The organism is Acinetobacter sp. 251-1, from assembly GCF_030329305.1.
Lineage (GTDB): Bacteria > Pseudomonadota > Gammaproteobacteria > Pseudomonadales > Moraxellaceae > Acinetobacter > Acinetobacter piscicola_A.
Genome location: NZ_JACANS010000004.1, coordinates 157,742 through 215,412 on the forward strand (window position 1 = coordinate 157,742; position 57,671 = coordinate 215,412).

The window sequence follows — 57,671 nt, forward strand, 5'->3', positions numbered from 1 at the left end:
GTAGCTTGTGTTGTTTCTGCTGCAATTTCAACACCAAAATTTTCAGCCAATGGCTTTAAACCACCATTAAAACCCTGATTTACAAAACGAAATTTCCATTTCTCATTATGTTTATACACTTCAGCTAAAATCAAAGCTTTTTCAGTTTTTTGCTGTGTTTCCACAATGGCTGTGGCAACAGTTTGCCCATTTTCCTGTAATTCGATTTGGATGGGGGCAAGCCTATTGACTGCATGTGGCTCATTTAAAGTTGCACAAATTGCAATTTTACCAATTTGAGGATCAATTAAAGCCGTATTAAAGCTTAATTTACTTTGATAAGGTGCTTTACTGCTTGATTCAGTTAATATTACGCTTTGATTTATTGTCTGCTTTTGCCCGTAGAAAATCATATCCTGATCACCACGAACTTTTTGTGTTGTTTGCGCCAACTGATAGGCTGTAATGTCTAAATCGATATGCGCAGGAACGTTTGTTTTTATTAATATATCCACATTTTGTTGGGTTAAACCAATATTACCACCTGCAATCAATTGCATATTATCCTCAAATACGTTGTTATAAATCTATAAAAAATGATTTTTTGAATGAAATCAAAATTTAAACTAAGTCAGTTTAATATATTTGCATCACTTAGTTTTACCATAAAAATATGACAGGCCATAGTATAAAAATATTTTTTTTAACAAAAATATAAACAAAGAAGCTGTAAAAAAAGATTGCAAGTTATTCTATTTTAATTATATATTTCTCTAGTTTTTAAACATTTAATTAAAATGTAACGTCTACACCCTGTTTGAATGGTTTATTTTCTCTCATATTGAGAAATAACTAAAGATGAACAAGATATTTTATGATTTGATTTTAAAAAATTTGCTTATTGAGAATAAATTTTACCGTGAAAGATCATTATACCGTTTGGATTGCTGAAAGTTTTTCTTGTCAAAAAGATATTATTCAAGCCTTAAAAGATTCTTCTCTTGCTTCCCATTTGAAAATCATTTGCTCACATCATTTGCTACGCCCTGAACTGCAACATATTGCTGATCTTTTTATTCAACAACCTGATATTCTCGACGCAGCTGAGTGGTTATTAAAACAATGCATTCAATTTAAGGTAGACCTACTATTTTGTGGCAAAAAAGCACACTGTATCGAACCTTATCGTGAACAATTTGCAAAGCACAATATTCAACTGATCACAGGTGCTATGTCTCTTCAAGCGCTTGAAGACATTGATGATAAATTTGTTTTTACGGAGCAATGTAAGGCACTACACTTACCTTATATTCCTGCTATTAAAGCAGATTCAAGTGACACATTAAAAACCGCTATTTTACAAGCGAAACAACAGTTTAGTGAAATTTGTGCTAAACCTGTACATGGTGTTTATGGTTTTGGTTTTGTCCGTTTAAAAGATGATATTGATTATTTTCAACATTTTAAATCACCTTTTATTGCAAATACACAACAGTTTATCGAAGCTTATGCTCAACTCGAACAAGGCATCGAATACTTAATTATGCCTTATTTGAATGGTGAAGAATGTTCGGTTGACATTGCCTGTCATCAAGGCAAAATCTTGGCTCAAGTCACCCGTATTAAATATCAATTTCATCAAGAATGTTTTTTACAACATCCCTGTCATGAAATTTGCACACAATTGGTTCAACATTTCAATTGTGACGGTTTGATTAATATTCAATTTAAAAAAGACCAACAACAGCAGTGGCATATTTTAGAAATTAATGCACGCCCAGCAGGCGGATTTGCATATACCTTGCATACTGGCGTGAATTTGGTTGCAGAAATTTTTGCACAAAAGTTATCGCTCAATTTACAGCGTGAGAACACAATATCACCCGTCAAAGTACTGCCTTTAGTACAAAGTTTTAAAATGGATTAAGATTAATTAATGAAAGAAATTGAATTAAGTCGTGGTTGTATTCGTGTTTCGGTTCGTCAACATCACCCGCATTGGGATTTAGATCAATTATTAGGTTTTGCAGAAAGAATTAATCCAAAACGTGCTTTTTTATTTGTGTCCAAAGTCTTAGGCAAGCATATTCCTGTTGCACCCTCTACCATGCAACGCAGTTACGTAGATTTAGGTGCTTTAGTTCCCAAAGATGTACCTTATCCCATTACTGTGATTGGTATGGCGGAAACGGCGGTAGGTTTAGGTGCAGGTGTTTATCGTGAATTAAAAAAAGATTTTGCTGAAAATGCCCTTTTTGTGACAACAACACGTCATCCTGTCGATGCGTTGCCCACCTTAGGCTTATTTTTAGAAGAACATAGCCATGCGCAAGATCAGTTTATTTTGAGTAGTCATGATCCGAAAAAACATCAACATTTAATCCAATCAAAAACTTTAATTTTGGTGGATGATGAAATTTCTACAGGTAAAACTTTTAAAAATCTGATCATGAGCCTGAAAAATTCGGGGCTTGAACAGGTTGAGCGCATTATCTTAGTGACCTTGGTCAATTGGGCAGAAGAACATTTGAATGATCTCAACGTCGGTATTCCCATTGAAGTGGTTTCACTGTTGCATGGTTCGTGGCATTGGCAAGCCAATCAAAATCAGATTGAAATCCATATGCCTGATGTCAATAAAACCAATCAAGAAGCACAGCGTATTATTGCACCACATGATTGGGGACGTGAACCCAGTTACTTAGATTGCAAAGCTTGGGCAAATGTACACATTAACCAACCGAAAGAAAAAATTTTAGTCTTAGGTTCAGGAGAGTTCAGTTGGATTCCGTTCCTGATCGCAGAACAATTAGAGCAACAAGGTGCAGAAGTTTATTATAGCTCCACCACACGCTCTCCGATTATGCAAGGGCATGCCATTGAAAGCATTTGTGCCTTTACCGACAATTATGGGCTCAATATCAATAATTATGCCTATAACGTTCGACATCAACAATTTGACCGTGTGTTATTGGTCATCGAAACAGAACAACACAGTGTAGACCCTACGCTTTTTGAGCAAATTGAAAATTTGGAAGTGATTCATTATGAACCATAAGCCTTTGGTTTTTGTCGATTTAGACGATACTTTATTTCAGACCAATCGCAAGTCTGCACCGACTGATTTACATAAAATTGCCACCACAGATAAGTCTGGGCAACCCCTGTCTTATATGAAACCGAAACAACAAGTTTTTGTAAATTGGTTATTAGATTCGGCTGAAGTTGTGCCTGTGACTGCGCGTTCAGTTGAAGCCTTACAACGTGTGCATTTACCTTTTCAATCTGGTGCAGTATGTTCACATGGTGGTACGATTATTGACGCACAGCAAAATATCGATATGGATTGGTTTGATATTCAAAAAAATGCTCTTGCAAACTTAAATGATTTATTGGATGAATTACCTGAGATTTTACTGAAAACAGCACAGGACTTAGGCTCGATTCGTACATGGACAGTCGAGGAAAATGACCTCAAAATCTATACTGTTGCTAAGCAAAACCAGCCAGAGGATGGGCTTTTTTTAGATCAATTGGTACAACATTTACCCAAAGATGTGTTAGAACATTGCTATGTACATATCAACGGCAATAATTTGGCCGTCATTCCAAAGTTTGTCTCTAAGCAAAAAGCCGTTGAATTTTTTATCGGAAAATATGACCCACAAGGAGAGCGTGTCATTTTGGGTTGGGGTGATAGTCTATCCGATGCAGGCTTCTTAGGCTGTTGTGATTGGTTTGGTATGCCAAAAAACAGTCAGCTTGACCAATTTTTAGCACAAAACTTAAGCAATGATCATCGACAGAAAGGATTCTTAGGGCATGTCTAATTTAAATCAGATTGATCAAAGACTAGCAAACATCGGTTTTCACGGCTCATATCGCCCACAAGACATTACTTTTTTACTGAATATCACGGATTTAACACCAACCTCAGTCGCAGAAAAAGAACGTTTAATTCAATCTGGTCAAAAACATTATTCTGAAATGATCAGTGAAGAAAATGCCCCCTCGCCTGAACATTTAAAACATTTTCAGCATGCTTTTACGCATGGTTCAGCACGTCTAGCGCAAGAAGTACAACAACTCAGCCAAGCGTTGATGACACGTTTTCCAAAGCAACCTATTGTTTTAGTGAGTTTAGTTCGAGCAGGCGTACCTTTAGGCGTTCTGTTAAAACATTGCATAGCCAAACAACAAGCATGTTTTCATTATGGTATTAGTATTATTCGAGACCGCGGCATTGATTTTGCTGCGCTCAATGCCATCATTGAGCAACATGGCGCTGAAAATATTGTCTTTGTAGATGGCTGGACAGGCAAAGGGGCGATTTGCCGTGAACTGACGAAAAACCTACAAGACTATCCCGAATTATTTGATGCAGGTTGGGAAATTCCTCGCCTTGTAACATTGTCAGATTTAGGTGGTTATTCTTGGCTTAGTGCCAGTTGTGAAGATTGGCTGATTCCTTTTGGCATCTTAGGTTCAGTCATTTCAGGTTTAACTTCTCGTAGTATCTTACGAGCAGATATAGATCAAGCTGAAGCAAAATTGGACTGTTTTAATCCAGAGAAATGGCATGATTGTGTCGTTTATACCCATCTTCAACAACACGATTTATCTGTACAATTCATTCAAAATATTTTAAATATTATTGAACAACATCCCATTCAACAGACGATTGAATGGGATAACGAGATTCGACTAACTCAGCAAAAATTGTGCTTAGACACGGTAGATTGGATTGCTGCACACTACCAAATCGAGAACATTAACCATATTAAACCAAGTATTGCTGAAGCCACGCGTGCCGTACTTAGACGTGTGCCTGAACGTATTTTAATTCGAGATGAACATAATCCTCACGTTCAGTTACTGTTACACTTTGCGCAACAACAGCACGTCTCAGTCGACATTTTAGGTTCAAAATTGGGTCCATATCATGCAGTGACCTTAATTAAAAACTTTGGAAAATAATACAATGAAACAATTACAACATGCCATTGAGCTTGGTGCGACCATGTATATCCCTGCCACGCATCAACATTTATGGGACGTGACTGAGGGCATCAAATTTTCAAATTTAAAATCGATTGCAGTCTGCTTGGAAGATGCTGTTTTAGAAAAAGATGTACAAACGGCAATGGTCAATTTAAAAGCACTCTTGCAAAAACGTGCAGAAAACCCAAACCTAAAAGCACCTGCATTGTTTATTCGCCCACGTCATATCGAAATGGCGAAATATATTATCGATTGGGATTTACACCACACCATCAGTGGTATGATTTTACCAAAATTTACCTTGCATAATTTAAAACAATGGATGGAGGTTTTACCTTCTCACATAAATTTAATGCCAACCTTTGAAACCAAAGAAATTTTTGATATGGGGCATAATGTTGAATTACAACAAGCACTCAAGTATGACTTTCATAAAACTTTGTGCTTAAGGATTGGCGGCAATGATTTACTCTCCTGTTTATCCCTGCGCCGTCCAAAAAATACCACTATTTATCAAACACCTGTGGGCATTTTAATTTCTCAACTGGCAGGCTTATATATTCCAGCAGGCTTCCAACTCAGCTCACCTGTCTGTGAACATATCGAAAATATACAGATTTTATCCAATGAACTGATCCAAGATATGAATAATGGAATTTATACCAAAACTGCCATTCATCCAACACAAATTGATTTTATTCATGAAGCATTTCAAGTGTCGACTGAAGAATTTCAAGAAGCACAGCAAGTATTGGCAATGGATGCAAAAAGTGTATTTAAGAGCCAAGGTTCTATGCTAGAACCTGCAACACATCGTAATTGGGCTGAAATGGTATTATTACGCTATAAAACATTTGGCTTAAATAAATCCCATTTAAATCATCACGGTGATGTATTTAAATTTAATGCTTAAATCACAAAACAAATCAAAATAATCAAATAAAATGGCGATTTCAATTCGCCATTCATTTAAAAATAAACTTCAGCTTACTCAAAAAATATCAAACTTCAACCATCTGTACCACAACCAAACGGCCACCATCCTGTTTCGACAATAAGATTTGTGCGCCTTCTTTTAACTCTACTTTTCCACCGATTGGAATGGGTATCTTCGTCGTCACATCGGTTAAATCAGGCAAATCTTCATTCACCAACCACCAACGATCTTGATGTAAAACAAAATAACCCTTACGTTTGGTTTGCTCTGGTGTTAAACGTTCATTCGGTGCAATCATACTATTGGCATGCCATGCAAATAAAGACTGCCCTGTCCACACCATTAAACGATGATTATCAGGACGATAGCTTGAGCCTTGTCGTGCTGAATATAAGTTTAAAATCGGCAGTTTGCCTTTAAATGTGGTTTTACAAAATGGGCAGCTCGGCTGTGTTGTATTATCAAATACATACCATTTATGACTACACGCTGGATTTAAACACGGTTGTACCAAGTCAACTGTTTTAACCAATGCAATTTCCCAATCATTGGCAGATGGACGTTTACTCGGTTCATGCAAGCCCTCAATAAAACTTTTATTAAATAATTCAGTTAAATAAGGACCTGTTACGGTATAAGGAATTTGTGCAGGGTCAGCCCAAGGGAGCTGCGAAGGTTTAAGTTGATTGGCTTTAACCCGATTACTTTGATCGTCTGGATGCTCAACAAATAATGCGCGCTCTCCCATGGCAAGATTTTCATCTTTTTGAGGATCATCCATGTCATGGATTTTACCGCCTCGCAATGGATGACGATACAATAAATACATATAAATCAATACTGCAAGTGCATGTCTATCTGTCGTAATACTTGGCAAAATTCGTTTTGGATCATCTTTATTTAAATGACTGGTCATCACGACTTCAGGTGCAATAAAGTCAGGCGTTCCCACCACATCTGGTGGGTATTTTCCAGGCACAACCAAGCCATCAACATCGATCACACATGCACTCCCTGTCACAGGGTCGATGAGCACATTTTTATAGGATAAATCTGAGTGTGCCAAACCTGCTGCATGCATACGGCGCACCGCACGTGAAATTAAAATACTGATTTTTAAATAATTAAGCCATGTCCCTTTTTCACGATCATCTAAAAAACGGTTCTGGTTATTGGCACTCGCAAACCATTTTCCTTCTTTTTCTTTACCTTTAATGTTTAAAAAATCATTATTCTTTGAGCCATAATCAAAGAAAAATTGCTTTTTATAGGTCGGTGCGGTAATGCCCAATAAATCATTGTACTCAACCAAGCCATCAGGCCAACAAAAGATATTTTTCCAATAGTCACCACCAACACCATTAAAAATACCTTGCCATTTATTACCAACAATTTCTTTTAAACGGTCTTTTTGCTGTTCAAATGCTTCTTTAGATTGATAAAATTTATTTTTTTCTTTACTAAAAAAACACACCACATAACTGCGGTCAGGTGAAAAATACACATCTTTCATTGCCCCTGAACCGATCACTTCATCTACAAATTCGATTGGACGTCCATCGACTGTAGTACATTTTACGATTTTTGCCGACATGTGCTAACACCTAATTTCTAAAATTTTTGTCTCTAAATAGTGTGAATTGATTACTTTTTCAAGCTTTAATTTACTTGATTTTTCTTATATAAAGCCGCTAAAGTTCGGTCATCATGATGCCCCGTTTTAAAAAAATGCATCCATTCTAATAAAGCCTGCTCTGGCTGATCGTGTTGCAAAACAGGTTCAAGCTCTGTATATAAATCTAGCCATTTCTGTTGATTTGCAAGTCCAGCATCGGTTTCAAAAATTGGATCTGAAATACCGTCTGTCATTAATAAAACAGCTTTTAAGTCTTTAAAACAGCCTATTTTGACCCGATTACCCAACTCTTGATGAATACTACGATCCAAAAACTTAGTCTGTCCTGCATATTCCCCCCCATCGGCAACATTCATCAATCGTACCGTGTCTTGAGTAAATGCAGCGATTGCACCATCACCCACGGAGAATGTACTAATTAAGTTTTTATCTGCATGTTGATAGACCACCGCAACCAAAAGTGTGGTTGAAAATGCTTTAGTTGCGACATGCTGCTCAGCTGCAAGCTGATCGAGTTGTGTGAGAATTGAGCGATAAATCTCATAATAAACATGATAGAACTGTTGATTTAATTTATTGGCAATTCGTTGTGTATCCGCATGTTGAGGCTGATCTAATTGCCATTGTTTAATATCTTCATTTAAAGCATCAATCGTATGTTCATTGAAATAACGTTGAAATTCTTTCTGTACAATCTCAACTGCAATTCTTGAACCTTCACGAGAATATTCCGCACTACCTGCACCGTCTGCAACCGCCAATACCGACCAATCGCTATTTGCAATGTGCATCAATGAAAAATCATCATCTCGGAAACTTCCTGCATGTTCATGGGAACGACCACGGCGACTTGCCGCAATGAGCTGATAGTCTGCTGTATCTATACACAGTTGATCTGTATGCGTTTTAACAAAAGCTTGCCCTGCCTCAGGTTCGATCACTTTCCATAAACTACGTGGATCAGGAATCACGTTTAAACGGCATTGTCCTGTATAGACTTCATCATTGACACGATATTGGAATGAAAAATTAAACTCATCAGCTTGGTTGGGTTGACCTTGAATACTTTGTGTCGCTTGATCAAAATAAAAAATATCATTTGGAAATTTAAAACTTTCCTCAATATATTCTATATTTTCAGGTTTTTGACTCGATAAGATTTGAATTTTTGAAGTATAAGGTTGCCCTGCACGTGCATTATCAACTTGAAACTTCACATCATTTACTTTGCGCTGTATAAACACGTCTGTAATCTCAGTTCTATTTTGTTCGATTTGTGCTTGTTGTTGCTGTATGGAGATCTCTTGTTCAACTTGTTGCGCTTCAGAATCAATAAGAATCTCTTCTATCGCAATCATCGGGGCACCAACGCCTGCAACTGCAACAGACATATTTTCATGAGCTGCTTGTACATCATCTTGTTGTTGATGCGAAATAATCGTCTCAGATAGGACTGAGTGTGCGGGTACAGTTTGTGCTGAGCGATCTTGCTCAACATCTGTATTACTTAGGCTATTTTTTAAAATATCAGTAATTTGATCAGAAATATTTTGTTCTTGACGTTGAGCATCATCAAGCAATGTTAGCGCACTCTGTTCAGTAAGTAAGATCTGCTTGTCATCCAAATCTAATTGCGCTTGTTGAATCTGCGGCTCATTTTCATGTGAATGTTCTTTATTCTCAAAATATATGGGTTCTAAGATTTCAGTCAGTAAAGGTGGCGTTGCAGATTGCTTTTTGAGTTCATACACTAATTTTGAGAGTTGTTGTAATTGCTCATCTGTTTTAAAAAACTCGATAAATTGATCATCTAAACCCAGTTCATTGACTGCCAAAATTTTTTTAATTTTACATAATAATTCTTGCATACTGCCCCCTTTCAATGATCAATCATTTTATTTATCAAAAATTTAACCTTGACCACGGGTCAAATCAAAATCCCCACCTTCCGTACTAAAACTCACTTGACGGCGGCACCATGGGCAAACGACATATTCACTATAGCCGTCATAACACATCAGATTGCCACAACCACACATGGCAAAAGCAGTATCTGCATAACAATGTGGACATTGCGACCATCCTTCTAATTTTGATGTATTAATTTGTGGTTTTTCAGCACTATGATCCGTCCAACTAAAATATTCCTCACTGATCGCTTCGCAAGTCTCTAATTTAAAATTGTATAAATTAATATTTAAGTCAGATAAACCGCCATATTGTAAATTTCTGCTATATTTCAACAGATAAGGGTGTTGTAATTTTTGACAACGCCCAATAAAAGTAACGACACGATCATCAGCATGGCTTTTTCGGAACGTGAGTTTTGACTTAGCTAAGTTCATATAACGCTGATCAAGTGGAATTAATTCTTCTGAGTTTTGAAAATTTGCCACGCTAACACTTTGTGACACCACAGAAGCACTGATCCATTTACATAGACCTTTGACATATTCTTGGTTAATTTGATCAACCGAAATACAGTGTTCCGTTAATTCTTTTAAGATAGAAAAATCAACATCTTGTCCAAGACCAATCACAATCAAAGTCACACGATGGCTATATTTCGTTTTCCATTGTTGAATAGCATCTTGATAATCATCCGTCGGGCGACCATCGGTAAATAAATAAACGACGGGTTTCCAGTCACCTTTAACATCTGCAGTGGTTTTGATCACTGAGCGATCTATTTCTTTACCTAAATGGGTCAGTGCTTTGCCTAGATGCGTCCCGCCGCCCAAAGGTAATTCACATCGTTGATAGGCATATAATTCTGTGAGTGGTACTAAAGTACGCACAATTCCCGCATAAGCAATCAATGAAACATAGACTGTTTCTAGTGCATAAGGGTCGGTGCATAAACTACGCATAATAAAGTCAACACCTTCTTGCACAGCAACTAAAGGCTGCCCCGCCATAGATTCGGAACAATCAATCACGAAAAATACAGGTAATCGACGCATAAACTCACCTTGTTCATTGTTATTATTTCAAGCCTTTTTATTAAACTTACATTCAATTGCATTTGAGAATGATTTTATAGCACCAATTGAATTTCCGAAGGCGGCGGCGGCAACTCAATTGCATCTGCGACACCTGCACTACTACTCCCCGCTACCACACTTGCAGAAACCCATTTAAAGAAACTGGCAAATGAGTTCGAATCCATCGAATCCAACACCACAACTTGAGAAGTCAATTGTTGTAATGCTTCAGTTTTGGCTTTTGGACCCGCAGCACATGCCACAATCGTTGCAAAGTTAAGCTGTTGAATAGTTGGAATAATCTGTTGATAGGCATATACATCTGAGGGTGAACCATCCGTCATGAGGAACAAGAGTGGTCGCCAATCACCTTTTTGTTCTTCTGTGCTTTTCTTGATATTTTTTTGCACATCTTCTGCTAACAGCTCCAAGGCTGCCCCCATAAATGTTGCACCAACACTCGGTACTTCAATTTCAGGCAATTGCACTTGATCCAACGGCGTTAAAGGCAAATAAATTTTTGCCTGCATATCAAAGGTAATGACACTAAGATGTACACTTTCCAATGCATAAGGATCTTGCCTGAGCGCACTCAGCATCGACTGCAAGCCCACATTTACCGAATGAATTGGCTCTCCACGCATAGAGCCTGAGGTATCTAATAAAATATAAACAGGTAGTCGACGCATATTTTTTCCTCGTGATGATTTGTCGTGATTAAATGGATCATTCACATGATTAAACGTATTGTTTTAGCCATTCCACAAAGTTATCTGACTCAGACGATGAGCCAATGGCGTTAAATTTCCAACCAGCATTCTCACGCACGAGTTCAGCAAAAAGTAAGGAACGTTGTTGTTCATATTGTCCCTGACCTGACAAATTAAAACGGACCATTTCTTTGCCAGAAGCATCAACAGCACGAATAAACGCATTTTGTACCTGTCCAAAATGCTGCTTGTTTTTATTGCCTTCGTAAATTTGCACAATAAATACAATTTTATGATAAACAGGTGCTAATGAATTTAATTTAACAATGATTTGCTCATCATCCCCATCACCTGCCCCCGTACGGTTATCTCCTGTGAGCCAAATATGACCAGAGGGGTGCTTAAGATTATTGAAGAAAATAACGTCACTATTGTTTAAAGTCGGATGCCCCGAAGTATCTCGCCCGAGATTTTGCACTTTACCATTAGCATCACATAAAAAAGCGATCACATCCAAATCATATTCTGCAGTTTGTCCGCCAAATAATCCCCCTAAAAAGCCCTTTTTCTGCTCGGCGATGTCCCAACCCAAGCCAATGGTGACCAGTGACAGATTATTTTCTGCCTTTTCTAATGTCAGACCTTGTCCTTTTGCTAATGTAATCCCCATGTTATTTTCCTTTTTTTCTTTTAGTTGAAAGCTTTAGGGACAGCGAAATATCTTAATTTTCAGCCATCCGATCTATCGTTTTTATCTTTAAGTGAGGTCTAAAATCATCTATATACTTAAAGTACAACATTGACTTCAGGGGGTGGTGGTGGTAAATCACTCAAACCTGTCACTTCTTTTTGTCCTGCATCGACTTTTTGGCTGCCTGTAGAAATACTTGCAGACACCCATTTAAAAAATGCTTTGATGGTATTTGAATCTGCGGTTGCAAGCTCCACCACGACTTCCGTGATTTGCTTTAAAATTGCTGTTTCAGCATTGTGTCCTGCAGCACATGCAATGACCATACCCGTTTTGACTTTTTTTAGTTTTTCAAAACCTTTCTTCCAGTCATCTGTCGGTGCACCATCCGTCATGATAAAGACCAAAGGTTTCCAATCTCCACGCGTATCTGGTGTCGTTTTTTGCACTTCTTGTTCAATTTTATCCGCCAATAATGACAACGCTTCACCAAGCTGTGTTGTACCTGTTGCTTGTAAATTCGGCGTATTAAACATTGCCAATTCAGTCAATGGCATCAACTGTTTGGCAGTTGTATCAAAAGTGATGATAGACAAATAAGCGGTTTCTAAGGCGTAGGGATCTTGTCGCAAAGAGGAGACCAACATTTCCACCCCATTTTTAACAGCTTCAATAGGTTCACCTAACATCGAGCCTGATGTATCAAGCAATAAATAAACGGGCAATCTTCTCATGCTTATCTGTCCTTGTTATCAATTTATAAACTTTGTTGTTATAAGCATCTTAGCTTAAATATTAAAATAGTAGAATATCCTGATTTTCTAATTTTCAATTTAATATCATTTCTCTTTAGGACACATTTCAACATTAATTTGTGTTTATTACTTTAAAAGTATTGTTATTTTCAAGCAGCAACATGATGATTTTGTCATCATATTGCGCATACCAAAGTCGAAACCTCAGTTAAAACATCTTAATTAATTTGTGCGACCTTCCTGATTTGCATGACCTGAGCAATGTGCTCCACCACCAATGACAAAACCACGTTCTGCTTTACATGAACCAATCACTTGCCCACGTGAATCATACGTTGTCACTGTTGATGCACATCCTGTCATGACTAGCGCAGTAAAAAGTGCAATTAATCCTGAAATTTTCATTTTCTTTCCTCTAAATCCTGACGAATTGTCAATAAACCCAATTAATCCAATTGAATTTGCGTGCTTGCTGGTGGAATCGGTAATAAGCCTGTTTTAATATTCACTTGTCGATAATCAATGCCTTTGGCATTTCCATGACCATAGCAAACCGCTTTTGCCCCAAAAATAAAACCTTGCGTGGCTTTACACGCCCCAATTGCATTTCCTGCGGCATCATAAGTAATGACTTTGGCACTACAACCACTCAGAAACACTAAAAGACTTGCTATAAAATACTTTTTAAAACTCACCTTAACCCCTACTTCAGTTTAATTAAATAATTTATAAAAATTATTTATTTATTTTTAATTGGAGCGAATTTTATCTATTATTTTTAAACTGTAAAGGATTATTTTTAATACATAATAAAAAACCACTCGAAAGTGGTTTTTAAATATATGCGCTTTAAGTATTTAATATTGGTTTATTTTCACGTCTTTCTTGTAAGGCTTTTTTGATCACCTGATACCCGCCTGTTAAACCTAAAGTTGCCATGATCACAGCAACAATAATATCGGGTAATAAACTGCCTGTACCAAATACACCTACTGCTGCAAAAATCACCGCAACATTGCCAATCGCATCATTACGGCTACACAACCACACTGACCGCATATTAGCGTCACCATCGCGAAATGCATAAAGGATCACGGCTGCAATCACATTGGCGATCAATGCTAATATCCCAATGGCTCCCATTGTCATGGCTTCAGGGGGAATACCTTGCATATAGGCATAAGCTGATTTACCAATCACCACAAAACCAAACAATGCCATGGTCAAGCCTTTGATCAACGCAACAGTCGCACGCCAATATAAACTCGCACCCAATACCGCCAGCGAAATGCCATAGTTCACAGCATCACCAAAGAAATCGAGTGAATCTGCCCAAAGTGCAGATGAATGTGCATAAGCACCGCCAACCAACTCCACAAAAAACAGCGTAAGGTTAATGATGAGTGCAATCCATAACGCAGTACGGAACTTACTATTTGGTTTTTGTGGTGCAGGTTCATGACTACACGCACATGCCATGCTGACTCCCCTTGCTTAAAGATTTATCTGTATTATGCTATTTAAAACTATGGACTAACTCCAAGGTCAAGTACTTTTGTGGAGCATATATCATGCAACAATATCTCATCAGCGATTTGGCTAAAAAGACCCAATTGAGTACAGATACGATTCGGTTTTATGAAAAGAAAAATTTGATTCAAGCCAGTTTTCGAGCTGAAAATAACTATAAATATTATAATGATGAAACATTAAAACGTTTAATTTTCATTAAGCGTTGTCGTGCATTGGATATGACCTTACAAGAGATCATCGCCTTATTGGAACAAGTTCAACACCCTGAACGAGGTTGTAAAATTGTTGATCAGTTAATTGCAGAACATATTCAACATGTTGAAACACGGATTTTAGAATTACAAAGTTTTAAAACACAGCTTGTTGCTTTGCGCCAATCTTGTGCTTCGGACAGCACCATTGATCATTGTCAGATTGTGAAAAATTTAGCCGCTGCAATCGAATAGATCTAAAGTTTCCGTTGGATACAGGATTAAGGAATACGCCTGCACCCAACACAATAGATGACTTTGCTGATCGTCTATGCTAGACATCAAAGCGACTTCTGATTTACCCGCTTTGACAATGCTTCGGCAGATTCCTTACGTTCAGAATAACGATCTGTCAAATATGCGGCTTGCCCACGTGTCAACAATGTAAACTTATATAACTCCTCCATGACATCCACAATGCGGTCATAATAAGATGATGGTTTCATCCGATCATTTTCATCAAACTCTAAAAATGCTTTTGGAATAGATGACTGATTTGGAATCGTGATCATACGCATCCAACGCCCTAAAATCCGCAGTTGATTGACTGTATTAAATGACTGTGAACCGCCACTTACTTGCATCAAAGCTAAAGTTTTTCCTTGCGTGGCACGAATTGCCCCTGCTGCCAATGGAATCCAATCAATCTGCGCTTTAAAAATAGAACTCATGGAACCATGACGCTCAGGTGAACACCAAACCATTCCCTCCGACCATGCTAACAGTTCATGCAACTCCTGCACTTTTGGATGTGAAGTGTCGGCATCCTCAGGTAAAGGTAAAGCTTTAGGATGGAAAATTTTCACTTCAGCACCAAACTGTTCTAGGATACGCCCTGCTTCAAGTACAGCTAAACGGCTAAACGAACGCGCTCGATTTGAACCATACAGCAATAAAATTCGAGGTGGATGCTCATTTTCTCTTGCTTGAACTTTTTCAAACGTTGGATGCTCAAGCAGGTTTAAATCAATATTTGGAAGATTCATTTTTAAAACCTTTAAAAATCACTTAGGCAAAAAATTTCTTTCTAAGCCACAAGGAAACACTGACCAGTAGAATCAATACAGGCACTTCAACCAATGGCCCGATCACAGTGGTAAATGCCACAGGAGAAGCCAAACCAAATGTTGCGATTGCCACAGCAAGTGCTAACTCAAAATTGTTACCTGCGGCGGTAAATGAAATTGCGGTGGTTTTGGGATAATCATTACCCATCCATTTACTCATGAAAAAGCTAATGAAAAACATTAGGATAAAATACAGCGTTAACGGAATGGCAATTCGCAATACATCTAGTGGCAATGCAACCACATCCGCACCTTTAAGGCTAAACATCGCAACAATCGTAAATAGCAATGCCAATAAGCTCAGTGGGCTGATTTTAGGAATAAAAGTATTTTGATACCAATCTAAGCCTTTTTGTTTGACCAAAATCAAACGCGTTAAAAAACCAAGTAAAAATGGAATACCAAGATAAATCAATACCGCTTGCGTGATCGTCCAAAAACTCACATTGATCACTTGCGCTTCAACACCAAAAAATGGCGGTAAATACGTTAAAAATAGCCACGCATAACTACTAAAAAACAGAATTTGGAAAATACTGTTAAATGCAACCAACGCCGCAACATACTGCTGATCACCACAAGCAAGATTATTCCAGACCAACACCATCGCAATACAACGTGCTAAGCCAATTAAAATCAACCCTGTCATATATTCAGGATAATCCTGTAAAAATAGGATTGCGAGTGCAAACATAAGACATGGCGCAATCAACCAATTTTGTACTAAAGACAAAACTAAGGTTCGCTTATCCTGAAAAACTTGACTTAAATTTTTATAATCCACTTTGGCTAAAGGTGGATACATCATCAAAATTAAACCAATGGCAATGGGCAAATTTACTGTTCCCATGCTCATCTGATTTAAACTTTGTGCAGATTTTGGGAAAAATAGTCCTATGGCTATCCCTACTGCCATCGCAATAAAAATCCAAAGCGTAAGATTGCGATCTAAAAAAGAAAGTTTCTGAGCTGACATAGTTGAATATTCATCCAATTAGAGCAATATTTTCGAGCGATTTGGTTAATTGTTGTGCATCCATTTGCTCAAAATTTAGTGCAAAAAATGCATCAAAACGGCGCTGAATATGTTGAACAGTTAAATTGAATGCTTGTAATTTTTCTTCTTCTGGCAAATTTAAATGCGATGGATCATCTAACCCCCAATGCACTTTTAAAGCATTTCCTAAATAGAGTGGACATGCTTCATTGGCAGCTTCGCTACACACGGTCACCACAATCTCAGGCGCAAATGCTTCACATGCCTGCATATTTTTACTCGACAAATGCTCAGTCGGGATATTCAAACTTTGTAAGGTTTTCAAAGTCAATGGATGTACCTGACCTGAAGGATGACTACCTGCACTGCATGCCTGAAATCCTGTTGGTGCTTGAGCATTAAATAAAGCTTCCGAAAGAATACTGCGGCAGCTATTCCCTGTACATAAGAATAAAATTTTCATATTAATTCAACTATTTATTAATAACAATTTGGATTTTCAGCGCATGCATCTTGAGCGCACTCAAAACGCTGATCCTGTGCTGAAAGTTGCAGTAAAATCTCTTTGCACCATAAGGCTAAATCATCATGTAACCGATAATAGACCCATTGTCCTTGACGGCGATCTTGCAAAATTTGTGCACTACGTAACAGCGCTAAATGTCGTGAAATTTTCGGCTGACTCAAATCTAGTCCTACCGTCAAATCACAAACACAACGCTCACCTTGTTTAACAATCATCATTAAAATATCGAGCCGAGTTTGATCGGCAAGGCATTTAAAAAAATCGACTTGATTCATATTTATATATGGATATACGAATTTCCATATATACTAAACTTTAAATGATCAAAATGCCAATTTTTCCAACACATCATTTTAAATTCCGAGTTTTTTACTAGGTTGAATCTATTTTTTTTATCACTAGAATAATACCCATAAAGTTTTTATGCCTTTTGTGATATGACTATTTGCCACGTTACCGAACTCCTCTCGCCAGCTGGTTCACTCAAGAATATGCGCTATGCATTTGCCTATGGTGCGGATGCTGTATATGCAGGTCAGCCACGTTATAGCTTGCGAGTTCGTAACAATGCATTTGATCATGATAATTTGAAAATTGGCATTACCGAAGCACATGCTTTGGGTAAAAAGTTTTATGTTGTGGTGAACATTCAACCACATAATGCGAAGCTAAAAAACTTTATCCGAGATCTTGAACCTGTGGTTGCAATGCAACCTGATGCACTCATTATGTCTGATCCCGGTTTGATCATGATGGTACGTGAACATTTCCCTGACATGTCGATTCACCTATCTGTTCAAGCCAATGCAGTCAACTGGGCGACAGTCAAGTTTTGGAAAAATATGGGCTTAACTCGTGTGATTTTATCACGTGAATTATCCCTCGAAGAGATCGAAGAAATTAAGCAAAATGTTCCTGATATGGAAATTGAAGTTTTCGTACATGGCGCACTTTGCATGGCTTATTCCGGTCGTTGCTTACTTTCAGGCTATATGAATAAACGTGATGCCAATCAAGGCGCTTGCACCAATGCGTGTCGCTGGGATTATAAAGTTCACGAAGCAGCAGAAGATGCATCTGGGGATGTCATTCCAGTCCAACCACTGGAGACAGCATCAAGCTGCTGCACCAATAAAGATGCCGACGAGCAACACGCCCAAAATCAACATCAATTTGGCGAGCCGGTTTTACTACAACGCAATGAAGAAGAGATGTTCGCTGCTGAAGAAGATGAACATGGTACTTACTTCATGAATTCTAAAGATTTACGTGCTGTACAGCATGTGGATCGTTTAACTCAAATGGGCGTCCATTCTTTAAAGATTGAAGGACGCACCAAATCATACTTTTACTGTGCTAGAACTGCACAAATTTATCGTAAAGCGATTGATGATGCACATGCAGGCAAAGAGTTTGACCCTGCACTGATGACTCAGCTTGAAGGTTTGGCAAATCGTGGCTATACCGAAGGTTTCTTACGTCGTCATATACATCGTGAATATCAAAATTATGAAACAGGTTCATCCCGCTTTGATCATCAACAATTTGTCGGTGAGGTTTTAGAGCGTAATGGAGACTATATCGTGGTTGATGTGAAAAATCGCTTTGTCGTAGGCGACACCTTAGAGCTCATGACAACTAGTGGAAATATCACATTCATTTTAACAGAAATGAAAGATATGAAAGATACACTCATTCCCCATGCCAAAGGCTCAGGGCATATTGTTAAAATTCCGATTCCTGCTGATGTTGACATGAATTTTGCATTACTGATCCGCAATCTCCCCAATTCAAGCGCAGATATTTCTGCTGCTTCTTTAGCCTATATAGCGAGCTAATTATGGCACTTTTCATTACAGATCAATGCACAAATTGCGATATGTGTGTGCCCGAATGCCCAAACCAAGCCATTTTTGAAGGTGAAAAATTCTATGAAATTGATGTCGAGCGCTGTACTGAATGCGTTGGTTTTTATGAGCATCAAACCTGTGTCAATGTCTGCCCGATTGAATGTATTGAACCACATCCCGAACATAGAGAAACTCACGCAAAATTGTTAGAAAAATTTCATGGTTTAAATTTATTTCATCGTTCTTAAATCACAGTAAGATAACGATAAATAATAAAAAAAGTTGATTGGATCAACTTCACGCCAAAAACAATAAATTTAGTAGGGGAAACGAAAGCCAAAGTGTTATTGGGGGAATTTGGGGAACACTTTGGCTTTCAATTTAACAATAAAATTAGGTCTTTTCGTACACAAAAATTCACATATGACATCTAATCATTCTATACACTTTACAATCATTAAATCTCATGATTTGACATACGATAAAGTTCAATCATGCTGACTGCATAACAATGCAGAATTTATTCGCCATTTTTCTCAATTAAGGGCAACATAAAAAAGATGATTATTTTGAACTATTGTATTTAATGGGCTTATTTATTTTTTAGCTAAGCTTTTTACTATATTTTATATATTAAGAATAAGTAGAAAGTCTTGCGTATTTACCACACAATTCAACAAAAGCTTTTGTTTTCTTTATTTTTTTAGTAAATTCATTCTTTTATAAGTTTTTTTCCTAAGTAATACAAATCTTTAGCACGACTATGTATAAGTTAAATTTATTGGTATGATAATTAAAATTTTCGTCATGGTTCAGTTCAAATATTGTTTTTGAATTTTTATTGTTTGATTTCAATTGCAGTCAATAAAGAGCCACGCAAAACCAATTTCAAATTGAAAAATTTTTGCTTGTCGTATCAGCCTTCTAGAGAAGACACAAATTTGTTTTAAGCTGTATTGGGTAATTAAGCGATTTAATTTATAAGTGTATTCATTTAAGTGCATTTTATTATTCAGGATTTAAACATGAACAAGTTGTTTGGTGTTTTACTCAGTGCATCTGTGCTTTCTCTTGCAGCATGTGGTAAACAAGAAGCACCTAAAACAGAAACCGCATCTACAGGTGATGCAAAAGAACATACAGTGGTTATGGCGTCTACAGGCTCAGATGCAGATGTATGGCGTTATATCGCAACCTTGCCTGAAACCAAACAAGCAGGTATTAAGCTTGAAGTTAAGAACTTTACAGACTACGTGTCTATGAACACCGCTGTTGCTAACAAAGAAATTGACATCAATGCATTCCAATCTTATGCATATTTGGTTGCATTTAACGACTCAAACAAAGATAAAATTGCACCCATTTCAACTACCTATTTAGAGCCAATGGGCATTTACTCAAGCAAAGTAAAAAAAGTTGAAGAGTTCTCTCAAGGCGCAACTATTGCCATTCCAAATGATGGTGCAAATGAATCACGTGCCTTATTGTTATTACAATCTGCAGGTCTGTTAAAATTAAAAGCTGATTTTGATAACGTCAAGGGTACACCTGCTGATATCATTGAAAATAGTAAAAAAATTGTGATCAAACCCATTCAAATGGCAACTGCGGTACGTGCAAAAGATGAAGTCGATGCCATCGTTCTTGGAAATACCTTAGCAATGGAAGGTGGATTGAACGTATTAAAAGATTCGATCTATTATGAACCAATTGACCAAAGCACCAAAATGAACGTGAATGTTCTTGCAGTTGCTGAGTCACGTAAAGATGATCCAATCTTGAAAAAAGTCGGTGAACTCTACCATGTTGCTGCTGTAGGCAAATATGTTCAAGAACATTTTGGTGGCACTAAAGTAGATGTAAATAAACCTGTTAGCTATTTAACAGAAAACAAATAACATCTTTTTTGATGTCCATGAAACAGGCAAAATGATTTTGCCTGTTTTTTCATTTTTGTATAGTTTTTGACAACATGATCGAATTTAAAAATATCTCAAAACATTATGATCTCAAAGGTCAAACCCTACGTGCCTTGGATGACATTAATCTACAGATTCCGAATGGCAGTATTTTTGGCATTATTGGTTATAGTGGTGCAGGAAAAAGCACCTTAATCCGTATGATCAATCTCTTGGAACGTCCAAGCCAAGGGCAAGTCATCATCAATGATAAGGACTTCACTGCATTAGATGCACGCGCATTACGTCAAGAACGTGCAAATATTGGCATGATTTTTCAACATTTTAATTTGCTTGAAACCAAAACTGTTGCTGCCAATATTGAAATGCCAATGAAATTATTAGGTTTTTCTAAGGCTGAACGTGAAAAGCGTTTAAATGAATTGCTTGAATTCATTGACCTTAAACATAAAAAAAATGCTTTTCCTGATGAACTGTCTGGCGGGCAAAAACAACGTGTCGGAATTGCACGTGCCTTAGCCAACCATCCTAAAATTTTACTTTGTGATGAAGCAACTTCTGCTCTTGATCCACAAACTACCAAATCCGTCCTAGCATTATTGAAAAAAATCAATAAAGAACAAGGTATTACTATCGTAATGGTCACCCATGAAATGGATGTAATTGAGTCAGTTTGTGACCATGTTGCTGTGATGGAGTTTGGCAAAGTTATTGAAACAGGTTCAACCCTAGATATTTTTAGCCGCCCAAAACAAGCGACGACACGCAATTTTATTCAAACTGTTTTACAACAACAGTTACCTGTTAATATATTGAATAATTTAGAAAATAAAAATCATAATAGCATTTATAATCTACAATTTTTAGGTACATCTGCTCAAGAAACCGTGATTCAAAAACTAATTCAACAATTTGATATTAGCCTTAATATTGTCTTTGCCAATATGACTGAAATCAATGGTTCAGTGATTGGGCAAATGTTTGTGCAGTTACTCGGCGATCCGATTGTGATCCAACAAGCGGTACAGTTTCTTGCTTTACAAGGGGTTAAAGTGTCTCAATCAGGAGTAGCAGAATGAGAGATCTCATCGTTCAATGGCTCACTGAAGTCACAGCGCCTTATTGGCAAAGTTCATTGTCTATCGACCAATTTGTGACGGCCATGCAAGAAACCATGCATATGGTGTTTTTTGCAATGCTGTTTGGTGGTATCTGGGGCTTTATTCAAGCCATCATCTTATTGGTTACGCGTCCAAATGGAATTTTGCCAAATAAATTGATTTATCATGTGCTTAATCCAATTGTAAATGCACTACGTTCACTTCCATTCATCATTTTGTTAATAGCAGTTATTCCTCTGACCAAAATGATTGTCGGTACATCCATCGGGACTTGGGCGGCAATCGTCCCTTTAACTATTTATGTGGGACCTTACATTGGACGTTTGATTGAAACGTCACTGTTAGAAGTCAATGAAGGTATTGTTGAATCAGCCCAAGCGATGGGTGCATCACCTTGGCAAATTATTTTTAAATTCATCATTCCTGAAGCACGTAGTTCACTCATCTTAAATTTGACCACGGCAACCATTAGCCTCATCGGTGCAACAGCTATGGCAGGCGCTGTCGGCGCAGGCGGTATTGGTGATCTCGCAATTTCTTATGGATATCAACGCTTTGATACAAGTGTAGTCATTCTTACTGTGATTGTACTGTTGATTTTAGTTCAACTTGTACAAAGTCTAGGGGATTGGTTATCTAAATTAAGATAATGTCTATTTTTAAACAAAACTAAAAACCAGTACTTCATGTACTGGTTTTTTTTAATTGATCATCAAATTATTCTTTTGAACTTCGACATTCTAATCAAATCAAAACTTGCACCCTACTGCATCTCGTACGACAATATCATATTATTGTTTTAAATTTGCTTAGGCTATTTCATGTCACAACCCTTGGACGTTTTAGGCGGGATTACCGCAGAACAATTTCTCTCAGAATATTGGCAAAAAAAACCACTCTTAGTCCGCAATGCACTCCCTGAAATTACCAATATTTTGGTTCCTGAAGATGTCATGGAACTCGCACTCGATGAAAATATCACAGCGCGTCTGATCAAACAAAAAGACAAAGATCCAAAGCAGTGGACAGTGAAAAATTCACCATTGATTAAAGGTGATTTTCAAAAAATGCCAAAACTTTGGACGCTTCTTATTCAAGCGATAGACCACTACTCTTTTGATTTAGCTGAGCTTTGGAAAAAATTTCCATTTATTCCACAATGGCGCCGTGATGATATTATGGTGTCTTATGCACCTCAAGGTGGTTCTGTTGGTCAACATTTTGATTTTTATGATGTATTTTTAGTCCAAGGTTTTGGTCATCGCCGTTGGCAATTGGGTCAAATGTGTGATGCTGAAACAGAATTTGTAGTAGGTCAACCACTCAAATTATTACCTGAAATGGATGTTCATTTTGATGAAGTCCTCGCACCGGGTGATTTGCTATATGTGCCACCTGGACTGTCACATTATGGCGTGGCGGAAGACCATTGTTTGACTTATTCTTTTGGGTTCCGTATGCCAAATGTGCCTGACATGATGGATCGTATTTGTGATAAATTTTCAGAAAATATGAACTTGAAAAATCCTCTCGTCGATATTATTCGTGACCAAGTATCGCGTGCAGGTGAAGTCACTGAAAATGAACTCACTTATTTGAAAGTAAAAATTTTAGAACAATTGCAAAACTCAATGGTATTAGATGATGCCATTATGAGTTTAGTGTCTGATTCGAAATATCCTGAAAATATTCCAGAAGCTGAAGAAATTGGCACAGGTGATTTAGAACAAGCCATTGATCAAGGCTACATCATTCAACTTGAACCTGCATCACGCTTACTTTATTCTGACCAAGATCATGACATTTTATTTTGGGCAAATGGTGAAGCTTTGTGTATTTCTGAACAATTCACGCCATTTTTACAGCAAATTGCAGATGGTCACAGCATTGAATTAAATTTCGATTTAGCCGATGATGAAATTTTAGAAGACTTGGTTATGCTTTTAAATGAATCTGTTTTAATGCTCGTCCCTACCGAAGAAGAATAGAATCTTTCATGTGCCGAGATCTGTATTTAGGCACATAGTTTACATGCTAAAGGAATATTGAATGCAAAATTTACGTTGTTATCAACAATTACCTGTATGGCATTTTGCCAATATTCCTGACGGCTTTAAAAAAGCGCACAACACTCAAATAGGCACTTGGGCAAAATTAGATATTTTACAAGGTCATCTAGACTTTGCCCTGCTGAATGAACACGGCGATGTTCTTTCTCAACAGCAATTTAATGCAGAACACCAACCTCCTTTTATTGCACCACAAACTTGGCACAAGATTATCTCGGCAAGTCCTGATATAAAGTGCCAACTGAGCTTCTACTGTGATGTAGAGAATTATTTTTCTAAAAAATATCAACTAGCTGCAACGCATTCCGAAATTCTCATGGCAATGCCTTACCTCAATATAGGTAAGGCTTTAGACATTGGCTGTGGTCATGGACGGAATACTTTATATTTAAATCAACATGGCTTTGAGCTAGATGCTTTTGATGTCAATCCTACGAGTATCCATAAACTCAACGAGATCATTCAAACGGAAAAGTTAGAGCATATTCACACGACTATTCGCGATTTAAATCAAGATCAAAACTTAAATGGCCAATATGATTTTGTCTTTTCTACTGTAGTCATGATGTTTTTACAGCCAGAAACTATTCCACCTTTAATTCAAAATATGCAAAATGTCACCCAAACCAATGGTTTTAACTTGATCGTCTGCGCAATGGATACAGAGGATTATCCTGCCCAAGCTGATTTTCCATTCACATTTAAAAGCAACCAATTACGTGAATATTATCAAGCATGGAACATTTTAAAATACAATGAAAATGTCGGTGAATTACATCGTACAGATGAACACGGCAAGCGCATCAAACAACGATTCGCAACCTTATTGGCGCAAAAAATCTAAGCTCTTTTTCATGCTCACTAGCATACTAAACACTCGGCACGAACTCTCTGATTTTTAAAATAGAATCTTTCTTATTTCTAACAATTCAATACTTGAGAAAACAACATAAAATTGGCAACTTAGCAGCATAATATTAAGTTGGACAAACTATTCCTATGGCAAGCCCTGCTCAAGCAATAAGAAGTAAATTTTTTAATACTTTCTTTTCACGTTATTCTGTTTGGTTCTTGTGTTTATTCATCGCAATTTATCTGACATGGACGATTTTTTTACATGAGTCCCATTTTATTTACTATTTCTTTTCCGATACAGTACTCAATATTGCATGGGTCATCAGTATTGTACTAAGCGGTGTCGGGATTTATGACATTCTTCAAAGTAAACATGCGATTCTCAGAAACTACCCCATTATGGGACATTTCCGCTTTTTCTTTGAAAGTTTCCGTCCTGAAATTCGTCAATATTTCATTGAATCTGATGAAGATGCACTACCTTTTTCACGGTCACAACGCAGTCTAGTTTACCAACGTGCAAAAAACGAAAATGCCGACAAACCCTTTGGCTCAATCATTGATGTCTATCAACAAGATTACCGTTTTCTGACCCATTCTTTAGCACCTTGCCACCCTGCTGATCATACAACTTTCCGGATCCATATTGGTAATGAGCAATGTTCGCAACCCTATAGTGCCTCAATCATGAATATTTCAGCAATGAGTTTTGGCAGTCTCAGTGCGAATGCCATCCGTGCATTGAATAAAGGTGCTCAAATGGGGCAGTTTTACCATGACACAGGCGAAGGCAGCCTAAGTCCTTATCATCTTGAAAATGGTGGGGATATTGTGTGGGAACTGGGCAGTGGTTATTTTGGTTGCCGAACTCTAGATGGGAAATTTGATCCTGAAAAATTTCAACAACAAGCCGCTAACCCTGTGATTAAGATGATTGAAATCAAACTCTCACAAGGTGCTAAACCTGGACATGGAGGAATTTTACCTAAAAATAAAATCAGTGAAGAAATTGCCCAAATTCGTGGTGTTTCACGCGATGAAGACTGTGTTTCACCAGCGTCACATTCTGCTTTTAGCACCCCAATTGAAATGATGCATTTCATTCAAAAATTACGTGAATTATCCAATGGAAAACCCGTGGGTTTTAAACTGTGTATCGGACAACCTTGGCAGTTTATGGGTATTGTTAAAGCCATGCTTGCCACTAAAATCGTGCCTGATTTTATCGTGGTTGATGGTTCTGAGGGAGGTACAGGTGCTGCTCCAATCGAGTTAATTGACCACATGGGGACACCATTACGTGAAGGCTTACTTTTTGTTCACAATACTTTGGTCGGCGCAGGCTTACGTGAGCAAATAAAAATTGGTGCCAGTGGTAAAATTATCTCTGCTTTTGATATTGCAAGTACCATGGCGATGGGCGCAGATTGGGTGAATTCAGCACGTGGCTTTATGTTTGCTGTAGGCTGTATACAAGCGCAAAGTTGCCATACAAATCAATGCCCTGTCGGGGTTGCAACACAAGACAAAGAACGCCAAAAAGCCTTAGATGTGCCAACAAAGTCAGAACGTGTTTTCCATTTCCAGCAAAATACGCTCAAAGCTTTAGCTGAAATGATCGCAGCGGCAGGTTTACAGCATCCAACCGAAATTAAACCGCACCACTTAGCTCAACGTATCAATGACCGTGAAATTAAAAACTATGCACAATTACATTTTTGGATGAAAGATGGCGAATTACTTTCATGTGAAAATAAAGATGAAGAAAACTTCTATTTTAGAATGTGGAATTTAGCTGCTGCTGAAAAGTTTTAATTTTATTTATACCTTATCTTGTACAATCATTTTAAATAAAAGAGGAAAAATCCTCTTTTATTTTCACATCCATAATGCAAACTAGACTAAGATTTAATTGTAAAAGCTGTTCTGTTCAGTGCAAAAATTGTCAGCTATCACCATGCTGAATTAAATGTCACTGGTGCATATCATATTACCCAACACAATACTTTTCTTGCGATTGTTCAATATCTAGGGATACTCTATGAAACCGGGATATGTGATTGATGATGCTGTTTTAATCCCCTACACAGCCAATAATTCATCCTGATTTGATGCAAAACATCTACATTATATCCATGGTCTATTGGTTATTTTTTGACAGGATCAAAGTCAGATTTAAATGTGAGTAAAAAAATATGCATATTACGCAAAAGTTAATATTTACAAGCTGTCTTAGTTGTTCTTTACCTGTATTTGCCACAGTGGGTGGTCCACAAACGATTGAAGTTTTGGGCTACGAAGCCAAAGAGCAGAAAGTTTATTTGCTTAAACACTATGAAGATGAACGTGGTCGACTGCCACAATTGTATTATTATCAGTTTAAAAATAATGCTAAGCCCAACAAGTTGATCCAAGTTAATTCTTTATATATCCATCCTAAAACGAAAAAAATTGATTATGATCAGGAGGATACTCGCTTTAATCAAGAACTTGCCAAAATCACAAAGCGTTTACAACCATTAACTGCCACATCTTCTCAATATCGTATTGTGATTAACAAAAAAACGATTCAACATGTCCCAGTTTGGTATGATCCCAAACAAAAACAACCTGAGTTTCATTATACCTATCATGTGAAAAATCAAAATTTTAAAAGCTTACAACAACAAGCAACTGCATATCAGCAGCAATTAACAATCTCACAGCAATTTCTGATTCCTCAACAAAATAAAGTTCTGGTGACTGTAAAATATCTGGGTATTCCTTTTGAAACAGGTTATACGATAGAAGACCCCGTATTATTATTACCGACTCAATAAATTAAAAATGCGCTCTATCAGCGCATTTTTATCTCTTCTTTTTCAGTAACCCATTATTTTAAAATAAATTAGTGTAAGCTTTGGTGTTGCCTAAATTTGGATTATCAATTGCATCTTTACATTGTGCTTTATCACGCTCGTAATCTGCTTTTTTCTGACTCAATGCATGATCTTTTTCAAGTGTTGCACGTGCAAAATTATCCAAACTCGTTAAAGATTTTCGACACAAAGCGTATTTTCCTTCCGTCACAGAATCTGTCATTTTGACATTAATTCGCCAGTCAGTACTGAGTTTTCGAATCGGCTTCCTGACTTTTTCTTCTATTAAATTCAACTGTTTACGATACACAAAAGGTTCTACATCATTCAGTAATTTCCATGCTTCTTGTGCATATGCCGTTGCATCATTACTCAGCTTTGGTGCAGGCTGAATCGGTTCTTTTGGCTCAGAAGATGAATGACCACAGCCCTGTAATAGCAAAATACCAAGTATTAAGCCTGACTTAAGCAACAAAGGAAATTTCACCGCAAACATAGCACATCGCCAAATTAAACAATTGAGCACTATGCTAGTAAATTCGGGTACAATACACAATCTTGATTTTACCTTTTGTTTTATACTCCCAATTAGGTGTTACGTGTCCCAACACACAACTTCCTCCGTCAAACCTGCAGGTTTTTGGCAAGGTGCTAAAGATAGTCAAGCGATTATTTTTACTTATCTGCCTGTGTCTTTTGCTTTTGGTGTATCTGCAACCCAATTTGGCTTTACGCCTTGGGAAGCTTTGTTTCTATCCTGCTCTATGTATGCTGGCGCCAGTCAATTTTTAGTGGTGGCATTGCTAGGGAGTGGCACCTCTATTTGGATGACTGCACTTACCGTGATTGCATTGGACATTCGTCATGTTTTATATGGCCCTGCTTTGCAAAACCTGATTCAAGATCGCTTAAATTTAAAGAAAACTGCGGTTTGGGCATGGGGCTTAACCGACGAAGTTTTTGCCGCAGGTATGATTAAACTATCACAAAGACGCCAAGAATGGTCAGAATCTTGGATGTTGGGTTTAAGCCTATTTAGTTGGATGTCTTGGGCTTTAGGCTCCCTTTTAGGTGGTTTATTTTCAGACCAAGTTGCCAATTTACCTCAATTTTTACAAGCTGCACTCGATTTCTTACTGCCTGCGCTTTTCCTCAGTTTTTTATTGGCTGCCTTTGAAAAGAAACATACGCTTGTGGTTTGTGTCTCTTTGCTTGTTGCCGCAATTTCGTGTTATCTGATCAATTTATCTGCTGCGATTTTTATTGGCATACTTGCAGGAATATTTGCAAGAATATTTAAACATTATGTATTAAAACAACATGATGAAATTGCCATCAGTCATTCAGGAGAATAATGTGGATCTAGAAATTATTTTAGTCGGAATTATTGTCGGTATTGCCAATTTCGCTTCACGTTTTGGTCCATTATTTGTCATTCAAAAAAGTCAAAAAAATCAGCAAGCACGTGGTGCAACATGGTTAAAAATAGCTTTGGGTAGCATCGGGATTGCAGCTATTAGTTCTATGCTAGTCGTTGCTACCTTGCCTCCCTTAATTGAAACACCCAATAAAAGCTTTGCCATGCTGATCGGTTTTTTGGTGCTCATTGGTATTTATTTTAAATTTAAAAAAATTGTCCTAGCCACTCTAATTGCGGCTGTTTCTTATGGTTTAGTCTATACCTATGTACCCTTTAACGCTTAAATAAAATCTTTAAAATAGACCGAAAAGCCTTGTTGTTGGTATTGGGCATAGGCTTTTCTCAATTCCCCGCCATAAATTGGATCAGGATTATTGAACTCTTTATGTAACACTCTAGGCATTAAAGGGTTTTGTGATTTTTGACTGACCAATAAAGCCATGAGCTGGCAAAACCCTTCTTCCTGTGCCATAGAGTTAAATTTATATTGGCGTTGTGATACCAAAACATGGCCAATCTCATGACTCAGCACCCAAACCAAATTTGCCGTAGGCATCCCATAAATCACATTGATTTGTGCATGTATATGTTGATCTTGCAAAAATAGATGATGACTCACGGTATTGGTTGCTAAACCTTCTGCATGATCAAAACCCAAATTTTTCATTTTTTCTTTGCTGATGAGGCTCACGTGAGTATAACCTCGCGTAAATTTAAAGCCTAAATTTTCGATTTGTTGTAATACCCATTGCGCCACAATATTTAAATTTTCACTACTCACAATGATATGTCTGACACAATCTTTACACAGCATCCGACCATCTGCATAACTTGAAATATCGTGTTTAAAATGCTGATGATGGCAGTAATAGCAAGGATATAAAGTTTTTGAATTTAGCCACATAGGTATAATTTCAGCATATCATTCTTGCCCTGCAAGCACTTTTAAGTTTTGCAAAGCATCGATTAAAGTTTGATTTAATTGCATTGAATGTGCTATTGACTTTTCTTTCTGTTTTTGATCATTTTCCCATTTCTGTTGATTTTTTAGTAAATAAATTGAATCATCATTATAAGCCATAAAAGCAGCCTGAACTTTTTGACCTTCAACTGTAATAAATTGAGCTTGAGCTAAAGATTGGCTTAACGCTTGTAAATTCTTGATTACGTCAGCCACTTGTGCTTTCTGCTCTTGTGTTATATTTTCATTGTCTTCTTCTGCCATGATCGTCATTTTTTGCATGTCAACTTGCTCCATCAAACTGATAAATAAATTAAAATCTGCTTGATGATTTTGACTGACGTGTGATCTTTGTGTTTGCACACCATCCAGTTGCGTTGGTGCTGCATAGGTAGTAGTAAAAATTAAACCACTTAAAATAAGCGTGCTTGTACATAACAATTGGCGAAGCATCAAAATTTCCTTTTATTTTTTAATAAATAATTATATGAAATAAACCACAGTTTCAATTTATTTTGCAAAAAAATAGGGATATTGTCTGAATATCCCCATTTTATTGTTGATTATCGATGCGTATGAATCGACATGACAATCCCAAAACTCGCTAACAGTGTAATGACAGCCGTTCCACCATAGCTCATCAACGGCAATGGATCACCTGTCACAGGCAAGATGCCACTGACCATACCTGAATTCACAAAAACAAAGAAAAATAAGGATAAACCAATGGTTCCTGCCAAAATTCGACCATAATTATGGAAACAATTTAGGCTGATCATCATGCAACGAAAAATAATTGCTGCATATAATACAAACAATAAGAAAACACCGATAAAACCAAATTCTTCTGCATAAGTTGACATGATAAAGTCAGTATGATGTTCGGGCAAATAGCCCAACTGTGATTGGGTTCCACCTAAGTAACCTTTGCCAGTAAATCCCCCTGAACCAATGGCAATTTTAGATTGAATAATATTCCAACCTGCGCCCAAAGCATCCGACTCAGGATCAAACAAAGTTAAAATACGTTTCTTTTGATACGCTTGTAAAACAAACATCCACACTAAAGGCAAGGCCATGCCTGCTGCTGCAATCGCACCAATGATTAATGTCCACGACATACCACTAAGAAATAACGCAAAAACACCACCAATGACAATCCCTATCGCTAAATCGGGTTGCAATAATGCTAAGCCAAAAGGCACAACCATCAAGATCAGCGCACCGATCACATGTCTAAATTTAGGTGGTAAAGGTTGTCGCGAAAAATACCATGCCATCATCATCGGCATTGCAAACTTAGTGAATTCACTTGGTTGCATACTCCCGATCCCCGGTAGGGTCAACCAACGCTTTGCCCCTAATCGAACATCACCCACCAGCAACACCAAAATCAGCAATAAAATTGCAATACCATAAAACCATGGGCTAATGGCTTGATAAACTTTTGGGGGAACTTGCGCACACAGGAACAGTAGAATAAAGCCAACAACAAAGCTCAAACCTTGACGCACTAACATTCCAACATCTTGATCCGAGGCGCTATAAACCATTAACAAACCCAGAATTGTATTGATAATCAAAAATACCAATAACCACGGATCTAAATGTAATTTATCCCATCTTGATGTACTTTCATTAAAACTACGACCATCTCTTACAGACTGCCGTAGAAAGCGATATTGCTCATTCGGTGGCATGATATTTTCTACAACAAAAACGGGGAAACAAAATTATAAAGAGAAATAGCCAAGATTACAGCGCCTTCCCTGTATATTTCTTTGATTTAGGCAGTTTTGCCATGTTGTGCATTTAGAATCAAACGTGCCAATTCTAAATCATCAGGATAAGTAATTTTCAAATTGTCAGAACGACCTTGAACAACCTGTACAATCTCCCCCATAAACTCTAAAGCACTGGCTTCATCTGTAATGACAACGTCATTCTTTAATGCTGTTTCAATGGCATTTTTCAGTTGGCTTAAGCTTGAAGCTTGCGGGGTTTGTGCTTGCCACAGATATTCACGACTGACTGTCTGTTGGATTTCTTGCTGCTGTACAACACGTTTTAAAGTATCTCTTACAGGAATCGCTAAAATTGCACTCGTGGCAAGATGAGTGACTGTGTATACAAGATCATTTAAACATTCTACTGTCACACAAGGTCGTGCAGCATCATGAACAAGGACGATATCATCAGGTGCGGCAATATCGCTCAGATAGATTAATGCATTTAAAACCGAATCTACTCGCTCTCTTCCACCCAAACAAAAATGAATATTGTCATTCTTCTCAAAGTTGAGCTGACGAGCAACATCATCTTGTTCACTGACAGCTAAGACGCAACCTGCCAAAGGCAATTGATTCAGACGATTTACGGTATGTTCTAAAACAGTGAGATCTTGAATGCGTTGGTATTGTTTTAATTCTGTTTTTGAAAACCGACTTCCAGACCCAGCAGCAGGAACAATTGCCCAAATTTTACGGTTGTTGAGGGATGGTTTCTGCATCTTCATCTTCATTGGTTCTGTTATCTACATCTGCATTTGGATCGATATAAATCGGTTTATAATGCGTACTAAGCGTGCTGATTTGTAAAAATGTCTCATGAGGCTTGATTAAACCGAGGTCAAGGCGAGCATGTTCTTCTATGGCTTCAGCACCATTTTTTAAGTCATACACTTCTGCTGCTAAAATGCGGTTGCGCTCTTTTAGCTCATTATTGACTTCGGTTTGTTGCTGTATTTGCTGTAGTAGTGCTTGGTGTGGAAAATATCCCCCTTCACCAAACCAATAACGGTATTGGAGTACTGCAACAATGATCAATGCAATAACAAGGATAATTTTACTTGAAGTTGATTTGAGGACTTCTGGCATAGTGTATGTGGGTTAAGAGCAACTTTGAATTATGCGTTCAATATACATCAAATCAGAGGGATGGAGAACGCTTTACTGTGGTAAATATGCAAAAGGATAAGAATCAAGATATTTCTGATTTTTACTTGATAAAATTAATCAATCAAAATGGTATAGCACAATGTAATATCACTTTTAAATCCATTCATTTTGAATTTAATACCAATCTGTTAAATTAACTACATATGACTCAGCCACTTTTGCTTTTCTGCACCAATTGCTTTAAACAGGATCATGCTATCGTGAGGCGACAGGGATGTCGCCGTTAGACAAGGGGATATCTTGCGAAGCTTCGCTTCTCATGTCTAACAAAGGATTTTTGTTACTTTTTATCCCTGAAAAGTAAGGCATCGCCTACGCATAGGAATTTAAACTTTTCACTGTAAGATAAGGCAAGGCAAACTTTAAATTTATATTAATTAACTTTTACTGAATGGTATAAGATTGTATATAACATCAATAAGTCAATTTTAATCCGCTATCTAACGTACTAATTGGACTTTAATATACAACCGATTAAGCTGCAATTGTTCTTATCACATAATGAGAATATTTTGATTATCTTTGAATTTATATCAACTACGTACAATAAGTAATTTTTATTGTTTAAAATTATGATTAACTGACTATAAATTTTTTAGTTCGAGGGTTAAATATAATTATATTAGGAATATCTTGTAAATAATCCATCATCAAAATTATATGATTTGTATAAATCTTTGATTCATCATCAGCAAATCTAACAATAATTCTTTTATCAATATTAGAAATTTCACTAGATAGATTTTTTTTAGCATGCTTAGCAATTTCTACCGAATCATCAATTACATGTTGACCAGTTTCATAAAAAAATCTAATCCACCAACCTTCCCAAGAAAGCAATAAATGTATATTCGAAGAGTCAAATGGATCCTCCTCATAACTAAGACTTAATCCCTCCATTTTAAAAAAATACTTCTTTAATTCCTTTTCAAAAAATTCTATTGAAAAGCGATTTGAATTTTCGTTAATTAAACAATAAAGTGAAAAAGCCACTATTTTCTCCAAAAACCTGAATTACTAATGCCAATATGCATAAATTTGGCTTAGTTCCATCATTTTACGGTGTAGCGAACAACTATTATGTTAATACATTACATTGAATGATAAGAATGAAATATTTGAATTAAATGAGCCAAAAAATTTTTAAAATATAGTCAGTGCTAATTGTAGATTTCGTAAAACTTAATTTGACAAATATTGTACAAATAATAAAAAACCACCCTTTTCAGGGTGGCTCTTTAATCTAAATCAACCAGTAACGATTAATTTAAACCTTTAAATTCAGCTTTACCACGGTAAACTGCATTTGTTAACTCTTCGATACGAAGCAATTGGTTATATTTCGCAATACGGTCAGAACGTGATAGTGAACCCGTTTTGATTTGACCAGCAGCAGTACCTACAGCAAGATCTGCAATTGTAGAATCTTCTGTTTCACCAGAACGGTGAGAAATTACAGTTGTATAACCATTTGCTTTAGCAAGGTAAATTGCGTCTAAAGTTTCAGACAACGTACCAATTTGGTTATATTTGATTAAGATCGAGTTACCGATTTTCTCATCAATACCACGTTGTAAAATCTTAGGATTAGTTACGAACAAGTCATCACCAACCAATTGGATTTTATCACCAAGGATAGAAGTCAAGTAAGCCCAACCTTCCCAGTCAGACTCATCCAAACCATCTTCAATTGAGATAATTGGATATTGTTTCACAAGACCTGCTAAATAGTCAGCAAATTGGTTGCTTGTGAATGCTTTGTTGCCTTCACCTGCAAGTACATATTGACCATTTTTATAGAATTCTGAAGATGCACAATCAAGTGCAAGCATGATGTCAGAACCTGCTTTATAACCAGTTTGACCAATTGCTTCAAGAATCACAGTAATCGCTTCTTCGTTTGTGCGAAGGTTAGGTGCAAAACCACCTTCATCACCCACTGCTGTATTTAAACCTTGTTTTTTAAGTACAGATTTTAAAGAATGGAAAATTTCTGCACCTGCACGTAAAGCTTCAGCAAAAGATGTGAAACCTACTGGCTCGATCATGAATTCTTGAATATCTACAGTGTTATCTGCATGTGAACCACCATTGATGATATTCATCATTGGAACAGGCATAGACAACGTTGTTTGACCACGTAAGTCTGCAATATATTGGAACAATTCAATTTTCTTTTCAGCAGATGCAGCACGAGCAGCAGCGAGTGATACCGCCAAAGTTGCGTTAGCACCCAATTTTTCTTTATTTTCAGTGCCATCAAGCGCAATCATTTTGTCATCAATTGCTTTTTGTTCAAATACGTTTTGACCTTTTAATAAGTCTTTGATTTGACCATTTACGTTTTGAACTGCAGTGCGAACACCTTTACCTAAGTAACGTGCTTTGTCACCGTCACGAAGTTCTAAAGCTTCACGAGAACCAGTTGAAGCACCAGATGGTGCACATGCACGGCCTACAACGCCAGAGTCCAAAATTACGTCTGCTTCGATGGTTGGGTTACCACGAGAGTCCAAGATTTCACGTGCACGAATGTCAACGATTTGGCTCATGAATATTTCCTCAGTTGATTAATAATAAGATGCTTAAAAACAAAGCATCAATGCGTATCTAACTTTTTGAATCCTTTGACTAAAGTATCCAATTCTTTTAACTGTGCTAAAAATGGCTCAAGTTGCGACATACGTAATGCACAAGGTCCATCACATTTCGCTTGTTCAGGATCTGGATGTGCTTCCAGAAATAAACCTGCCAAACCTGTCGCCATACCCGCACGTGCCAATGTGGTAATTTGTGCACGGCGTCCACCTGCTGAATCAGCACGACCGCCTGGTGTTTGCAAAGCATGTGTCACATCAAAGAAGACTGGAACATTCATGTCTTTCATGGTGTCAAAGCCAAGCATATCAACAATTAAGTTGTTATAACCAAATGCTGAACCACGTTCACATAAAATGAGTTTGTCATTGCCTGCTTCTAAACATTTATTCAAAATATGACGCATTTCATGTGGTGCAAGGAATTGTGCTTTTTTGATGTTAATGATGGCTTGAGTTTTTGCCATCGCTTCAACAAGATCAGTCTGACGGCTTAAAAAAGCAGGAAGTTGAATAATGTCAGCAACTTCAGCAACGGGTGCAGCTTGATAAGGTTCGTGAACATCAGTAATGATCGGCACATTAAAATGCTTTTTAATGTCTGCTAACCATTCAACGCCTTTTTCTAAGCCTGGACCACGAAACGAATATAAACTCGAACGATTAGCTTTATCAAAGCTCGCTTTAAAAACGTAAGGGATGTCTAGACGTTTACAGATTTCAACATAGGTTTCTGCAATTTCAAAAGCTAAGTCTTTCGACTCAAGTACATTCATTCCGCCGAATAGTACAAATGGCAAATGATTTGCCATTTGTATATCGCCTAAACGTACAATTTCTTGTGGTTTTAATTGTGACATTTAAACTTCCTAGTTATGTTTTGCTCGCTTATTTGCTTTTTTGATACTGTTTTTTTGCAGCATCAATAAAACTTGCAAATAATGGATGTCCATCACGTGGTGAGCTGGTAAATTCTGGGTGGAATTGTACCGCAATAAACCAAGGATGTTCAGGAATTTCCACAGTTTCAACTAGATGTTGATCTGCTGAATAACCTGAAATTTTCATCCCTGCTTGTTCAATCACTGGAATAAAACGATCATTCATTTCATAACGATGGCGATGGCGCTCGATAATCTCTGCTTTGGCATAAACTTCACGCGTTTTAGTCCCTTCAACCAATTCTGATTTTTGAGCACCCAGACGCATCGTTCCACCAAGGTCAGAATTTACAGAACGATGTTGAATTTCGCCACGCTCATCTAACCATTCAGTGATTAAACCAATCAGCGGGAATTTAGTCGAACGATTAAACTCTGTAGACGTTGCTTCAGGCATATTAGCAACATGACGAGCAAACTCAATCACAGCCAATTGCATCCCTAAACAAATACCCAAGAATGGCACACCATTTTCACGTGCAAACTGAATTGCTTTCATTTTGCCTTCAGTACCACGTTCACCAAAACCGCCCGGAACGAGGATTGCATCTGCATCTTTCAATACTTCAGCAGGGTTTTGACCCTCTAGATCTTCTGCATTGACATAGTCAATTTGAACTTTAACGCGGTTTTGAATACCTGCATGTAAAAGTGCTTCATTCACAGATTTATATGCATCTGGAAGTTCGACATATTTACCCACCATCGCAACACGAACGATATATTCCGGATTTAACAATGCTTCGACCACATTGTCCCAATCTGAAAGATCCGCTTCTGGCAAATTGTCATAACCAAAACGTTCACAGATTAAATCATCAACATTTTGCTCATAGAATGTACGTGGAATTTGGTAAATAGAACGGGCATCTTTACATACCACAACTGCACGTGCTTCCACATTGGTGAATAATGCAATTTTACGGGTCGTGTCTGCATCGACATCATGTTCTGTACGACAGATCAAAATGTCAGGTTGAATACCAATCGACAATAATTCTTTTACAGAATGTTGAGTCGGTTTAGTTTTCAACTCAGCCGCAGACTTAATATATGGCAATAAAGTCAAATGCATGAGCATAGTACGTTTATGACCAAGTTCAACCATTAACTGACGTACAGATTCCATGAATGGGAGAGATTCAATGTCACCGACTGTACCACCGATTTCAACAATCGCAACGTCATAGCCTTCGCCAGCACGAAGTACACGCTCTTTAATATTATCCGTAATATGTGGAATAACTTGTACTGTACCACCCAAGTAATCACCACGACGTTCTTTGTTCAGAACATCCTGATAAACACGACCAGAGGTAAAGTTATTCAATTTGGTCATTTTAGCACGACGTAAGAAACGCTCGTAATAACCCAAATCTAAGTCCGTTTCAGCTCCGTCTTCTGTAACAAAAACTTCACCGTGTTGGAATGGGCTCATAGTCCCTGGATCGACATTAATGTATGGATCCATTTTGACCATGGTCACTTTTAAACCACGGGCTTCTAAAAGTGCAGCAACTGAAGCAGCTGAAATACCTTTACCTAGTGATGATACAACACCACCAGTGACGAATATAAAATGGGTCATTAAGTTTCTCGTACAATGGAGCCTAAATTGGCCTACAATGTTGTGCGATTTTACTTTACCTTGTACCTAGAAAGCAAAGTCAATTCACATCAATTCATAGAACAATAAACAATTGGCTATTCTATCAGCATTTCCAATCAAAAATTAACATTACAGTACATGATTTTTATCTCTAATTTTACTGTTATAATAGGCTTACTCTCTAGAAGCTATATTTTGTGTCAATATGAATAAGAAACTTTTAATTTGTGGTTTAATTGCAACAGGTCTTGTTTTAACAGCATGTGTGAAAAAAGAAGAACCTAAAAACGATGAAACTGAAAAAGTTGAAACAACGCAAACGCAGCAACCTGCACAACAGCCTGCTGAGTTTGAAAATCTTGAAACTGCTGAACATGATCAAAATGATCAACCGCAAGTGAGTCAAGATGCGCCTTCACAACAAGTGAATACTCACTCGTCTGAAACAGCACAAACTCAACATTCTGCACAACCAGCAACTGCTGCGCCTGCACCACGTGTTGAACAACCTCGTCCTGCTCAACACACTGAAACTGTACGTACTGAACAGCCGAAACCTGCTGCACCAAAGCCTGAGGCAAAACCTGCACCTGTCGAAACTGCACGTGCTGAGCAACCAAAACCTGCTGCACCAAAAGCAAGCTCAGGTACTGCACAAACTGAAGATGATGCTGTTGCTGCGGCAATTGCTGCAGCTACACCTGCTTTGAAAAATTAAGCTTAGCTTTTTTCATCAGCACAAAAAAAACCAGTCTCTTTATTGTGACTGGTTTTTTTGTTGTCATGGATATGCCATAAGCTCAACTGAAATTTTTAAGACCACATTAAAATTGCTTTAAGAAATCCGCAATCAACTTCGCTGCCCATGATTTGGTATTTAAACCTTCATAATAACCACAATGACTGCCTTTCTTTGTCGTCACAACTACGATGTTTTGCATCTCTTGTACAATCTGCTTATAAGGTTCAAAATTTTTAATTGAACAAATAGGATCATCCTCTGCATTTAAAATCATCAGTGGAATTTTCACATTTTCGAACACATAAATAGGATTAATGGCTTGGTCATAACTTTCATAATCATTAAAACCTGCCATTTCAAAATAATGTTGTTGAAACTCTTGTAAAGTTTTGGTTTTAAGCACCAGTGAAATCGATTGAGTGTGTTGCCATGTGCTTTCATAGGGCTGAATAAAGGCTTTAAATAGTTTTTTTGTCATCACTTTGCTATAGAAAGGATGTACATTTTCAAAACCATCTTTCGTGTTGTAGCCGGGACACAAGGCAAATGCAGCTTTAAAGGGTGTATGTTCAGCCACTTCCCCCAAATATCGCACTAACAATCCTGTTCCTGCGGAGGAGCCGACAGCATATAGCTCAGATTGTGGAAATTGTGCCTGAATAAAATTTAATTGCTCTTTTAAATCAGAAGTTGAACCAAAAATCGACATTTGTGCTACAGGCATCGGTAAGCCTGCATGACCACGGCGCAGACACAATGCAATGCGCCACCCAGTATGTTCATGCAAATCTTTGACTAACTCACACATACTTTCAGGCGTTCCTGTAATGGTATGCATGATCACAATGGTTGGCGTATCGTGTGGTAAATCATAGCCATACCACGCGACTGCGGTAATACCACCATCTTGCATGGTCAGCTGATCGATTCGGTCGTAATCCAATTTGACTGTTTTTTTCTTGACTAAGTCGAAATACAAAAGATGTACATGTGTATTGACCAACCACAGCGTAGGTCGATATTTATCATGCAGTTGCGATAACTGTGGAATTATTTTCGACATTCCACCTTGTGGGTTAAAATACAATTTCGGTTGCTCTGCACCTGTCACTTGATCAAGTACAGTTTGCGTGAGTTGTATTGCTTTATTTAATGCAGAATTCAGAATAGACATTTTGATTTCCTATGACTGATCACATCAAAATCATTCATAATTCAATTACAGGTGTGTTATAAGTGATCGTTTATCAATGAGATTGAGCATGTACGCATACATGCTCAATCTCAAAATCATTTCATGTAAAAATATTTAAACAAAACAGATTTATCAAATCATGATGGTTGATACTTTGCAAAACGCTCGCCCATCTGGGCACCCAATGCCTGTAAACCACTTAATGAACGAATCATGACTTCAAATTCAACAATCTGACCATGCTCATTAAAACGAATCATGTCGATTCCTTTGAGTTGCTTCTCTGTGACTACAGCTGAAAATTCTAAAACAACACTTTGCTCATCTTCAGTGAAGAACTCGCGATGATAAGTAAAATTTTCAAATACTTGAATTACATTCGTCAGAATAAAATACACAACCTGCTTACCTTCATAGGGCTTAAATGCGACAGGCGAACGAAAAATCACATCATCTGCCAATAGTTCATTCAAAATACTCATATCACGCGTTGCAATCATGTCGTGCCATTTTTGTAAGGCGTTTTTGGTATTGGTATAGCTCATTTTAATGTCCTTTTGATATCCTTTGAACAGTAATCCCTCCCCTTGCGAAGCAAGCTTCTCACCTTTAAAAAAGGGAGGAGCTCCACGAATTTTATAACTTTAATAAAACGGAGCTTTCCCCTCTTTTTAAAGAGGGGTTAAGGGAGATTCTTAAAAAATTAATGAAGTCCTCTCTCCTTTCAGGAGATGAGAAGTGTACTTCGCAAGAGAGAGGTATAAAAAACTAAATCACCATCGCCAATTCAGCACCCTGACGAATGGCACGTTTGGCATCCAACTCGCCTGCTTCTTTCGCACCGCCAATCAAATGTACAGACTTACCATCTGCTTGGAGCTGATCAAACATAGCCGTATAAGATTCTTGTCCTGCACAGATCACGACATTATCTACATCCAGTACCATGACTTTATCAGCCACAGTAATATGTAAACCCTGATCATCAATCTTGTCGTAGCTTGCACCCGGAATCATATTGACATGACGATGTTTCAAGCCTGTACGGTGAATCCATCCTGTGGTTTTACCTAAGCCCGCACCGACTGAATTAGTTTTACGTTGCAATAAATAAATTTCACGTGGTGATTGCTCAACTTTAGGGACTTTTAAACCACCGACATGCGCATAGTTGGTATCAATACCCCATTCATCATAGAATTTTTGTGGGTTCAGACTGCCGCTCTCACCTACATGAGAAAGATATTCCGCAGTATCAAAACCAATCCCGCCCGCACCAATGATTGCCACTTTTTGACCCACAGCTTTACGATCACGCAGCACGTCGATGTAACTTAAAACCTTAGGATGATCAATACCTTCAATATTTAAATGACGTGGTGTAACCCCTGTTGCAACCACAATGTCATGAAAATTTTCAGCGCTGAGTTCTTCATAGGTTGCCGTATGATTCAACACCAATTTAATGTTTGGCTGAAGCTCAATTTTACGTTTGAAATAACGTAAAGTTTCATAAAATTCCTCTTTGCCAGGAATTGTTTTGGCAATATTAAACTGACCACCAATCTGATTGGATGCTTCAAAAATCGTGACTTTATGCCCACGATCAGCAGCGTAGGTCGCAAAACTTAAACCTGCAGGACCTGCACCAATCACTGCAATATTTTTAACTGTTGCACTCTCTTTAAAAATGAGTTCAGTTTCATAACATGCACGAGGGTTGACCAAACAAGTTGCTATTTTCATTGAGAAAATATGATCCAAACAGGCTTGGTTACAACCGATACAGGTGTTAATTTCATCTGCACGACCTTGCTCAGCTTTTGCCACAAAGTGCGAATCGGCAAGCATTGGACGTGCCATTGAGATCATATCTGCATCGCCCTGCGCCAAAACGTGTTCAGCCATTTCAGGGGTATTGATTCGGTTTGAGGTAATTAAAGGTACATTCACAGAACCTTTTAATTTTTTGGTCACCCAAGTAAATGCTGCACGCGGTACTTTGGTCGCAATGGTCGGAATACGCGCTTCATGCCAACCAATTCCTGTATTGATAATGGTTGCGCCTGCTTTTTCAATTTCTTTCGCTAACTGAATCACTTCTTCTAAAGTTGAGCCGCCTTCGACCAAATCCAGCATGGATAAACGATAGATAATAATGAAGTTTTCACCCACTTCTTGACGAGTACGTTTTACAATTTCTATCGGGAAACGGATACGGTTTTCATAGCTACCGCCCCATTCATCATCACGATGATTAGTACGTGCTGCAATGAATTCATTGATCAGATAACCTTCTGAACCCATGATTTCAACACCATCATAGCCTGCAATTTGTGACAACTTGGCACAGTTGGCAAAGTCAGCAATGGTTTGCTGAACTTCAGCCGAAGTTAAAGCATGTGGTTTGGTTGGGTTAATTGGTGCCTGAATGGCTGATGGTGCAACATTTTCAGGCTGATAAGAATAACGACCCGTATGTAAAATTTGTAAGGCAATTTTCCCACCTGCATCATGTACTGCCTGTGTAATCACTTTATGCTTTTCTGCTTCTTCCAACGTATCAAGTTTAGAGCCACCAAAGAAGGTTACACCGTGATCATTCGGTGAAATTCCACCTGTTACAATTAACCCAACGCCACCTGCTGCACGCTCTGCATAAAATGCAGCCATACGATCATAACCACCGTCAACTTCCTCAAGCCCTACATGCATAGAACCCATCAATACGCGATTTTTTAAAGTGGTAAAGCCTAAATCCAATGGCGCAAGTAAATGCGGGTAATTAGACATGTGAACTCCTTGGCGTGCTTTCGCTGGCTAATATTTATAATTTCTCAGTTAATTTTTAATGCAACAAGTTGCATAATGCAATTTATTTATAATCGAGATTTGATTTTTATGCAACATGTTGCATAATGAATTTACACCCATTTTATGTGCGAAATATTACTCAAATGTCTTTAGCCCATGTTTTATTGACGAGTCTGATTGAAAAACCGAGTACAGGTTTTGAGTTGGCACGCCGTTTTGACCGCTCTATGGGCTTTTTCTGGAATGCCACACACCAACAAATTTATCGTGAATTAAGTGGCATGCTGAAAAAAGGCTGGATTTCCACTTTAGAAGATCAAGCCGACACAGGACGCAAAAAAACTTATCAGGTTGAACAACTTGGACGTATAGAGTTAACCGAATGGATGGTCAAACAAGGTGAACCTGCACAGCTTCGTGAAGAAATTATGGTGCGATTAAGACTTGAGGCACAATTTGGAGGCAATACCATTTTGCCTGAATTAGAGCGTCATTTACTGTTACATCAAGAAAATTTAAAATTGTATCAGCAAATTTTCAATAAAGACTTTGCTCATGCAGACCCACAAGATCGAACTTTATATATTCATAAAATGATTTTACAATTGGGAATTGATCTAGAAAATGGCTGGATTGATTGGCTCAGTCAACTCATCCCTCAACTCAAAGAATTTGAAAACAAAGAAAAAACTTAAGGATTACTATGCCACACTATACAATGCCTGATGGTGAAAAATTATTTGTCCGAGAAATTGGACAAGGTGAACCCGTATTGGTTCTGTCTGGTTTAGGCATGCAAAGCTGGCAATGGCTTCCGTTTTTACTTCCCAATATCAAAAAATTTAAATTTATTATCCCCGATTGGCGTGGTTTTGGCGGTTCACGCACCTGTAAAATTCCTCAAGAGCTTGATGCCATTCATAATCATTGGCATGACATTGACAGCCTGATTGAACAAATGCAACTCGATGATTTTATTGTGATTGCTTATTCAATGGGGGCAACCACAGCCATGCATGGCATGCAATATGGCAACTTAAGAGAAAAACTCAAAGCTTATTTACATATTGACCAAACCCCAAAAATCACCACAGATGCGTCTTGGAAATTTGGTTTATTTGGCAAAAAACATTTAAAATTCAAACGTTTTCTTAAAGATTATTCAGACTTTTTGCATCAATACCAAAACTATCGCTTTGTAGATGAGTTACCTGCTGAACCCCGTACTGAATTGGTACAAATGTGGATTAATTTTATTAAAATTCAAGGCAGTAATAAAGTCAGTCCGTTTATTTTCAATCTGGCACTGAGGCGCCCACAATTACAAAAGCATTTACTCCCGATTCGACGCCTTGATTATATGACTTGGTATATCGACAATTATCTCAATCATCAGGAAGATTATCGGGCTGCCCTTGCACAACTGGACTGTCCAACCACATTTTTTATTGGTGAACAATCAACTTTATATCCTTCTGAAGGACAAAAACGCATCGTCAATCAACTTTCGAATGCACAAAGTATTATCTTTGAGCACTCAGGACACACTCCTTTAATCACTGAACCTTTGAAATTTGGCAAAGAAATCTCTGCATTTTTAGCTAAAAACACACAATCCAAACCCACACAATAAACATGAATATATTTCACCCAAGCAAATAAAAACTGATCAAAATTTATATTTGCTTGGTGATTTGCAATCACATCTCTAAGCAGAATAATAAATCACACGTTTTTTTGAAAAACGATCGAGCTGTTTTAAAAACCCCTCAAAATAGCTTTTTTCTTTTTCATCAATACGATAACCTGCATATAAAGTACGGCGCAAGCCATTTTCTGATACACAATTCAAACGCTTGGATGTTACCCAGCCCTTCTGTTCATATTCATTCACCACCCAATCTGGCAAAGCAGCAATGCCACGACCACTCGCAACCAATTGAATCAACATTTGCGTTAAATCGGTTGTTCGTACTTGTTTTGGTTGGATATTTGCAGGTAAAAACAACTTTGCCATAATGTCTAGACGATGCTTATCCACTGGGTAAGTAATTAAAGTTTCTTCAGCAAGCTCTTGCACCGTAATATTTTCAGCACGGACTAAAGGATGCGTGTTAGACAAAACTAAACGTGACTCATATTCAAAAATTGGAAAATATTCAATCCCTTTGAGTGCAATTGGATCAGCAGTAATCAATAAATCGAACTCACCGATTTGCAATAATTCATGTGGATTCGCCTCAAAACCTGAAGCGAAATCTAGATCTACATCAGGGTATTGCTGACGATACTGATTCAACAAAGGCATTAACCAATCAAAACAACTATGACATTCTGAAGAGAAAATAATGCGTCCCGTTTGTCCATGTACAATGCGTGTGATGTCCGTTTGTGCAATTTGAATTTGCGGCAAAATATCATCTGCAAGTTTCAACAAACGCTGCCCAACATTGGAAAATGTCACAGGTCGTGTCCGCCGATTCACAATTTCAATCCCATACCAATGATCCAACTCTTTGAGTTGATGAGAAATTGCAGAAGGTGTTAAACATAAATCAGTTGCTGCTGCAACAAGTGACCCGTGCTCACGCAAAGCAATTAAAGTTTTCAGATGGCGAATTTCCAACATGAGCAAATCCAATTAGACAGATGTAATACATTGAGTAAAAAATGAATAACGCTCATCTTAACATATAATTCATGAATTTATTTTAAAGAGATGTATTTATAAACCATTTAAAATCTAAACGTATAATAAAAGCCCATCATTTTTTCATTACAAATGTATTTATTATGATGACTCAATAAAAACCTAAACCCACATCTTCCCATTCACCGTTAAATCAGCGATTACTACACCTCATCAATAAACCTTCATGATTATTTTAATCCAACCATATAAAAAAACCCTGCACATGCAGGGTTCGCATATAAATAAAGTTATTATTCAGTAGGAATGGAATCTAGTAATACCTATCACTCCGCCAATGCTTTTTCAATATCCTCTTCTAAAGCTTCAGGTTTCGTCGTGGGTGCGTAACGATTAATCACTTCACCGTTTTTATTAATTAAAAATTTAGTAAAATTCCACTTAATTCCATTTCCCAATACACCTTTGCTGTTATTGGTCAAATAACGAAAGATCACATGTGCCTCAGGACCTTTAACATCCACTTTGGCAAACATTGGAAATTTCACACCATAGTTACGTTGGCAATATTCTCCAATTTGTTCATTTGAACCCGGATCTTGCCCACCAAATTGGTTACACGGAAAACCTAGAACTTCAAGACCTTGCTCATGATATTTTTCATATAATTTTTCTAAGCCTGCAAATTGTGGTGTAAAACCACATTTACTTGCAGTATTTACAATCAATAAAACTTTCCCTTTATAGTCTGAAAAAGCTTTATTTTCTCCTTCTAATAATTCTGCTTCAAACTGATAAATATTGGTCATGGATAGGTTTCCTCATCATTTTTTTCTTCTGTTTTTAATTCTAAAGAAGCCGAGTTGACACAATAGCGCAAACCTGTGGGTTGCGGACCATCTTCAAACACATGCCCTAAATGCGCATCACAATGATGACAAACGATTTCTGTGCGTTGCATACCATGCGTTGTATCATCATGCTCTTCCACCGCAGCTGCTATAATCGGTCGATAAAAACTCGGCCAACCACTGCCGCTGTCATACTTGGTTTCTGAAGAAAATAAAGGCGTGCCGCAGCAACGACACACATACGTACCTTGCTGCTTAGTATTCCAATATTTCCCTGTAAATGCCGGCTCAGTCCCCTTTTGGCGTGTTATTTTAAATTCTTCTGGCGACAACTCTCTTTGCCATTCTCTTTCTGTTTTATTGAGTTTTCCCATGATTATTTCCTTTAACATCATGCCACTTAAAATAGGATAATCCTATATTTACGTGATTCATCTGAAAATTTCTAGTACTAAATTCACAATTTACAAAAGACTCACAACGACATTAATAGCAAAAAGAAAGCAAATATAAAAATAAGGTGAGCAAATTTATTCAATTAATGCTTTTTTGTAAGCAACTTTAGTGTTAATCTTAGACGTGTTCTTGCTCAGGATGAAGAAATGTCGCAAAAAAAGAGCGTTATTTTTAAAAATCTACTCCCTGTCATTAAGCAATATCAACAGGATGGATTTACACATGAAAAAATTGTTGCTTTACTCAAAGACAAACATAATCTTGATCTCGTAACAACAGAAACATTTAAAAGTTACTTATATCGTTATGCAAAAGTGAACCCCACTCTTTCCGAGAATCTCAAAATGCCGAACAGTATCCAAACCCCACGCGAAATAAAAAAATCGTCTAAGCTCGATCATGTATGCTACGACATTCGTGGACCTGTGTTACGCGCAGCCAACGAGATGGAAGAAGCAGGTCATAAAATTATCAAACTTAATATTGGTAACCCAGCCCCATTTGGTTTTGAAGCGCCACAAGAAATCATTAATGACGTGGCTTTAAACTTACCGAATGCAATTGGTTATACCGACTCAAAAGGAATTTTTCCTGCACGTAAAGCAATTTGTCAGTATTACCAACAAAAAGGCATCTTAGACCTGCATGTCAAAGATGTGTATGTGGGCAATGGTGTGTCTGAACTCATTGTGATGGCAATGCAAGGTTTATTGGATGATGGCGATGAAATGCTTATTCCAATGCCGGATTATCCTTTATGGACTGCTGCGGTCAACCTTTCAGGTGGTACTGCAATTCACTATAAATGTGATGATCAAAATTATTGGTATCCCGACATTGCAGACATGGAAAGTAAAATCACACCCAATACTCGAGGGATCGTGATTATTAACCCAAATAATCCAACTGGTTCAGTTTACCCACGCCATGTATTAGAACAAATTGTTGCACTCGCTAAAAAATATGATTTGATTTTATTTGCAGATGAAATCTACGACAAAATTGTGTATGACGGTATTGAACATGTATCTGTTGCTGCTTTAGCAGGCAATCAACTTTGTATTTCTTTCAATGGTTTATCAAAAGCTTATCGTATCGCGGGTTACCGTTCAGGTTGGATGGCAATCACAGGTGATAAATCACGTGCAGCGGATTATATTGAAGGTTTAGACATGCTTGCGTCTATGCGTTTATGTGCCAACCACCAAGCACAATATGCGATTCAAACGGCACTTGGCGGATATCAATCAATTAATGATTTGATTCGCCCCGGCGGTCGTTTGTATGAACAACGTAATATTGCATGGGAAATGTTGAATGATATTCCAGGTGTAAGCTGTGTGAAACCTGAAGGTGCAATGTACTGCTTCCCTAAACTTGATCCTGAAATTTATCCGATTGAAGATGATGAAAAATTCATGTTGGAACTTTTAAAAGCAGAAAAAGTGTTGTTAGTACAAGGGACTGGTTTTAATTGGCCTACACCTGATCATTTCCGTGTCGTATTCTTGCCTGCTGAAAATGAATTACGTGAAGCACTCACTCGTTTAGGTCGTTTCTTGTCTAAAATGCGTTAAGATTCAAAGATATTCATGCAATAGAAGTTAAGTCAATAACTTAGCTTCTATTTTACGATTGAGAAAAACGCGTTACAATCAGCTTAGATCCATTTTATTTAAAAACTAAATTAAACATATAAACCAAACACTTAAAAAAATCACTAACTATGAAAAAAATTAAAATACTCCTCTTCACAGTCATCATGTTCCAGAGTACCTTAATATTTGCTGACTTTAATCATGTCTCTGGTTCTTATGGAAAATGGGTAGGTTATCCCGATACTGACACCATTGAAGTATCAAAATACGGAATGGAAGATTATCCACCTTACCCTTCTATCCCCAAATCTGAAACCAACTTCCCTGCAAGCATGGATCAAAAGATTGTTTATATTCAAGGTCAAAAAATTATTGATCAGATTAATAAACAACAAATGAATACGCATCCTGAGTCTGAGTTTTATATTCCCCCTAAATATCTCAAAATGATTACCCCTAAGAAACAATATTCTGCGATTAGTTTTCGCGCACAAGAATATTCAGAAGACAGAACACACTTTTTATTTATTAATGAACAGTTGGCTTTATACATTACCCCCGAATTCGGCTTTATTTATATCTTAAAAAAGCAGGAAACTTCATCACGTAAGCGATAACCTCAAAAAGTTAACTGCTTTGCTCTAAAATTGCTTCCTTAAATACGATTAATTTTAAGGAAGTTATTAATTTTTAATCAAAATCGTTTTTTTCTGCCTAGTAGAGAAAATTTGTTTTACATTTCGAAGCTCCACTCATTTATAAATTGTCATTTTTTTAGTTCCAGCTAAATGTTCCTCGGATCCTTCACATGACTCAATTTTTTAACTATAAATTTGAATGATCATTCAAAAAAACATATTTTAAATTCAGTATGGGCAAAAGCCTATTTTTTATATTAATTTAAAAATGGTACAAAAAATGCTTGGAATGTACAGAACTTTTATAAGGATAGAAGATGAAAAAAACACTGACTGCTCTGACTTTAAGTCTCGGTTTATTATTGCCCTTTTCAACCTTTGCAAAAAATAATGTCGTGGTTGTTGCAACAGGTGGTACCATTGCAGGTGCAGGTGCAAGTTCAACCAATAGTGCAACCTATACAGCAGCCAAAGTTCCTGTCGATGACTTACTGAATGCTGTCCCACAAATTCAAAACCTTGCCAATGTCACAGGCGTGCAAGCACTGCAAGTGGCGTCAGAAAGCATTACCGACAAAGAGCTATTAACCATTGCCCGTAAAGTCAACGAGTTAGTCAAAAAGCCTGATGTAAATGGTGTAGTCATCACCCACGGTACAGATACTTTAGAAGAAACAGCATTTTTTTTAAGCCTTACTGTCCATACCGATAAACCCATCGTCGTCGTCGGTTCAATGCGCCCACCTTCAGCCTTGTCTGCCGATGGCCCTTTGAACCTTTATAGTGCAGTTGCACTTGCTGCTGCGGATAGCGCCAAAGCTAAAGGCGTACTTGTACTGATGAATGATAGTATTTTTGCAGCACGTGATGTGACCAAGACCATCAATATTCACACCGATGCTTTTGCAAGCCAATGGGGTGCTTTAGGCACATTGGTTGAAGCGAAACCCTATTGGTTTAGAAGTGTCGCTAAGCGTTTTAACAATAGCTCTGAATTTAATATTGAGAATATTCAAGGCGATGCCTTACCACTCGTCCAAATCGTATATGGTTCAGGCAATATGCTGCCTGATGCCTATTTGGCATATGCCAAAGCGGGTGCAAAAGCAATTATCCATGCAGGAACAGGAAATGGCTCTGTTGCAAAATACCTTGTACCAACATTAACTGATCTACAAAAACAAGGTGTGCAAATTATTCGCTCGTCACGTGTTCCTCAAGGTTTTGTATTACGTAATGCTGAGCAACCTGATGATCAATACGGTTGGGTCGTTGCTCACGATTTTAATCCGCAAAAAGCCAAACTACTTGCCGCGCTTGCACTGACTAAAACCAAAGATGCCAAAGAAATTCAACGCATGTTTTGGGAATATTAATTCAACATATTGTTATTACAAATAAAAAATAAGCGCCAATGTGGCGCTTATTTTGACTTGATCGTATGTAATTGCTTATTCTGCTGCAGCAGCAGATGTTTCAGATGCCTCACGATATTCTTTGGCTTTGCTTAAATCTTTTTTCAAACCAAAACCACCTGTTTCATACAAGTTTGCTAGACTTTCGAGCGCATCATGATCACCTTGCTCGTATGCCAACTCATAGTATTGAGCAGCACGTTTAAAGTCTTTTTTCACGCCTTCGCCATTTTCATACAACAGACCAATATTTGAAGAAGCGAGTTCATTGCCTTGCTCAGATGCTGCACTATACAGTTCAAGTGCTTTCGCATAATTTTGTGCAACACCTTCACCATCATGATATAAAACACCAAGGTTATTTTGTGCATCACGATTACCTTGATCTACAGCAAGTTGGTAATATTGGACTGCTTTTTTCAGATCTTTGGTGACATGCTCACCCATTTCATAATTATAACCTAGATGATATTGAGCATCAGCCAAACCGCCATCAGCCGCTTTTTTGATCCATTGCATCGATTTTTTGGCGTCAGCTTTCACGCCTTCTTCACCTGTTTCTAAGGTTTGCCCATAGCGATACTGTGCCAACAAATGCCCTTTTTCAGCGGCTTTGAGCAACCATTTCATGGCCTCTACATTATTTTCTTCGACAGCTTCGCCTTCATCGTACATATAACCGATAGAATAAATCGCTTCTAAATTGCCTTTTGCTGCTGATTTTCTATACCACTCTAAGGCTTTATGCAAATCTTCTTCAACGCCATAACCTTGATAATAGGCTTCCCCTAATTCATATTGTGCTTGTGCATCTCCTGACTCAGCTTTTTTCACTAAAGTCGCACTGTATTGTACTTCTTCAGCATTGACCATTGTGCTAACAGGTAATGCTAAACAACCCAAGAGTAAAAGTGTTTTAATTTTCATTTGTTTCCTTTTCAGAAAGTTTGAGTCAAATTATTGTTAATATCAATGATATGAATATTTTCTCCTGATTGCAAAATATTCAACTATTCATTAACAAAATCACTTCAATCAACTTTCGTCTGCATATCTAAATGAAGCGTGGTAAAATCATCGGCTGTTATAAAAGGGATTCATCTATGCAGTTTGTTCATCTTGGTATTCATACAGAGTTTTCGATTACAGAATCGATTGTACGTATACCTGATCTGATTTCGGCTGCTGCAAAGGATGAAATGCCTGCTCTTGCAATCACAGATCTCTCTAATTTACATGCCGCTGTCAAATTTTATAACAAGTGTTTAGGCAAAGGTATTAAACCTATTTTCGGCAGTACCATCCGTCTCAACGATGCTCATCATAAAGCTACATTGCTTGCAATGACTAAAAAAGGATGGCGTGGACTCACTGAAATTGTGTCGCGTGGCTTTATTGAGGGGCAACAACTGTCCATCCCATGTATTCAAAAAGAATGGATTTTAGAACAACAACAAGACATTATTGTTCTGCTGGGTTTATACAGCGATGTGGGACAAATGCTCATCTCCTCTAATCCTCAAAAAGCTGAGCCTTTACTTGAAGAATGGATCGAAAAATTTGGCAATCGTGTTTATCTTGCACTCACCCGTACTGATCGTCCAAGAGAAGAAGAATTTAACCAAGAAGCAGTTAAATTAGCGTGTAAATATAATATCGGTGTGGTTGCACACAATGATGTACATTTTATTAAATCTGAAGATTTTGAAGCACATGAAGCACGCGTGTGTATTGCTGACGGTTATGTTTTAGGTGACGATAAACGTCCAAAAAATTATAGTCCACAGCAGTATTTTAAAACCGCTGCGGAAATGGTTGAACTCTTTTCAGATATTCCAAGTGCGATTCAAAATACCGTAGAGATTGCTAAACGTTGTACGGTTTCTTTACGTTTAGGTTTCCATGACTTACCTGATTATCCGATTCCTGAAGGTCATACCATTGATACCTTCTTTGAGCATTTGTCTGAAGAAGGCTTAGAAGAACGTCTTGCGGTTTTATATCCCGTTGAAAAACGTGATGAAGACTGGGCTGAAATCCGTAAACCCTATGATGAGCGTCTTGCCTATGAGCTTGGCATTATTAATAAGATGGGATTCCCAGGTTACTTCCTCATCGTCATGGACTTTATCCAATGGTCAAAAAATAACGGCGTTCCCGTTGGTCCAGGTCGTGGTTCAGGTGCAGGCTCATTGGTTGCATATAGTTTAAAAATTACGGACTTAGACCCGCTTCGTTATGACCTACTATTTGAACGTTTCTTAAACCCTGAACGTGTTTCTATGCCCGATTTCGATGTCGATTTCTGTATCGCAGGTCGAGACAAAGTCATTGACTATGTGGCACGTCACTATGGGCGTGATGCTGTTTCACAAATCGCAACATTCGGTACCATGGCCGCAAAAGGTGCAATTCGAGATGTGGCGCGTGTCTTAGGTAAATCCTATGGTTTGGCGGACCGTATTTCAAAAATGATTCCAACCAAACCTTTAGGCTTAAGTTTGGAAGAGTCACTCGAAGCTGAACCACAACTCAAAGATATTGTCACCAATCCATCAAATCCAGACAATGAAGATGCTGCTGAAATTTGGGAAATGGCACTCAAACTTGAAGGTATTACGCGTAATACAGGAAAACATGCAGGTGGTGTGGTAATTGCACCTACCAAAATTACCGATTATTCCGCTGTTTTATGTGATGATGATGGAACAAACCGTGTTGCACAGTTCGACAAAGATGATGTAGAAGCCGCAGGCTTGGTTAAATTTGACTTCTTGGGTCTACGAAATTTAACCGTAATTGAGGATGCTGTTCAAAATATCAATAAACGTGTTCAGTCAGAAACACCTTTAGATATTGCACATATTCCTTTAGACGATAAAGATGCTTATTTAATTTTTGCAGAAGCCAACACCACGGCGGTCTTCCAATTTGAATCCGTGGGCATGAAAAAAATGCTGAAAGAAGCACGCCCAAGTAAGTTCGAGGAAATTATTGCCTTTGTATCTTTGTACCGTCCTGGTCCAATGGATCTGATTCCTGACTTTATTCACCGTATGCATGGTGGTGAGTTTGAATATTTACATCCTTTGCTGGAAAGCGTGCTCGAACCGACTTACGGCATCATGGTGTATCAAGAACAAGTTATGCAAGCTGCACAATTTTGTGCAGGCTATACCCTTGGTGGTGCAGATTTACTACGCCGTGCCATGGGGAAAAAGAAAGTTGAAGAAATGGTTAAGCAGCGTGCGACCTTTATTGAAGGTGCTGCTAAAAAAGACATTGATGAAAAAACTGCCAACCATATTTTCGACTATATGGAAAAATTCGCAGGTTATGGTTTTAACAAATCCCATGCGGCAGCATATGCTTTAGTGGCTTATCAAACGGCATGGCTCAAAGCTCATTACCCTTCTGAGTTCTTGGCTGCCGTCATGTCTTCAGAAATGCAAAATACTGACAATATTGTATTTTTAATTGATGACTGCCGAATTAATGGTTTAGAGGTATTACCACCCTCGATTAATATGTCATTCTATCATTTCCATGCCAGTGATGAAAAAACCATAATTTACGGTCTAGGTGCCATCAAAGGTGTGGGTGAACAAGCCATGCAATCGGTCATTGACTCACGCGAGCAAGACGGTCCTTATAAAGATTTATTCGATTTCTGTCATCGTATTGACCTGAAAAAAATCAATAAACGTACCCTTGAAGCACTCATTCGTGCAGGTGCTTTAGACTGTTTAGACATGGAGCGTTCAACCATCATGGCGCAACTGCCTGAAGCTGTCCAAGCCGCAGAACAAGCGCGTTCTAACCGTGAAACAGGGATTATGGATTTATTTGGTGAAGTTGAAGAAGTTCAGCGTAAACCTGCAAAACCTGTAAAACCATGGTCAGATGAAGTCCGTTTAAAAGGTGAAAAAGATACTTTAGGCTTGTATTTAACAGGTCACCCTATTGATGTTTATCGTCCAGAGTTAAAAGCCTTTATTTCACAACGCATCAATGAATTGACACCTACGCGTCGTGGTGTAACCACAGTATTTGCAGGATTAGTTGTGGATGTGGCTAATTTCCCGAACCGTATGATGATCACCTTAGATGATGGCACAGCACGGATCGAAGTCTCTGCAAATCACGAACGTTTCCAACGTTTTAAAGACATTTTACAAAATGAAAAAGTCGTGGTCATCGAAGGTGAAATTTATGAACGTGAAGGTTTTGACCGCCCAATGGGACGTCTAACCAAAGCATTTAGTCTCAATGAAATTCGCCAAAAACGAGCCAATGCGATCTCGATTCAATTAAATCCTGAAGTTATCAGTAAAACCTTAGCATCTGATTTACAAAAAATTCTTCTCCCATTTTGTCATGCTGATATGTGTCAGCATATCCCATTCCAAATTCAAATTGATTATGACTATGCCAGTGCAGATCTGCATTTGGGTGCGCAATGGAAAGTTGCGCCTTTAGATGATCTGCTGTTTAAGCTACGTGAATATTTTGGTAAAGAAAGTATTCATGTGCACTATCAAGTGAAATCTAAAGCAGCCAAAACTGTAGATCATCGTGAACTTGCACAACCCACCCAAGTAGCTCCTCCACCAGAGAATATGAGCATGGATGATGCAATGGATGTGTATAACGCTGAAGTCAATCAATTTTCTTAAGATCCTCTCATTCAAGCTAAATTTTGGAAATATCATGGATATTATTGATAATGCTGCTATTTCACAGCATTTAAGCCATGTGCGTATTGTCATGGTTAATACCACTTTACCTGCAAATATTGGTAGTGCTTTACGTGCAATGAAAACGATGGGCTTATCTAAATTGGTGCTCGTTGCACCAAAGACCTATCCACACCCCGATATTGATGCACTTGCCGCAGGTGCAACAGATCTGATCGAGCAGATTGAAATTGTTGAAACTTTAGAAGATGCTATCAAAGACTGCCATTTGGTTTTTGGTACCAGTGCACGCAGCCGTACCATTCCTTGGCCACTGCTTGATGCGCGCCCTGCTGCAGAAAAATCGATGCAAGCCGTGATTCATGATCAACAAGAAATTGCCATTGTCTTTGGTCGCGAAGATCGAGGGCTCACCAACGAAGAATTGGCTTTAGCAAATTATCATGTGACTATTCCTGTGAATAGTGACTATGGTGTCCTCAATGTTGCACAAGCGATTCAAGTGATTTGCTATGAAATGCGTATGGCAACTTTAGCTTTTGCAGATAAACAGCATGACGATCAAGCTGTTATGCATGTCACTGATTCTGAAGATATGCATTGGGATGAACCACTTGTAACACATGAACAAATGGAACAATTCTACCCACATCTTGAAAAAATGTTGGCAGAAATTGAGTTTATGGATCCTAAAAATCCAAGATTATTACCATTACGCTTGCGCCGTTTATTTGGACGTATACAATTAGATAAAATGGAATATCATTTACTTCGAGGCATTTTTAGCCGAGTTCAAGCCTTGAATAATGGCACATGGAAAAGTTCAAAACCCAAAGAGGATCAAAACTAATGCTGAAACAGCTCAAAGAAGATATCCAAGCTGTGTTTGCGCGTGATCCTGCCGCACGCAATACATTTGAAGTTTTAACCACTTATCCAGGGATTCATGCACTCATTATGCATCGTGTTGCCCATGAACTATGGAAAAAAGAGTGTAAAACCTCAGCACGCATGTTGTCCTCTTTTAGTCGTTTTGCCACAGGCATTGAAATTCATCCTGGTGCAAAAATTGGTAAACGCTTTTTCATTGACCACGGTATGGGTGTGGTGATTGGAGAAACGGCTGAAATTGGTGATGATGTCACTTTGTATCATGGCGTAACTTTGGGTGGAACAACATGGAATAAAGGCAAACGCCACCCGACTTTAGAAGACGGTGTTGTTGTCGGTGCAGGTGCAAAAATTTTAGGTCCCTTCACTGTCGGTAAAAATGCTAAAGTGGGTTCCAATGCCGTTGTAACAAAAGCCATTCCTGAAGGTGCAACAGCTGTCGGCAGTGCTGCACGTTTAATTTTCAAAGATAAAGAAAATCACAACGAGCAAGAAAAACAACGTCGTGATTATGCAGAAAGTATTGGTTTTCAACCTTATGCAGCAACACAAGATCAATCCGATCCGATGCTTGATGGTATGCGTGTTTTACTTGAACGTATTCAAAAAAATGAAATGCGAATGAATAATTTATGTCATCGTTTATCATTGCTTGACCCGACGTTTAATCAACAACAAGCCAAAGAAACGCCTTTTAGTGAAGAAGAACTAAAAATTATTGAAGATGTACGCCGTGAGTGTGAAGCACAAAGTAAATAGCGTCAAAGTGCCTAGTTGATCTAGGCACTCCCCTCTTCATGTTATTGAATCTACAAAAAAATAACAATAATTGCGTTAAACACGTTTGCTTTCTGTATAAATTTTAAAACTTTAAGCTTTAAGCGTTGCATGTTTAAATAAGTTTTCTTAGACTGCTACATATACTTAATTTTTGACTTATACAACAAATCTTTGGAAGATAAATATGACGATTAAGCCTCTAGCAGTCGCTCTTTTTTCAGCTTCATTACTTGCAGCTTGCTCAACGACTACGATAAACAAAACTCAAAATCAAGTCGTCAATAATGAACCAATCGTCTACACTGAACCTGAAATTTCGCCACCATTTTACGCACTTAATCCATTTAATTATAACCAACCTCCTGTTTTTGAAATTGAATTACAAAAAGCTGCTGCAGCACCTGTACAAAAAATGGAAGTGCCTGACCCAAATAATCTAAATGCTAAAATTATTTTAGATACCAATAAGTTGATCGTGCCTACAGTCAACAGTACGCAACGCGCAATGAAATATGCGGTAATTGCAGGTCAAGATGAAATAGACATCACCAATATTGATGATTTTTTACAAATGGTAGAAGGTAAAGCACGCCACTATCCACCACAATTTACTGACCGTCAAGAACGCCGTGGTTTTGAAAGCAAACTTAAAGAAGTATCAACCCAATTAGACACTCTTGCTGCAAATCCGAATGCCTCGTTCGATATTCTTATTCGTGC

General features: G+C 37.8%; 58 protein-coding genes (1 of these 58 cut by a window edge). 27 read left to right on the forward strand and 31 right to left on the reverse strand.

Translation table 11 applies throughout. From position 1 onward, the window contains the following. The coding region (locus HX129_RS04440) for a TerD family protein (protein WP_286436029.1) at positions 1-539 on the reverse strand (539 nt) is incomplete at its 3' end. Positions 540-898: 359 nt separating this feature from the next. On the opposite strand from HX129_RS04440, the gene HX129_RS04445 reads away from it, so the two are divergent. The 5 genes from HX129_RS04445 to HX129_RS04465 are packed head-to-tail and all read left to right on the forward strand — an operon-like array spanning position 899 to position 5,893. Then, the gene (locus tag HX129_RS04445; RefSeq protein ID WP_174492556.1) at positions 899-1,906 is read left to right on the forward strand and encodes an ATP-grasp domain-containing protein; all 1,008 of its coding nucleotides are present in this window, start codon (positions 899-901) and stop codon (positions 1,904-1,906) included. Positions 1,907-1,915: 9 nt separating this feature from the next. Beyond that, on the forward strand, positions 1,916-3,037 hold the full coding sequence (locus tag HX129_RS04450; protein WP_286433798.1) for a phosphoribosyltransferase domain-containing protein: 1,122 nt from the start codon (positions 1,916-1,918) through the stop codon (positions 3,035-3,037). Beyond that, positions 3,027-3,809 carry an HAD family hydrolase gene (locus HX129_RS04455; protein ID WP_286433797.1) on the forward strand — a complete coding sequence of 261 codons (783 nt, stop codon included), beginning with the start codon at positions 3,027-3,029 and terminating at the stop codon, positions 3,807-3,809. The genes HX129_RS04450 and HX129_RS04455 overlap by 11 nt, the downstream gene beginning before the upstream one ends. Continuing rightward, the gene (locus HX129_RS04460) at positions 3,802-4,956 is read left to right on the forward strand and encodes a cysteine protease StiP domain-containing protein (RefSeq protein WP_286433796.1); all 1,155 of its coding nucleotides are present in this window, start codon (positions 3,802-3,804) and stop codon (positions 4,954-4,956) included. The genes HX129_RS04455 and HX129_RS04460 overlap by 8 nt, the downstream gene beginning before the upstream one ends. A gap of 4 nt (positions 4,957-4,960) precedes the next feature. Next, on the forward strand, positions 4,961-5,893 hold the full coding sequence (locus HX129_RS04465; RefSeq protein WP_286433795.1) for an HpcH/HpaI aldolase/citrate lyase family protein: 933 nt from the start codon (positions 4,961-4,963) through the stop codon (positions 5,891-5,893). Positions 5,894-5,981: 88 nt separating this feature from the next. On the opposite strand, the gene HX129_RS04470 is transcribed toward HX129_RS04465, so the two are convergent. The 9 genes from HX129_RS04470 to HX129_RS04510 all read right to left on the reverse strand — a co-directional run bounded on the left by HX129_RS04470 (position 5,982) and on the right by HX129_RS04510 (position 14,172). Continuing rightward, positions 5,982-7,511 carry a helix-hairpin-helix domain-containing protein gene (locus tag HX129_RS04470; RefSeq protein ID WP_286433794.1) on the reverse strand — a complete coding sequence of 510 codons (1,530 nt, stop codon included), beginning with the start codon at positions 7,509-7,511 and terminating at the stop codon, positions 5,982-5,984. A 65-nt stretch (positions 7,512-7,576) separates the two neighbouring features. Next, positions 7,577-9,421: a PP2C family serine/threonine-protein phosphatase gene (locus tag HX129_RS04475; protein WP_286433793.1), complete on the reverse strand. Its 1,845-nt coding sequence runs from the start codon at positions 9,419-9,421 to the stop codon at positions 7,577-7,579. 42 nt (positions 9,422-9,463) lie between these two features. Beyond that, complete coding sequence (locus HX129_RS04480; protein WP_130073404.1) at positions 9,464-10,516, reverse strand: TerY-C metal binding domain-containing protein; 1,053 nt, start codon at positions 10,514-10,516, stop codon at positions 9,464-9,466. A 74-nt stretch (positions 10,517-10,590) separates the two neighbouring features. After that, positions 10,591-11,226, reverse strand: coding sequence for a vWA domain-containing protein (locus HX129_RS04485; protein ID WP_130073403.1), 636 nt, complete (start codon positions 11,224-11,226; stop codon positions 10,591-10,593). A 49-nt stretch (positions 11,227-11,275) separates the two neighbouring features. Beyond that, positions 11,276-11,917, reverse strand: coding sequence for a TerD family protein (locus HX129_RS04490; protein ID WP_174492548.1), 642 nt, complete (start codon positions 11,915-11,917; stop codon positions 11,276-11,278). A gap of 116 nt (positions 11,918-12,033) precedes the next feature. Then, positions 12,034-12,672 (reverse strand): vWA domain-containing protein, encoded by a 639-nt coding sequence (locus HX129_RS04495; protein WP_286433792.1) that lies wholly within the window; start codon positions 12,670-12,672, stop codon positions 12,034-12,036. Between the two features lie 243 nt (positions 12,673-12,915). After that, a complete protein-coding gene (locus HX129_RS04500) occupies positions 12,916-13,098 on the reverse strand; it encodes a hypothetical protein (RefSeq protein ID WP_174492547.1) in 183 nt (60 codons plus the stop codon). Between the two features lie 41 nt (positions 13,099-13,139). Further along, positions 13,140-13,388 carry a hypothetical protein gene (locus tag HX129_RS04505; protein WP_130073399.1) on the reverse strand — a complete coding sequence of 83 codons (249 nt, stop codon included), beginning with the start codon at positions 13,386-13,388 and terminating at the stop codon, positions 13,140-13,142. A 154-nt stretch (positions 13,389-13,542) separates the two neighbouring features. Then, positions 13,543-14,172 carry a cation efflux transmembrane domain-containing protein gene (locus tag HX129_RS04510; RefSeq protein WP_286433791.1) on the reverse strand — a complete coding sequence of 210 codons (630 nt, stop codon included), beginning with the start codon at positions 14,170-14,172 and terminating at the stop codon, positions 13,543-13,545. Between the two features lie 92 nt (positions 14,173-14,264). Here HX129_RS04510 and HX129_RS04515 point away from each other — a divergent pair, with 92 nt between their 5' ends. Beyond that, on the forward strand, positions 14,265-14,672 hold the full coding sequence (locus tag HX129_RS04515; RefSeq protein ID WP_130073624.1) for a Cd(II)/Pb(II)-responsive transcriptional regulator: 408 nt from the start codon (positions 14,265-14,267) through the stop codon (positions 14,670-14,672). An 86-nt stretch (positions 14,673-14,758) separates the two neighbouring features. On the opposite strand, the gene arsH is transcribed toward HX129_RS04515, so the two are convergent. Genes arsH through HX129_RS04535 form a run of 4 tightly spaced genes read right to left on the reverse strand, consistent with a single transcriptional unit; the run spans position 14,759 to position 17,342 of the window. Beyond that, positions 14,759-15,463 (reverse strand): arsenical resistance protein ArsH, encoded by a 705-nt coding sequence (arsH, locus tag HX129_RS04520; RefSeq protein WP_130073397.1) that lies wholly within the window; start codon positions 15,461-15,463, stop codon positions 14,759-14,761. A 22-nt stretch (positions 15,464-15,485) separates the two neighbouring features. Beyond that, a complete protein-coding gene (gene arsB, locus HX129_RS04525) occupies positions 15,486-16,520 on the reverse strand; it encodes an ACR3 family arsenite efflux transporter (protein WP_174492545.1) in 1,035 nt (344 codons plus the stop codon). A 10-nt stretch (positions 16,521-16,530) separates the two neighbouring features. Next, positions 16,531-17,004 carry an arsenate reductase ArsC gene (locus HX129_RS04530; protein ID WP_130073395.1) on the reverse strand — a complete coding sequence of 158 codons (474 nt, stop codon included), beginning with the start codon at positions 17,002-17,004 and terminating at the stop codon, positions 16,531-16,533. A gap of 17 nt (positions 17,005-17,021) precedes the next feature. Further along, complete coding sequence (locus HX129_RS04535) at positions 17,022-17,342, reverse strand: ArsR/SmtB family transcription factor (RefSeq protein WP_174492544.1); 321 nt, start codon at positions 17,340-17,342, stop codon at positions 17,022-17,024. A 162-nt stretch (positions 17,343-17,504) separates the two neighbouring features. Between HX129_RS04535 and trhP the strand changes: the two genes are divergently transcribed. The 9 genes from trhP (at position 17,505) to HX129_RS04580 (ending at position 27,700) form a co-directional block, all read left to right on the forward strand. Continuing rightward, positions 17,505-18,905: a prephenate-dependent tRNA uridine(34) hydroxylase TrhP gene (trhP, locus tag HX129_RS04540; RefSeq protein ID WP_174492543.1), complete on the forward strand. Its 1,401-nt coding sequence runs from the start codon at positions 17,505-17,507 to the stop codon at positions 18,903-18,905. Between the two features lie 2 nt (positions 18,906-18,907). Continuing rightward, positions 18,908-19,165 (forward strand): YfhL family 4Fe-4S dicluster ferredoxin, encoded by a 258-nt coding sequence (locus HX129_RS04545; RefSeq protein ID WP_130073392.1) that lies wholly within the window; start codon positions 18,908-18,910, stop codon positions 19,163-19,165. Positions 19,166-19,942: 777 nt separating this feature from the next. Continuing rightward, positions 19,943-20,815 carry a MetQ/NlpA family ABC transporter substrate-binding protein gene (locus HX129_RS04550; RefSeq protein WP_130073391.1) on the forward strand — a complete coding sequence of 291 codons (873 nt, stop codon included), beginning with the start codon at positions 19,943-19,945 and terminating at the stop codon, positions 20,813-20,815. A gap of 74 nt (positions 20,816-20,889) precedes the next feature. Beyond that, the gene (locus HX129_RS04555; protein ID WP_286433789.1) at positions 20,890-21,915 is read left to right on the forward strand and encodes a methionine ABC transporter ATP-binding protein; all 1,026 of its coding nucleotides are present in this window, start codon (positions 20,890-20,892) and stop codon (positions 21,913-21,915) included. Continuing rightward, a complete protein-coding gene (locus HX129_RS04560; RefSeq protein WP_180045731.1) occupies positions 21,912-22,607 on the forward strand; it encodes a methionine ABC transporter permease in 696 nt (231 codons plus the stop codon). Before HX129_RS04555 ends, HX129_RS04560 begins: the two co-directional genes overlap by 4 nt. Before the next feature lie 171 nt (positions 22,608-22,778). Further along, positions 22,779-23,945, forward strand: a complete 1,167-nt coding sequence (locus HX129_RS04565) for a ribosomal protein uL16 3-hydroxylase (protein WP_286433788.1) — start codon at positions 22,779-22,781, stop codon at positions 23,943-23,945. A gap of 61 nt (positions 23,946-24,006) precedes the next feature. Then, positions 24,007-24,870, forward strand: coding sequence for an SAM-dependent methyltransferase TehB (tehB, locus tag HX129_RS04570; protein ID WP_286433787.1), 864 nt, complete (start codon positions 24,007-24,009; stop codon positions 24,868-24,870). Between the two features lie 155 nt (positions 24,871-25,025). Further along, the gene (locus HX129_RS04575; RefSeq protein WP_286433786.1) at positions 25,026-26,696 is read left to right on the forward strand and encodes an FMN-binding glutamate synthase family protein; all 1,671 of its coding nucleotides are present in this window, start codon (positions 25,026-25,028) and stop codon (positions 26,694-26,696) included. Between the two features lie 380 nt (positions 26,697-27,076). Further along, on the forward strand, positions 27,077-27,700 hold the full coding sequence (locus tag HX129_RS04580; protein ID WP_174492537.1) for an aminotransferase: 624 nt from the start codon (positions 27,077-27,079) through the stop codon (positions 27,698-27,700). Positions 27,701-27,758: 58 nt separating this feature from the next. Here the strand turns inward: HX129_RS04580 and HX129_RS04585 are convergent, their stop codons facing one another. Beyond that, a complete protein-coding gene (locus HX129_RS04585; RefSeq protein WP_130073384.1) occupies positions 27,759-28,235 on the reverse strand; it encodes a hypothetical protein in 477 nt (158 codons plus the stop codon). A gap of 103 nt (positions 28,236-28,338) precedes the next feature. On the opposite strand from HX129_RS04585, the gene HX129_RS04590 reads away from it, so the two are divergent. Then, the gene (locus HX129_RS04590; protein ID WP_286433784.1) at positions 28,339-29,094 is read left to right on the forward strand and encodes an AzlC family ABC transporter permease; all 756 of its coding nucleotides are present in this window, start codon (positions 28,339-28,341) and stop codon (positions 29,092-29,094) included. A gap of 1 nt (position 29,095) precedes the next feature. Further along, entirely contained in the window at positions 29,096-29,443 is a 348-nt protein-coding gene (gene ygaH, locus HX129_RS04595) for an L-valine transporter subunit YgaH (protein ID WP_286433782.1), read from the forward strand. On the opposite strand, the gene HX129_RS04600 is transcribed toward ygaH, so the two are convergent. The 9 genes from HX129_RS04600 to pyrG all read right to left on the reverse strand — a co-directional run bounded on the left by HX129_RS04600 (position 29,440) and on the right by pyrG (position 38,203). Continuing rightward, positions 29,440-30,063 (reverse strand): protein DA1, encoded by a 624-nt coding sequence (locus HX129_RS04600; protein WP_286433780.1) that lies wholly within the window; start codon positions 30,061-30,063, stop codon positions 29,440-29,442. The two genes, ygaH and HX129_RS04600, sit on opposite strands and share 4 nt — an antisense overlap. 18 nt (positions 30,064-30,081) lie before the next feature. Then, positions 30,082-30,573 carry a hypothetical protein gene (locus HX129_RS04605; protein ID WP_286433778.1) on the reverse strand — a complete coding sequence of 164 codons (492 nt, stop codon included), beginning with the start codon at positions 30,571-30,573 and terminating at the stop codon, positions 30,082-30,084. 110 nt (positions 30,574-30,683) lie between these two features. Then, on the reverse strand, positions 30,684-31,820 hold the full coding sequence (rodA, locus tag HX129_RS04610; RefSeq protein ID WP_130073379.1) for a rod shape-determining protein RodA: 1,137 nt from the start codon (positions 31,818-31,820) through the stop codon (positions 30,684-30,686). A gap of 86 nt (positions 31,821-31,906) precedes the next feature. Further along, positions 31,907-32,629 (reverse strand): 2-C-methyl-D-erythritol 4-phosphate cytidylyltransferase, encoded by a 723-nt coding sequence (ispD, locus tag HX129_RS04615; protein WP_286433776.1) that lies wholly within the window; start codon positions 32,627-32,629, stop codon positions 31,907-31,909. Continuing rightward, a complete protein-coding gene (locus HX129_RS04620; protein ID WP_130073377.1) occupies positions 32,601-32,996 on the reverse strand; it encodes a septum formation initiator family protein in 396 nt (131 codons plus the stop codon). Before HX129_RS04620 ends, ispD begins: the two co-directional genes overlap by 29 nt. 657 nt (positions 32,997-33,653) lie before the next feature. Then, positions 33,654-34,070, reverse strand: a complete 417-nt coding sequence (locus HX129_RS04625; RefSeq protein ID WP_180045742.1) for a hypothetical protein — start codon at positions 34,068-34,070, stop codon at positions 33,654-33,656. A 269-nt stretch (positions 34,071-34,339) separates the two neighbouring features. Next, positions 34,340-35,629, reverse strand: a complete 1,290-nt coding sequence (eno, locus tag HX129_RS04630; protein WP_286433773.1) for a phosphopyruvate hydratase — start codon at positions 35,627-35,629, stop codon at positions 34,340-34,342. 47 nt (positions 35,630-35,676) lie between these two features. Further along, entirely contained in the window at positions 35,677-36,534 is an 858-nt protein-coding gene (gene kdsA, locus HX129_RS04635) for a 3-deoxy-8-phosphooctulonate synthase (protein WP_174492531.1), read from the reverse strand. A 28-nt stretch (positions 36,535-36,562) separates the two neighbouring features. Next, complete coding sequence (gene pyrG / locus HX129_RS04640) at positions 36,563-38,203, reverse strand: CTP synthase (protein ID WP_130073373.1); 1,641 nt, start codon at positions 38,201-38,203, stop codon at positions 36,563-36,565. Positions 38,204-38,429: 226 nt separating this feature from the next. Between pyrG and HX129_RS04645 the strand changes: the two genes are divergently transcribed. Beyond that, entirely contained in the window at positions 38,430-38,942 is a 513-nt protein-coding gene (locus HX129_RS04645) for an internalin (RefSeq protein ID WP_130073372.1), read from the forward strand. A 106-nt stretch (positions 38,943-39,048) separates the two neighbouring features. Here the strand turns inward: HX129_RS04645 and HX129_RS04650 are convergent, their stop codons facing one another. From HX129_RS04650 to HX129_RS04660, 3 genes are all read right to left on the reverse strand, one after another. Continuing rightward, positions 39,049-40,140, reverse strand: coding sequence for a YheT family hydrolase (locus HX129_RS04650; protein ID WP_286433769.1), 1,092 nt, complete (start codon positions 40,138-40,140; stop codon positions 39,049-39,051). Positions 40,141-40,298: 158 nt separating this feature from the next. Continuing rightward, the gene (locus HX129_RS04655) at positions 40,299-40,706 is read right to left on the reverse strand and encodes a nuclear transport factor 2 family protein (protein WP_286433767.1); all 408 of its coding nucleotides are present in this window, start codon (positions 40,704-40,706) and stop codon (positions 40,299-40,301) included. A 223-nt stretch (positions 40,707-40,929) separates the two neighbouring features. Continuing rightward, positions 40,930-42,954 (reverse strand): NADPH-dependent 2,4-dienoyl-CoA reductase, encoded by a 2,025-nt coding sequence (locus HX129_RS04660; RefSeq protein ID WP_130073369.1) that lies wholly within the window; start codon positions 42,952-42,954, stop codon positions 40,930-40,932. Between the two features lie 164 nt (positions 42,955-43,118). Here HX129_RS04660 and HX129_RS04665 point away from each other — a divergent pair, with 164 nt between their 5' ends. Both HX129_RS04665 and HX129_RS04670 read left to right on the forward strand, forming a co-directional pair. Beyond that, positions 43,119-43,670 (forward strand): PadR family transcriptional regulator, encoded by a 552-nt coding sequence (locus HX129_RS04665; protein WP_174493581.1) that lies wholly within the window; start codon positions 43,119-43,121, stop codon positions 43,668-43,670. Positions 43,671-43,678: 8 nt separating this feature from the next. Next, the gene (locus tag HX129_RS04670) at positions 43,679-44,608 is read left to right on the forward strand and encodes an alpha/beta fold hydrolase (protein WP_286433764.1); all 930 of its coding nucleotides are present in this window, start codon (positions 43,679-43,681) and stop codon (positions 44,606-44,608) included. 75 nt (positions 44,609-44,683) lie between these two features. On the opposite strand, the gene HX129_RS04675 is transcribed toward HX129_RS04670, so the two are convergent. The 3 genes from HX129_RS04675 to msrB form a co-directional block, all read right to left on the reverse strand. Beyond that, the gene (locus HX129_RS04675; RefSeq protein WP_286433762.1) at positions 44,684-45,604 is read right to left on the reverse strand and encodes a LysR family transcriptional regulator; all 921 of its coding nucleotides are present in this window, start codon (positions 45,602-45,604) and stop codon (positions 44,684-44,686) included. Positions 45,605-45,951: 347 nt separating this feature from the next. After that, on the reverse strand, positions 45,952-46,434 hold the full coding sequence (locus HX129_RS04680; protein ID WP_130073366.1) for a glutathione peroxidase: 483 nt from the start codon (positions 46,432-46,434) through the stop codon (positions 45,952-45,954). Continuing rightward, complete coding sequence (msrB, locus tag HX129_RS04685) at positions 46,431-46,850, reverse strand: peptide-methionine (R)-S-oxide reductase MsrB (RefSeq protein ID WP_130073365.1); 420 nt, start codon at positions 46,848-46,850, stop codon at positions 46,431-46,433. Before msrB ends, HX129_RS04680 begins: the two co-directional genes overlap by 4 nt. Before the next feature lie 228 nt (positions 46,851-47,078). On the opposite strand from msrB, the gene HX129_RS04690 reads away from it, so the two are divergent. The 3 genes from HX129_RS04690 (at position 47,079) to HX129_RS04700 (ending at position 50,544) form a co-directional block, all read left to right on the forward strand. After that, the gene (locus HX129_RS04690) at positions 47,079-48,509 is read left to right on the forward strand and encodes a pyridoxal phosphate-dependent aminotransferase (RefSeq protein ID WP_286433760.1); all 1,431 of its coding nucleotides are present in this window, start codon (positions 47,079-47,081) and stop codon (positions 48,507-48,509) included. A gap of 149 nt (positions 48,510-48,658) precedes the next feature. Further along, positions 48,659-49,147, forward strand: a complete 489-nt coding sequence (locus HX129_RS04695) for a hypothetical protein (protein WP_180045758.1) — start codon at positions 48,659-48,661, stop codon at positions 49,145-49,147. Between the two features lie 338 nt (positions 49,148-49,485). Next, on the forward strand, positions 49,486-50,544 hold the full coding sequence (locus HX129_RS04700; RefSeq protein WP_286433757.1) for a type II asparaginase: 1,059 nt from the start codon (positions 49,486-49,488) through the stop codon (positions 50,542-50,544). A 75-nt stretch (positions 50,545-50,619) separates the two neighbouring features. On the opposite strand, the gene HX129_RS04705 is transcribed toward HX129_RS04700, so the two are convergent. Then, positions 50,620-51,510, reverse strand: coding sequence for a tetratricopeptide repeat protein (locus tag HX129_RS04705; RefSeq protein ID WP_286433755.1), 891 nt, complete (start codon positions 51,508-51,510; stop codon positions 50,620-50,622). A 176-nt stretch (positions 51,511-51,686) separates the two neighbouring features. Here HX129_RS04705 and dnaE point away from each other — a divergent pair, with 176 nt between their 5' ends. The 4 genes from dnaE to HX129_RS04725 form a co-directional block, all read left to right on the forward strand. Continuing rightward, positions 51,687-55,259 (forward strand): DNA polymerase III subunit alpha, encoded by a 3,573-nt coding sequence (dnaE, locus tag HX129_RS04710; protein WP_286433753.1) that lies wholly within the window; start codon positions 51,687-51,689, stop codon positions 55,257-55,259. A 34-nt stretch (positions 55,260-55,293) separates the two neighbouring features. Beyond that, positions 55,294-56,130, forward strand: coding sequence for an RNA methyltransferase (locus HX129_RS04715; protein WP_286433751.1), 837 nt, complete (start codon positions 55,294-55,296; stop codon positions 56,128-56,130). Further along, entirely contained in the window at positions 56,130-56,930 is an 801-nt protein-coding gene (gene cysE, locus HX129_RS04720) for a serine O-acetyltransferase (RefSeq protein WP_130073359.1), read from the forward strand. Before HX129_RS04715 ends, cysE begins: the two co-directional genes overlap by 1 nt. A 205-nt stretch (positions 56,931-57,135) precedes the next feature. Further along, positions 57,136-57,671 carry the 5' portion of an ABUW_2363 family tetratricopeptide repeat lipoprotein gene (locus HX129_RS04725; RefSeq protein ID WP_130073358.1) on the forward strand. It continues 394 nt past the right edge of the window, so the window shows 536 of its 930 coding nt (coding positions 1-536); its start codon is at positions 57,136-57,138; its stop codon lies beyond the right edge, outside the window.

Excerpts from the sequence above, each read along its gene's own strand:
- HX129_RS04450 (WP_286433798.1), top strand. The coding sequence starts at position 1,916 with ATGAAAGAAATTGAATTAAGTCGTGGTTGTATTCGTGTTTCGGTTCGT.
- HX129_RS04455 (WP_286433797.1), top strand. The coding sequence starts at position 3,027 with ATGAACCATAAGCCTTTGGTTTTTGTCGATTTAGACGATACTTTATTT.
- HX129_RS04460 (WP_286433796.1), top strand. The coding sequence starts at position 3,802 with ATGTCTAATTTAAATCAGATTGATCAAAGACTAGCAAACATCGGTTTT.
- HX129_RS04465 (WP_286433795.1), top strand. The coding sequence starts at position 4,961 with ATGAAACAATTACAACATGCCATTGAGCTTGGTGCGACCATGTATATC.
- HX129_RS04470 (WP_286433794.1), bottom strand. The coding sequence starts at position 7,511 with ATGTCGGCAAAAATCGTAAAATGTACTACAGTCGATGGACGTCCAATC.
- HX129_RS04475 (WP_286433793.1), bottom strand. The coding sequence starts at position 9,421 with ATGCAAGAATTATTATGTAAAATTAAAAAAATTTTGGCAGTCAATGAA.
- HX129_RS04480 (WP_130073404.1), bottom strand. The coding sequence starts at position 10,516 with ATGCGTCGATTACCTGTATTTTTCGTGATTGATTGTTCCGAATCTATG.
- HX129_RS04485 (WP_130073403.1), bottom strand. The coding sequence starts at position 11,226 with ATGCGTCGACTACCTGTTTATATTTTATTAGATACCTCAGGCTCTATG.
- HX129_RS04490 (WP_174492548.1), bottom strand. The coding sequence starts at position 11,917 with ATGGGGATTACATTAGCAAAAGGACAAGGTCTGACATTAGAAAAGGCA.
- HX129_RS04495 (WP_286433792.1), bottom strand. The coding sequence starts at position 12,672 with ATGAGAAGATTGCCCGTTTATTTATTGCTTGATACATCAGGCTCGATG.
- HX129_RS04500 (WP_174492547.1), bottom strand. The coding sequence starts at position 13,098 with ATGAAAATTTCAGGATTAATTGCACTTTTTACTGCGCTAGTCATGACA.
- HX129_RS04510 (WP_286433791.1), bottom strand. The coding sequence starts at position 14,172 with ATGGCATGTGCGTGTAGTCATGAACCTGCACCACAAAAACCAAATAGT.
- HX129_RS04515 (WP_130073624.1), top strand. The coding sequence starts at position 14,265 with ATGCAACAATATCTCATCAGCGATTTGGCTAAAAAGACCCAATTGAGT.
- arsH (WP_130073397.1), bottom strand. The coding sequence starts at position 15,463 with ATGAATCTTCCAAATATTGATTTAAACCTGCTTGAGCATCCAACGTTT.
- arsB (WP_174492545.1), bottom strand. The coding sequence starts at position 16,520 with ATGTCAGCTCAGAAACTTTCTTTTTTAGATCGCAATCTTACGCTTTGG.
- HX129_RS04530 (WP_130073395.1), bottom strand. The coding sequence starts at position 17,004 with ATGAAAATTTTATTCTTATGTACAGGGAATAGCTGCCGCAGTATTCTT.
- HX129_RS04535 (WP_174492544.1), bottom strand. The coding sequence starts at position 17,342 with ATGAATCAAGTCGATTTTTTTAAATGCCTTGCCGATCAAACTCGGCTC.
- trhP (WP_174492543.1), top strand. The coding sequence starts at position 17,505 with ATGACTATTTGCCACGTTACCGAACTCCTCTCGCCAGCTGGTTCACTC.
- HX129_RS04545 (WP_130073392.1), top strand. The coding sequence starts at position 18,908 with ATGGCACTTTTCATTACAGATCAATGCACAAATTGCGATATGTGTGTG.
- HX129_RS04550 (WP_130073391.1), top strand. The coding sequence starts at position 19,943 with ATGAACAAGTTGTTTGGTGTTTTACTCAGTGCATCTGTGCTTTCTCTT.
- HX129_RS04555 (WP_286433789.1), top strand. The coding sequence starts at position 20,890 with ATGATCGAATTTAAAAATATCTCAAAACATTATGATCTCAAAGGTCAA.
- HX129_RS04560 (WP_180045731.1), top strand. The coding sequence starts at position 21,912 with ATGAGAGATCTCATCGTTCAATGGCTCACTGAAGTCACAGCGCCTTAT.
- HX129_RS04565 (WP_286433788.1), top strand. The coding sequence starts at position 22,779 with ATGTCACAACCCTTGGACGTTTTAGGCGGGATTACCGCAGAACAATTT.
- tehB (WP_286433787.1), top strand. The coding sequence starts at position 24,007 with ATGCAAAATTTACGTTGTTATCAACAATTACCTGTATGGCATTTTGCC.
- HX129_RS04575 (WP_286433786.1), top strand. The coding sequence starts at position 25,026 with ATGGCAAGCCCTGCTCAAGCAATAAGAAGTAAATTTTTTAATACTTTC.
- HX129_RS04580 (WP_174492537.1), top strand. The coding sequence starts at position 27,077 with ATGCATATTACGCAAAAGTTAATATTTACAAGCTGTCTTAGTTGTTCT.
- HX129_RS04585 (WP_130073384.1), bottom strand. The coding sequence starts at position 28,235 with ATGTTTGCGGTGAAATTTCCTTTGTTGCTTAAGTCAGGCTTAATACTT.
- HX129_RS04600 (WP_286433780.1), bottom strand. The coding sequence starts at position 30,063 with ATGTGGCTAAATTCAAAAACTTTATATCCTTGCTATTACTGCCATCAT.
- HX129_RS04605 (WP_286433778.1), bottom strand. The coding sequence starts at position 30,573 with ATGCTTCGCCAATTGTTATGTACAAGCACGCTTATTTTAAGTGGTTTA.
- rodA (WP_130073379.1), bottom strand. The coding sequence starts at position 31,820 with ATGCCACCGAATGAGCAATATCGCTTTCTACGGCAGTCTGTAAGAGAT.
- ispD (WP_286433776.1), bottom strand. The coding sequence starts at position 32,629 with ATGCAGAAACCATCCCTCAACAACCGTAAAATTTGGGCAATTGTTCCT.
- HX129_RS04620 (WP_130073377.1), bottom strand. The coding sequence starts at position 32,996 with ATGCCAGAAGTCCTCAAATCAACTTCAAGTAAAATTATCCTTGTTATT.
- eno (WP_286433773.1), bottom strand. The coding sequence starts at position 35,629 with ATGAGCCAAATCGTTGACATTCGTGCACGTGAAATCTTGGACTCTCGT.
- kdsA (WP_174492531.1), bottom strand. The coding sequence starts at position 36,534 with ATGTCACAATTAAAACCACAAGAAATTGTACGTTTAGGCGATATACAA.
- pyrG (WP_130073373.1), bottom strand. The coding sequence starts at position 38,203 with ATGACCCATTTTATATTCGTCACTGGTGGTGTTGTATCATCACTAGGT.
- HX129_RS04645 (WP_130073372.1), top strand. The coding sequence starts at position 38,430 with ATGAATAAGAAACTTTTAATTTGTGGTTTAATTGCAACAGGTCTTGTT.
- HX129_RS04650 (WP_286433769.1), bottom strand. The coding sequence starts at position 40,140 with ATGTCTATTCTGAATTCTGCATTAAATAAAGCAATACAACTCACGCAA.
- HX129_RS04655 (WP_286433767.1), bottom strand. The coding sequence starts at position 40,706 with ATGAGCTATACCAATACCAAAAACGCCTTACAAAAATGGCACGACATG.
- HX129_RS04660 (WP_130073369.1), bottom strand. The coding sequence starts at position 42,954 with ATGTCTAATTACCCGCATTTACTTGCGCCATTGGATTTAGGCTTTACC.
- HX129_RS04665 (WP_174493581.1), top strand. The coding sequence starts at position 43,119 with ATGTCTTTAGCCCATGTTTTATTGACGAGTCTGATTGAAAAACCGAGT.
- HX129_RS04670 (WP_286433764.1), top strand. The coding sequence starts at position 43,679 with ATGCCACACTATACAATGCCTGATGGTGAAAAATTATTTGTCCGAGAA.
- HX129_RS04675 (WP_286433762.1), bottom strand. The coding sequence starts at position 45,604 with ATGTTGGAAATTCGCCATCTGAAAACTTTAATTGCTTTGCGTGAGCAC.
- HX129_RS04680 (WP_130073366.1), bottom strand. The coding sequence starts at position 46,434 with ATGACCAATATTTATCAGTTTGAAGCAGAATTATTAGAAGGAGAAAAT.
- msrB (WP_130073365.1), bottom strand. The coding sequence starts at position 46,850 with ATGGGAAAACTCAATAAAACAGAAAGAGAATGGCAAAGAGAGTTGTCG.
- HX129_RS04690 (WP_286433760.1), top strand. The coding sequence starts at position 47,079 with ATGTCGCAAAAAAAGAGCGTTATTTTTAAAAATCTACTCCCTGTCATT.
- HX129_RS04695 (WP_180045758.1), top strand. The coding sequence starts at position 48,659 with ATGAAAAAAATTAAAATACTCCTCTTCACAGTCATCATGTTCCAGAGT.
- HX129_RS04700 (WP_286433757.1), top strand. The coding sequence starts at position 49,486 with ATGAAAAAAACACTGACTGCTCTGACTTTAAGTCTCGGTTTATTATTG.
- HX129_RS04705 (WP_286433755.1), bottom strand. The coding sequence starts at position 51,510 with ATGAAAATTAAAACACTTTTACTCTTGGGTTGTTTAGCATTACCTGTT.
- dnaE (WP_286433753.1), top strand. The coding sequence starts at position 51,687 with ATGCAGTTTGTTCATCTTGGTATTCATACAGAGTTTTCGATTACAGAA.
- HX129_RS04715 (WP_286433751.1), top strand. The coding sequence starts at position 55,294 with ATGGATATTATTGATAATGCTGCTATTTCACAGCATTTAAGCCATGTG.
- cysE (WP_130073359.1), top strand. The coding sequence starts at position 56,130 with ATGCTGAAACAGCTCAAAGAAGATATCCAAGCTGTGTTTGCGCGTGAT.